Annotated in this window: 48 protein-coding genes, 2 tRNA genes and 4 pseudogenes; 34 read left to right on the top strand and 20 right to left on the bottom strand. The window is 36.3% G+C overall.

The window, feature by feature from the left end; genetic code table 11:
- Positions 1 to 70 precede the first annotated feature (70 nt).
- From tsf to lpxB, 11 genes are all read left to right on the top strand, one after another.
- Positions 71 to 994, top strand: a complete 924-nt coding sequence (gene tsf / locus ACFINA_RS05720) for a translation elongation factor Ts (protein WP_375607216.1) — start codon at positions 71 to 73, stop codon at positions 992 to 994.
- A gap of 157 nt (positions 995 to 1,151) precedes the next feature.
- Entirely contained in the window at positions 1,152 to 1,871 is a 720-nt protein-coding gene (gene pyrH / locus ACFINA_RS05715) for a UMP kinase (protein ID WP_375607215.1), read from the top strand.
- Between the two features lie 37 nt (positions 1,872 to 1,908).
- Entirely contained in the window at positions 1,909 to 2,469 is a 561-nt protein-coding gene (gene frr / locus ACFINA_RS05710; protein WP_273790667.1) for a ribosome recycling factor, read from the top strand.
- A 732-nt stretch (positions 2,470 to 3,201) separates the two neighbouring features.
- On the top strand, positions 3,202 to 4,017 hold the full coding sequence (locus tag ACFINA_RS05705) for a phosphatidate cytidylyltransferase (protein WP_375607214.1): 816 nt from the start codon (positions 3,202 to 3,204) through the stop codon (positions 4,015 to 4,017).
- Positions 4,018 to 4,032: 15 nt separating this feature from the next.
- Positions 4,033 to 5,181: an RIP metalloprotease gene (locus ACFINA_RS05700; RefSeq protein WP_375607213.1), complete on the top strand. Its 1,149-nt coding sequence runs from the start codon at positions 4,033 to 4,035 to the stop codon at positions 5,179 to 5,181.
- Positions 5,182 to 5,384: 203 nt separating this feature from the next.
- Positions 5,385 to 7,781 carry an outer membrane protein assembly factor BamA gene (gene bamA / locus ACFINA_RS05695; RefSeq protein WP_375607212.1) on the top strand — a complete coding sequence of 799 codons (2,397 nt, stop codon included), beginning with the start codon at positions 5,385 to 5,387 and terminating at the stop codon, positions 7,779 to 7,781.
- Positions 7,782 to 7,846: 65 nt separating this feature from the next.
- Positions 7,847 to 8,893 carry a UDP-3-O-(3-hydroxymyristoyl)glucosamine N-acyltransferase gene (lpxD, locus tag ACFINA_RS05690; protein WP_375614674.1) on the top strand — a complete coding sequence of 349 codons (1,047 nt, stop codon included), beginning with the start codon at positions 7,847 to 7,849 and terminating at the stop codon, positions 8,891 to 8,893.
- A 1-nt stretch (position 8,894) separates the two neighbouring features.
- A complete protein-coding gene (fabZ, locus tag ACFINA_RS05685) occupies positions 8,895 to 9,362 on the top strand; it encodes a 3-hydroxyacyl-ACP dehydratase FabZ (protein ID WP_375607210.1) in 468 nt (155 codons plus the stop codon).
- 24 nt (positions 9,363 to 9,386) lie between these two features.
- Positions 9,387 to 10,211, top strand: a complete 825-nt coding sequence (gene lpxA / locus ACFINA_RS05680; RefSeq protein ID WP_375610638.1) for an acyl-ACP--UDP-N-acetylglucosamine O-acyltransferase — start codon at positions 9,387 to 9,389, stop codon at positions 10,209 to 10,211.
- Between the two features lie 2 nt (positions 10,212 to 10,213).
- A complete protein-coding gene (locus tag ACFINA_RS05675) occupies positions 10,214 to 11,086 on the top strand; it encodes an LpxI family protein (RefSeq protein WP_375615218.1) in 873 nt (290 codons plus the stop codon).
- Positions 11,079 to 12,275: a lipid-A-disaccharide synthase gene (gene lpxB / locus ACFINA_RS05670; RefSeq protein ID WP_375608541.1), complete on the top strand. Its 1,197-nt coding sequence runs from the start codon at positions 11,079 to 11,081 to the stop codon at positions 12,273 to 12,275. Before ACFINA_RS05675 ends, lpxB begins: the two co-directional genes overlap by 8 nt.
- Positions 12,276 to 12,295: 20 nt before the next feature.
- Here the strand turns inward: lpxB and ACFINA_RS05665 are convergent, their stop codons facing one another.
- The 7 genes from ACFINA_RS05665 to gltX (ACFINA_RS05635) form a co-directional block, all read right to left on the bottom strand.
- A complete protein-coding gene (locus ACFINA_RS05665; RefSeq protein ID WP_375608542.1) occupies positions 12,296 to 13,069 on the bottom strand; it encodes an amino acid ABC transporter ATP-binding protein in 774 nt (257 codons plus the stop codon).
- A gap of 79 nt (positions 13,070 to 13,148) precedes the next feature.
- The gene (locus ACFINA_RS05660; protein WP_375607205.1) at positions 13,149 to 13,856 is read right to left on the bottom strand and encodes an ABC transporter permease; all 708 of its coding nucleotides are present in this window, start codon (positions 13,854 to 13,856) and stop codon (positions 13,149 to 13,151) included.
- Entirely contained in the window at positions 13,856 to 14,575 is a 720-nt protein-coding gene (locus ACFINA_RS05655) for an ABC transporter permease (protein ID WP_375607204.1), read from the bottom strand. Before ACFINA_RS05655 ends, ACFINA_RS05660 begins: the two co-directional genes overlap by 1 nt.
- Positions 14,576 to 14,654: 79 nt before the next feature.
- Complete coding sequence (locus ACFINA_RS05650; RefSeq protein ID WP_375608543.1) at positions 14,655 to 15,407, bottom strand: transporter substrate-binding domain-containing protein; 753 nt, start codon at positions 15,405 to 15,407, stop codon at positions 14,655 to 14,657.
- A gap of 494 nt (positions 15,408 to 15,901) precedes the next feature.
- A complete protein-coding gene (locus tag ACFINA_RS05645) occupies positions 15,902 to 16,654 on the bottom strand; it encodes a transporter substrate-binding domain-containing protein (RefSeq protein ID WP_375615217.1) in 753 nt (250 codons plus the stop codon).
- 874 nt (positions 16,655 to 17,528) lie between these two features.
- Positions 17,529 to 18,824 carry a citrate synthase gene (gene gltA, locus ACFINA_RS05640; protein WP_375609502.1) on the bottom strand — a complete coding sequence of 432 codons (1,296 nt, stop codon included), beginning with the start codon at positions 18,822 to 18,824 and terminating at the stop codon, positions 17,529 to 17,531.
- A 264-nt stretch (positions 18,825 to 19,088) separates the two neighbouring features.
- On the bottom strand, positions 19,089 to 20,519 hold the full coding sequence (gltX, locus tag ACFINA_RS05635) for a glutamate--tRNA ligase (RefSeq protein WP_375608546.1): 1,431 nt from the start codon (positions 20,517 to 20,519) through the stop codon (positions 19,089 to 19,091).
- Between the two features lie 111 nt (positions 20,520 to 20,630).
- Here gltX (ACFINA_RS05635) and ACFINA_RS05630 point away from each other — a divergent pair, with 111 nt between their 5' ends.
- The 7 genes from ACFINA_RS05630 (at position 20,631) to gltX (ACFINA_RS05600) (ending at position 30,970) form a co-directional block, all read left to right on the top strand.
- Positions 20,631 to 22,907: a ComEC/Rec2 family competence protein gene (locus tag ACFINA_RS05630; protein ID WP_375607199.1), complete on the top strand. Its 2,277-nt coding sequence runs from the start codon at positions 20,631 to 20,633 to the stop codon at positions 22,905 to 22,907.
- A 471-nt stretch (positions 22,908 to 23,378) separates the two neighbouring features.
- Positions 23,379 to 24,083 (top strand): ribose-5-phosphate isomerase RpiA, encoded by a 705-nt coding sequence (rpiA, locus tag ACFINA_RS05625; RefSeq protein WP_375607198.1) that lies wholly within the window; start codon positions 23,379 to 23,381, stop codon positions 24,081 to 24,083.
- Between the two features lie 106 nt (positions 24,084 to 24,189).
- Positions 24,190 to 24,759: a DUF2059 domain-containing protein gene (locus ACFINA_RS05620; protein ID WP_375614678.1), complete on the top strand. Its 570-nt coding sequence runs from the start codon at positions 24,190 to 24,192 to the stop codon at positions 24,757 to 24,759.
- A gap of 198 nt (positions 24,760 to 24,957) precedes the next feature.
- Positions 24,958 to 26,349, top strand: coding sequence for a glutathione-disulfide reductase (gor, locus tag ACFINA_RS05615; protein ID WP_375607196.1), 1,392 nt, complete (start codon positions 24,958 to 24,960; stop codon positions 26,347 to 26,349).
- A gap of 77 nt (positions 26,350 to 26,426) precedes the next feature.
- Positions 26,427 to 27,806, top strand: a complete 1,380-nt coding sequence (locus ACFINA_RS05610; RefSeq protein WP_375607195.1) for a class II 3-deoxy-7-phosphoheptulonate synthase — start codon at positions 26,427 to 26,429, stop codon at positions 27,804 to 27,806.
- Positions 27,807 to 27,924: 118 nt separating this feature from the next.
- A complete protein-coding gene (locus ACFINA_RS05605; RefSeq protein WP_375615216.1) occupies positions 27,925 to 29,586 on the top strand; it encodes an NAD+ synthase in 1,662 nt (553 codons plus the stop codon).
- Positions 29,587 to 29,596: 10 nt separating this feature from the next.
- Positions 29,597 to 30,970: a glutamate--tRNA ligase gene (gene gltX, locus ACFINA_RS05600; RefSeq protein ID WP_375615215.1), complete on the top strand. Its 1,374-nt coding sequence runs from the start codon at positions 29,597 to 29,599 to the stop codon at positions 30,968 to 30,970.
- Positions 30,971 to 31,030: 60 nt separating this feature from the next.
- On the opposite strand, the gene ACFINA_RS05595 is transcribed toward gltX (ACFINA_RS05600), so the two are convergent.
- Together ACFINA_RS05595 and ACFINA_RS05590 are read right to left on the bottom strand one after the other, a co-directional pair.
- The gene (locus ACFINA_RS05595) at positions 31,031 to 32,434 is read right to left on the bottom strand and encodes a DEAD/DEAH box helicase (RefSeq protein ID WP_375607192.1); all 1,404 of its coding nucleotides are present in this window, start codon (positions 32,432 to 32,434) and stop codon (positions 31,031 to 31,033) included.
- Between the two features lie 146 nt (positions 32,435 to 32,580).
- Positions 32,581 to 33,354, bottom strand: a complete 774-nt coding sequence (locus ACFINA_RS05590; RefSeq protein ID WP_375608554.1) for an NAD kinase — start codon at positions 33,352 to 33,354, stop codon at positions 32,581 to 32,583.
- 271 nt (positions 33,355 to 33,625) lie between these two features.
- Here ACFINA_RS05590 and ACFINA_RS05585 point away from each other — a divergent pair.
- The 6 genes from ACFINA_RS05585 (at position 33,626) to ACFINA_RS05560 (ending at position 37,529) form a co-directional block, all read left to right on the top strand.
- Positions 33,626 to 33,702, top strand: a tRNA-Arg gene (locus ACFINA_RS05585).
- Positions 33,703 to 34,237: 535 nt separating this feature from the next.
- The gene (locus ACFINA_RS05580; RefSeq protein WP_375607190.1) at positions 34,238 to 34,405 is read left to right on the top strand and encodes a YbfB/YjiJ family MFS transporter; all 168 of its coding nucleotides are present in this window, start codon (positions 34,238 to 34,240) and stop codon (positions 34,403 to 34,405) included.
- Between the two features lie 53 nt (positions 34,406 to 34,458).
- On the top strand, positions 34,459 to 34,635 hold the full coding sequence (locus ACFINA_RS05575) for a YbfB/YjiJ family MFS transporter (protein WP_375615214.1): 177 nt from the start codon (positions 34,459 to 34,461) through the stop codon (positions 34,633 to 34,635).
- Positions 34,636 to 34,962: 327 nt separating this feature from the next.
- The gene (locus tag ACFINA_RS05570) at positions 34,963 to 35,169 is read left to right on the top strand and encodes a hypothetical protein (RefSeq protein ID WP_375615213.1); all 207 of its coding nucleotides are present in this window, start codon (positions 34,963 to 34,965) and stop codon (positions 35,167 to 35,169) included.
- A gap of 1,747 nt (positions 35,170 to 36,916) precedes the next feature.
- A complete protein-coding gene (locus tag ACFINA_RS05565) occupies positions 36,917 to 37,162 on the top strand; it encodes a hypothetical protein (RefSeq protein WP_375615212.1) in 246 nt (81 codons plus the stop codon).
- Between the two features lie 151 nt (positions 37,163 to 37,313).
- Positions 37,314 to 37,529, top strand: coding sequence for a DUF6990 domain-containing protein (locus ACFINA_RS05560; RefSeq protein ID WP_375615211.1), 216 nt, complete (start codon positions 37,314 to 37,316; stop codon positions 37,527 to 37,529).
- Between the two features lie 598 nt (positions 37,530 to 38,127).
- On the opposite strand, the gene ACFINA_RS05555 is transcribed toward ACFINA_RS05560, so the two are convergent.
- Positions 38,128 to 39,696 carry a TerC family protein gene (locus tag ACFINA_RS05555; RefSeq protein WP_375607186.1) on the bottom strand — a complete coding sequence of 523 codons (1,569 nt, stop codon included), beginning with the start codon at positions 39,694 to 39,696 and terminating at the stop codon, positions 38,128 to 38,130.
- Positions 39,697 to 40,132: 436 nt separating this feature from the next.
- On the opposite strand from ACFINA_RS05555, the gene ACFINA_RS05550 reads away from it, so the two are divergent.
- Positions 40,133 to 40,208 (top strand) — tRNA-Lys (locus ACFINA_RS05550).
- Between the two features lie 1,066 nt (positions 40,209 to 41,274).
- Here ACFINA_RS05550 and ACFINA_RS05545 read toward each other — a convergent pair.
- The 4 genes from ACFINA_RS05545 to ACFINA_RS05530 all read right to left on the bottom strand — a co-directional run bounded on the left by ACFINA_RS05545 (position 41,275) and on the right by ACFINA_RS05530 (position 47,077).
- Positions 41,275 to 42,228, bottom strand: a complete 954-nt coding sequence (locus tag ACFINA_RS05545) for a YbhN family protein (protein WP_375607185.1) — start codon at positions 42,226 to 42,228, stop codon at positions 41,275 to 41,277.
- Positions 42,229 to 42,243: 15 nt separating this feature from the next.
- Positions 42,244 to 43,995 (bottom strand): YbaL family putative K(+) efflux transporter, encoded by a 1,752-nt coding sequence (ybaL, locus tag ACFINA_RS05540; RefSeq protein WP_375607184.1) that lies wholly within the window; start codon positions 43,993 to 43,995, stop codon positions 42,244 to 42,246.
- Positions 43,996 to 44,094: 99 nt separating this feature from the next.
- Positions 44,095 to 46,608 carry a protein translocase subunit SecD gene (gene secD, locus ACFINA_RS05535; RefSeq protein ID WP_375607183.1) on the bottom strand — a complete coding sequence of 838 codons (2,514 nt, stop codon included), beginning with the start codon at positions 46,606 to 46,608 and terminating at the stop codon, positions 44,095 to 44,097.
- Positions 46,609 to 46,699: 91 nt separating this feature from the next.
- Entirely contained in the window at positions 46,700 to 47,077 is a 378-nt protein-coding gene (locus tag ACFINA_RS05530; protein WP_375615210.1) for a hypothetical protein, read from the bottom strand.
- A gap of 180 nt (positions 47,078 to 47,257) precedes the next feature.
- On the opposite strand from ACFINA_RS05530, the gene ACFINA_RS05525 reads away from it, so the two are divergent.
- The 6 genes from ACFINA_RS05525 to ACFINA_RS05500 all read left to right on the top strand — a co-directional run bounded on the left by ACFINA_RS05525 (position 47,258) and on the right by ACFINA_RS05500 (position 53,046).
- Positions 47,258 to 49,633, top strand: a complete 2,376-nt coding sequence (locus ACFINA_RS05525; protein WP_375607181.1) for a mechanosensitive ion channel domain-containing protein — start codon at positions 47,258 to 47,260, stop codon at positions 49,631 to 49,633.
- A complete protein-coding gene (locus ACFINA_RS05520) occupies positions 49,627 to 49,899 on the top strand; it encodes a hypothetical protein (RefSeq protein ID WP_375607180.1) in 273 nt (90 codons plus the stop codon). The genes ACFINA_RS05525 and ACFINA_RS05520 overlap by 7 nt, the downstream gene beginning before the upstream one ends.
- Before the next feature lie 569 nt (positions 49,900 to 50,468).
- A complete protein-coding gene (locus tag ACFINA_RS05515) occupies positions 50,469 to 51,404 on the top strand; it encodes an outer membrane protein (RefSeq protein ID WP_375615209.1) in 936 nt (311 codons plus the stop codon).
- Positions 51,405 to 52,099: 695 nt separating this feature from the next.
- A complete protein-coding gene (locus tag ACFINA_RS05510; protein ID WP_375615208.1) occupies positions 52,100 to 52,288 on the top strand; it encodes a hypothetical protein in 189 nt (62 codons plus the stop codon).
- Positions 52,285 to 52,506: a phage integrase central domain-containing protein gene (locus ACFINA_RS05505; RefSeq protein WP_375615207.1), complete on the top strand. Its 222-nt coding sequence runs from the start codon at positions 52,285 to 52,287 to the stop codon at positions 52,504 to 52,506. Before ACFINA_RS05510 ends, ACFINA_RS05505 begins: the two co-directional genes overlap by 4 nt.
- Before the next feature lie 261 nt (positions 52,507 to 52,767).
- Positions 52,768 to 53,046, top strand: a complete 279-nt coding sequence (locus tag ACFINA_RS05500) for a hypothetical protein (protein ID WP_375615206.1) — start codon at positions 52,768 to 52,770, stop codon at positions 53,044 to 53,046.
- 166 nt (positions 53,047 to 53,212) lie between these two features.
- Here ACFINA_RS05500 and ACFINA_RS05495 read toward each other — a convergent pair.
- The 3 pseudogenes from ACFINA_RS05495 to ACFINA_RS05485 all read right to left on the bottom strand — a co-directional run.
- Positions 53,213 to 53,431 (bottom strand): annotated as a pseudogene (locus tag ACFINA_RS05495) (hypothetical protein).
- Between the two features lie 131 nt (positions 53,432 to 53,562).
- A pseudogene (locus ACFINA_RS05490) lies at positions 53,563 to 53,789 on the bottom strand (hypothetical protein).
- Positions 53,786 to 54,154: pseudogene (locus ACFINA_RS05485) on the bottom strand (lysozyme); the annotation flags it as partial. The pseudogenes ACFINA_RS05485 and ACFINA_RS05490, both read right to left, overlap by 4 nt.
- Positions 54,155 to 54,466: 312 nt before the next feature.
- Between ACFINA_RS05485 and ACFINA_RS05480 the strand changes: the two are divergent.
- A complete protein-coding gene (locus tag ACFINA_RS05480; protein WP_004856761.1) occupies positions 54,467 to 54,784 on the top strand; it encodes a type II toxin-antitoxin system HicB family antitoxin in 318 nt (105 codons plus the stop codon).
- Between the two features lie 42 nt (positions 54,785 to 54,826).
- Positions 54,827 to 54,973, top strand: a complete 147-nt coding sequence (locus tag ACFINA_RS05475) for a CopG family antitoxin (protein ID WP_375615205.1) — start codon at positions 54,827 to 54,829, stop codon at positions 54,971 to 54,973.
- Positions 54,974 to 55,010: 37 nt separating this feature from the next.
- Here the strand turns inward: ACFINA_RS05475 and ACFINA_RS05470 are convergent, their stop codons facing one another.
- Positions 55,011 to 55,289 (bottom strand): hypothetical protein, encoded by a 279-nt coding sequence (locus tag ACFINA_RS05470; protein WP_375615204.1) that lies wholly within the window; start codon positions 55,287 to 55,289, stop codon positions 55,011 to 55,013.
- Positions 55,286 to 55,840 (bottom strand): annotated as a pseudogene (locus ACFINA_RS05465) (phage antirepressor KilAC domain-containing protein); the annotation flags it as partial. The gene ACFINA_RS05470 and the pseudogene ACFINA_RS05465, both read right to left, overlap by 4 nt.
- Positions 55,841 to 56,310: 470 nt before the next feature.
- Here ACFINA_RS05465 and ACFINA_RS05460 point away from each other — a divergent pair.
- The gene (locus ACFINA_RS05460; protein WP_375615203.1) at positions 56,311 to 57,396 is read left to right on the top strand and encodes a hypothetical protein; all 1,086 of its coding nucleotides are present in this window, start codon (positions 56,311 to 56,313) and stop codon (positions 57,394 to 57,396) included.
- 27 nt (positions 57,397 to 57,423) lie between these two features.
- Here the strand turns inward: ACFINA_RS05460 and ACFINA_RS05455 are convergent.
- Positions 57,424 to 57,671, bottom strand: a 248-nt coding sequence (locus ACFINA_RS05455; RefSeq protein WP_375615202.1) for a hypothetical protein, incomplete at its 5' end; no start/stop codon positions are given.

Below are 57,671 nucleotides of genomic sequence, written 5' to 3'. Positions count from 1 at the left end.
CTAAAGAAGAAGTTATAGGCGTGCAGAGGGATTTTGCACGCTTTCACTGTTACAAAATAAAGAGGCAAATATGAGCATTACTGCTGCACAAGTAAAAGAACTTCGAGAACTATCTGGCGCTGGTATGATGGACTGTAAAGCCGCCCTAGCAGAGACCAATGGTGATATGGAAGCTGCTGTTGATTGGCTTCGTAAAAAAGGAATAGCTAAAGCAGATAAAAAGGCTGGTCGTACAGCAGCTGAGGGATTAATCGGAGTCGTATCAAAAGATTCACATGCAGTTTTGGTTGAGATTAATTCTGAAACAGATTTTGTTGCACGCAATGATGGATTCCAAGACATCGTGCGTAAAGTAGCAACTGCTGCCTTAGATACGTCAGGGGATGTTGAATCTGTTTCTGTTTCTCTTTATCCAGGTTCTGAGAAGACTGTAGAGCTTACAATTAAAGATGCAATTGGCACAATTGGCGAAAATATGACATTTCGTCGTTCCGCTAAATTGTCTGTTGAGAATGGTGTTGTTGCGACTTATATACACAATAGTGTGGCTGATGGGCTTGGAAAACTTGGTGTTTTGGTTGCGATTGAGACAACAGGAAATAAAGAGGCTGCTCTTGCTTTTGGTCGGCAGGTCGCAATGCATATTGCGGCAACCAATCCATTAGCACTTACAGCACAAGGTGTTGATGCTTCTGCTGTTGAACGTGAAAAAGCAATTTTTTCAGATCAAGCACGTCAGTCTGGAAAGCCTGAAAATATCATTGAAAAAATGGTAGAAGGGCGTATGCGTAAATTTTTTGAAGAGGTTGTTTTGCTTTCACAGGCTTTTGTTATGAATCCTGATATGACTGTTGAGGCAGCTTTAAAGGACGCTGAGAAATCAATTGGTGCACCAGCAAAAATCACAGGCTTTATTCGTTTTGCACTAGGTGAAGGTGTAGAAAAAGAGGAGTCTGATTTTGCTGCAGAGGTTGCTGCTGCTGTAAAAGGCTAGTTATTGCAAACTCTTGACCAGAGATTTAAAGTCATATCATTGGTTGTAGAATCTCTGAGGGGAACAGTGTAATTGTTGAGAGGGCGTCACGTGAAAAAAGTGGTGCCCTTCGTGATGTCAAAAGCAAAAAGTAAATGGGCTTTTGGGGAGATTATTAATGGCATTAGCACTTCCGTATAAACGTATTCTTTTAAAGGCTTCTGGTGAAGCTCTTATGGGAGGGCAGAATTTTGGCATTGATGTTTCTGTTGTAGACCGTATTGCCGCTGATATTGCAGAAGTGCGCGCAATGGGGATAGAGGTTGCGGTTGTAATAGGTGGGGGAAATATTTTTCGTGGCGTTGCTGTTGCTTCGCATGGTGGAGATCGAGTGACAGGTGATCATATGGGAATGCTTGCAACGGCTATTAACTCTTTAGCATTGCGAACATCATTGACAAAATTAGGCGTTGAAACGGTTGTACTCTCTGCGATTGCTATGCCACAAATTTGTGAAAGTTTCTCGCAACGTAAAGCAATAGCTTATATGAATCAGGGAAAAGTTGTTATTTTTGCAGGGGGTACAGGAAATCCATTTTTTACCACTGATTCTGCTGCCACTTTACGTGCAGCAGAAATTGGTGCGGATGTCCTTCTTAAAGGAACACAAGTTGATGGTATTTATTCAGCAGATCCAAAAATAGACCCTACGGCTAAGCGTTTTGACCAATTAACACATGTTGAAGTTTTGCAATGGGGATTATCTGTTATGGATTCAACGGCGGTCACTTTAGCACGTGAGAACAATGTACCGATTATTGTGTACTCCATTCATGAAAAAGGCGGTTTGGCTAAGGTTTTGAATGGAACAGGACGCTTTACAATAGTATCGGAATAAGGGTAAGCTTCAAAGAACAATTGAAGGAGACAGAAATATGAATGTTACATCAATTATGGATGATCTGAAACGTCGCATGGATGGTGCTATTACGGCTTTTAAACATGAATTAGGTGGTTTGCGGACTGGACGTGCATCGGCCAGTTTATTAGAACCGTTGACCGTTGAATCTTATGGTTCTGTTGTGCATATAAATCAAGTTGCTAATATTTCTGTTCCTGAACCTCGGATGCTTTCTGTTTCTGTATGGGATAAAACGATGGTCGGAGCTGTAGAGCGCGCTATTCGCGATTCTGGTCTTGGTTTAAATCCCATAACTGATGGTACGAATTTACGTATTCCTTTGCCTGAGTTGAATGAAGAGCGCCGTAAAGAACTTGTAAAAATTGCGCATCACTATGCAGAGCAAGCGCGTGTTGCTACACGTCATGTTCGTCGGGATGGTCTGGACAATTTGAAAAAGTTAGAAAAAGATGGTGAAATTGGACAAGATGAAGCCCATAGTTTGTCTGAGAAAGTTCAAAAACTCACAGATGAAACTATTGCTGATATTGATAAAATTTTAGCCGTAAAAGAATCTGAAATTATGCACGTTTAAGACGATTTTGTCGCTAGAAAAAGGATGTTATATTCCCAGCCTGTAAATTGTTTCTAGGGATAATTGTAGGGCGTGGTGTGCTCTGTGGTAGCAAGGTGTTATGCAGGAAGGTATTCTATCATTTTGATATGGGAGAGACTGATTTGAAAGGGCAGATGTTTTAATTTTTTAGTCTGCGTGGTAAATCATGCCCTTTGGTGGGAGACACTATTTAACAGCATGGTGCGGTTTTTTAGTTGAACACGTCTTTGTTAAAATGCATAATGAAAGCATTATTAGAAATTATTCAAATATTCTAAGATGAAGGTTGGGGAAAGAATATAATGAAAAAAACAAGCCTAACCTTTCTCTTATTTCTCATTATAAAACATGTGAGTATAATTGATCAAGCAGATGTTATGTGGCGTAATTCGTTTTTTAATGACGAATAGTTGATAGAAAAGTGTTTTTATACGAAACCTATATTAGTTAATTTGTATGGGGCAGAGGTAACTGCTTTTTTATTTTATATTTGAGAAAATATTAAAAAAATATTTTATAATTTTGACGGAGATTTTTGAAGCTGTTTTCATTGATTATTAGTTTCATAAGCGCTATCTTAGTAGACTGAATTATTTATGATAAATTATAAGAGAAATTATACAAGTATGAGATAAAAATACTGCGTAGGGGAGTTTTTCTTGCGTTAATTTTAGAGCTTGTATTTTCTATTTTTATTGTTTGGATGTTGTTTTGTCTAATTTGGTTTATCGTATTCTGACAGCTTTTGTTTTTGGCATTATTGCGTTGTATCTAACATGGTTGGGAGGAAATTTCTTTTTTTTATTTGTATGGTGTATTGGCGGTTTTGTTCTTTATGAGTGGATGAGTATTACTAAAGAGAAATGGTGTATTTTACAAAAAATATTAGCAAGTATCTTTTATTTAATCTTTGGCTTTTTTTTAGTGTTGAGTGTATCTGCTTCATTGATTTTTTGTGTTTTAATCGTTTTAGCTACAGTGTTAGCTATTATATCTATAAAAAAGAGTGGTTGGGTTTTTTGTGGTTTTTTATATGCCTCTTTTCCTGTTGTTGCTTTATGCTTTCTACGGGATCATGAACTGTTGGGGTTCCAAGTTGTTATTTTCTTATTTACGATAGTGTGGGGAACAGATATTGGTGGTTATTTTATCGGACGTGCATTAGGGGGCCCTAAATTAGCACCACAATTTTCTCCTAATAAAACATGGTCAGGAGCACTTGGTGGTACATTTGTCGGAGTTTTCGGTGGTATATGGGTTGCTTTTGGATTTTTTGATATAAATTTAGCCAGTTTTTTTGTGCCACTCCTTACACTTGTTTTGTCAATTGTTTCACAATTGAGTGATTTAGGGCAATCATGGCTCAAAAGACGGTTTTCTGTTAAAGATTCTAGTTCTTTATTGCCTGGACATGGTGGTTTTATGGATCGTATAGATGGATTGGTAGGGGCAGCTTTTCTTCTTTATTTAATTGGTTCATTTATGTCTGATATGGATGCGCCTTTTAATCTTTTTAGTATGATCTAATTGGGAGAAGATAGTTTGGAGCTTTTAAATCATATCGTCACTATGGGTGATTTTCTTTTAAGAAGTTTGAGTATTCTTTTCATCATTATGATTATCATTTTTGTGCACGAATTTGGGCACTATCTCATTGGTCGGTTGTGTGGTATTAAGGCGTTAATTTTTTCGCTTGGATTTGGACCAGAAATAGCGAGTTATACAGATAAGCATGGCACGAAGTGGCGTTTAGCACTTATCCCCTTAGGAGGTTATGTAAAATTTGTTGGGGATGAGGAAAAAATCGATACGGAATCATCCCAATCATCTCTGATTGTTGATGGTTCATTTGCTAGTGCGCATGCTTGGAAAAAAGCAGCAACTGTTTTTGCCGGTCCTTTCTTCAATGCTCTTTTTACTGTTGTTATTCTAACATTTTTTTTCTTTATCTATGGTCGTGTAGCCATTGAGCCCGTTGTTGGTTCTTTGGTAAAAGATAGCCCTGCTCTTCAATCCGGTTTGGAATTAGGTGATCGTTTTGTTGAAATGGATGGACGACGGGTTGAAAGCTTTGAAGATTTGATGAATTATGTAGCTTTTCACGGAAGAGAACCCATAGAGTTTAAAATAGAACGCATGGGGCGAGTCTTTACAACGATGATTACCCCAAAAGTCGTTGAGCGAGATGATGGATTTGGTAATCGAACACGAAGTGCTATGATAGGTGTAGGTGTTCCTGTTGATTTAAATAATCCTGCACATTTAGATCCAACTTATATAAAACATATTCGCTATGGTTTTGTAACAGCTGTAAGAAAAGCGTCAGACCGTACTGTGTTTATCGCCACTCAAACTGTTCTTTTTATGAGTCGTTTAATAGGAGGCAAAGAGGATCATTGTCGGCTAAGTGGACCTTCTAAAACCGTTAAAATTGCTTGGAAAGTGAGCGAGACAGGTTTTATCTCTTTGTTGAATTTGGCAGCTTTTCTTTCAATAAGTGTTGGGCTTATTAACCTTTTTCCGATTCTACCGCTTGACGGTGGGCATCTTTTATTGCATGTCATTGAGGTCATTACTGGGAGGAAAATATCTGCTAAAATTCAGGGAATCTTTTTTCGTTTAGGTTTTTCCATTCTTCTCCTTTTTATGATCTTTGTCTTTTTTAATGATTATTTTTGTTGGTTTAGCTAATTAAATTATGGAAAATGCTTTATAAATTAAGTAATAATAGCAAAAACAAATTGAAGGTTGTTTACCATGTCTACAAAATGTTGTGGCGTTGTACATTATAATGAGTAATTAAGGAATGAAAAGTCTCGCTGTAAAAAGGTTGTTATGGCAGTTAGCTTTTTAAGGCATCATGTCCAAAGAACGAGAGTAAGGTAAAAAAGCCAATGACTACGAATTCAAAGTTTTTAAATGCAGCATCTGTATTGGTGTTAAAGATGGGGATGATTGCCCCTGCAACGGTTTTTATGTCAATTGCTGCGGTCGGAGAAATACAAGCGTCTGTAGTCCGCTCTATTGAGGTTCGTGGGAATAAGTTTGTAAGTTCTCAGGCGATTCGAGACAATATGGGGATTAAGGTTGGGCAAGGTGTTTCCAGTGGTGATGTTGATAGTGCTGTGAAGAACCTTTTCGAATTGGGTTTATTTTATGATGTTAAAATAAATCCGGTGGGTGATAAATTGGTTGTATTCGTAAAAGAATATGAGGTTGTCAATCAAATATTGTTTCAAGGAAATAAATCTTTTAAAGACCCAGATCTTAAGCGGTTTATTTCTTTAAAACCAAATGAGCCTTTTAATTCTGCTAAGCTTTCTGCTGATATAAATACAATTCGTGAGGCTTATAAAACTCTTGGTCGTAATAATATCACTGTTAACGTTCAAACGATTAACCTTGGAAAAGGGCGGGTTAATGTGGTATTTAATGTCGTTGAAGGGAAAAAAACAAAGATTGGTGATATCACTTTTAAGGGCAATAATGTCTTTGGAAGTCGCCGTTTGCGTGATGTGATTTCAACAAAAACTTCAGGAATTTTTTCGAAGTTGTTGGGAGGTGATGTTTATAGTGAAGAGCGCCTCGCTGTTGATGAAGAAGCTTTACGTCGCTTTTATTATAACCGTGGTTATGCAGATTTTCGTGTAGTCTCTTCTAAAGCAACTTTTGATGCAGCAAGCAATACGTATAAAATTTCTTTTGTTCTTGATGAAGGGGCGCGTTATAAAATTAGTGATATTCAAGTTGAAAGTGATGTTGATGGAATTGACGTTCAATCTGTAAAAAGGATGCTTAAAACCCAGCCAGGTAATGTTTATAGTGCAGAAGATATTGAACAGTCTGTTGCAACTATTAATAACAAAGTTGCTGATTCGGGATATGCTTTTGCTAAAGTTGAACCGCGGGGAAATCGTAATTTAGCAAATCATACAATTTCAATTTTATATAATATTGAACAGGGTACACGTGCTTATATTCAGCGTATTGATATACGTGGTAATGAGAAAACGCGTGATTATGTCATTCGTCGTGAGATTGATTTGAATGAAGGAGATGCCTACAATCAAACTTTATTACAGCGGGCAAAACGTCGTCTAGAAAGTTTAGGTTTTTTCAAAGCCGTTAATATTTCAATGGTTCCTACCGAGCAATCTGACCAAGTTGTTTTGGTGATAGATGTCGTTGAAGCTTCAACAGGAGATCTCTCTCTTTCAGGGGGGTATACAACGGGGGGAACAAGTCCTGGTATGTCACTTGAAGTTTCTGTTACTGAACGTAATCTTGGGGGACGTGGTCAATATGTTCGTTTAGGATTAGGTGCGGGGCAAGAAAAATCTCGTAATTATAATTTATCATTTGTTGATCCTTATTTCTTAGGGTATCGTTTATCTGCTGGCGTTGATGTTTTTCGTAGTACTTATCGTGCTGATAAAGCCTATGATGTACGGCAAACAGGTGGATCACTGCGGTTTTCGTTACCTATTAATAATCAATTATCTGCTAATGTAGCTTATTCTTATGTGCAGGAAGAATATGATTTTGGCGGAGAGTATGATTTTGACAAAGAGAGTGACATAATAGAATTATATGGGAAATATTCTGGTGCGATTGTTCAAGCTGCAAAACACAGCCCTTGGAAACGTTCATCAATTAGTTATGGTTTCACCTATAATACGATTGATGATATGAGATCCCCCCATGATGGGTGGTATGTGCATCTGCTTCAGGAATATGCAGGGCTTGGTGGGAGTGCAAAGTTCTTGAAGACCACGGGTAAGGCGATGATGTACAAGACTCTTTCTGACCAGAAGGATATTGTTGGTTTGCTTTCCTTTGGGGGTGGTTATATCCACGGAATGGGCCGAGATGGTGTTCGTATTTTCGATATGTTTAAGGCGAATACTGATATAATCAGAGGGTTCAAATATAATGGGATAGGCCCACGTCAGGTTTCCAATAAGGGTGAAGTTTATTTCTTAGGGGGAACAACATATATGAATGCGACTGCTGAAGTACAGTTTCCTATTCCTGTTGTGCCTGAAGGATTTGGGTTGCGCGGTGCTTTATTTGCGGATATTGCCACGCTTTATGGTAATAATTATAAGGCAGTTTTTAAAGGTGAGCCGCCTGTTACCAATACCAAAAGTGCTTGGCGCTCATCTGCAGGTGTGAGTTTGATGTGGGATTCTCCGTTTGGTCCTTTGCGTTTTGATTATGCTTGGCCAATAATGAAGCAGGAGGGGGATCGTGTGCAGCAATTAAACTTTGGTATTTCTACAAAGTTCTGATTTGAGCGATTTTAAGAAGGAAAAACTTGAAGAGAATAGCTTAAGCTGGGAGAGAAAGTGTTTTGATGGCGGATACATTTTTTTTTACGCCGTCCCGACGATTGACAGTTGCAAATGCTGCTGAGTTGACGGGTGCAAAGCTTCTTAATCCAGAGTTTTCTCATAAAGTTATCAATACTCTTTCTTCACTTGAGAGTGCTGTGGAGGGTTCGCTTGTTTTTGTAGAGCATCGGAAGTTTTCTGATGCTTTGCTGGATAGTTCTGCTGTTGCTGTTTTGTGTACGAATGAGATTGTTTTTAAAGTTCCCGAAACTATGGCAATTTTGGTGACATCCACACCACAGCGTGACTTTGCTCAGATTGGTCGTATTTTGTTTCCAGATTCTGTTAAGCCAATACCTTGGTTGGGGAAGAAGGGGATTTCATCGCATGCGCATATTCATCCAACGGCTAAGTTGGCGCATGATGTGTGTATTGAAGCGGGAGCTGTTATTGGTAAAAATGTTGAGATTGGTGCAGGAACTCTTATCTCATCCACAGCTGTTATCGGTGAAAATTGCCGTATTGGATGTGACTGCTATATTGCTCCTAAGGTAACAGTTCAGTGTTCTATAATAGGTGATAAGGTTCAGCTTTATCCTGGTGTTTGCATTGGGCAAGATGGTTTTGGTTATGTTGGGGGCGTTTCTGGAATCGAGAAAATTCCACAGCTTGGTCGCGTTATTATTGAGGATGGTGTAGAAGTTGGTGCGAACACGACAATTGATCGTGGAACATTTCAAGATACTGTTATTGGTGAAGGAAGCAAGATTGATAATCTTGTACAAATTGCCCACAATGTAAAAATTGGTCGCTATTGTCTTATTGCCGCTCAATGTGGCATTGCGGGAAGTACATCTATAGGGGATATGTCTCAGCTTGGTGGAAGTGTGGGAGTAGCTGATCACATCATAATAGGTAAATCTGTTCAGATTGCTGCTCGTAGTGGTGTTATGAATGACATTCCGGATGGCGAAAAATGGGGAGGTAGTCCAGCGCGACCATTTAAACAATGGTTTCGTGAAGTAGCGGCGTTGCGCAGTATGGGAAAAGTTAAAAAGGAGAAACGCTGATATGATCAGCAGTGAAAAAACTAAAAACTTAGAGGCTGTCGATATTGAAAAACTATTATCAATATTACCGCACCGTTATCCATTTTTATTAATTGATCGTATCGTTGATATTGATGGTGAACAAGAAGCGATTGGTATTAAAAATATAACGATTAACGAGCCACATTTTACAGGACATTTTCCCTCAAAGCCTGTTATGCCTGGAGTTTTGATTTTAGAAGCTATGGCACAAACGGCAGGAGCAATAGCACTTTTAAATTTAGGCAATAAGCAAACAAATTTAGTTTACCTTATGACGGTTGATAATGCGAAATTTCGTAAGCCGGTTATGCCTGGTGATCAGCTCAAGATTCATGTTCAGCTTTTGAAAAAAAGATCTGGTATGAGACGTTTTTCATGTGTTGCAAAAGTAGAAGATGTCCGCGTCGCTGAAGCAGAAATTGCTGCGATGATTGTTGAAAAAGAATAAACGATATTTGATAGGAATTTAAAAATGTCCGGTACGAAAATCCATCCAACTGCTCTTGTGGAGAAGGGAGCGCAGCTTGGTGAGAATGTATGCGTTGGGCCGTTTTGCCATATTAGTTCAGAGGCTGTTATTGGTGATGAATGTAGTTTGACAAGTCATGTTGTAATAATGGGAAAGACGACTTTAGGAGCTAAGAGTAAAGTATTTTCTCATGCAGTTTTGGGAGCTGAACCGCAAAATAATAAACATAAAGGAGGGGCTACGACTCTTTTTATTGGTAAGAATTGTACGATTCGTGAAGGTGTAACAATGCATAGGGGTTCCGATTCGAGTGTAGGAATGACAGTTGTTGGTGATAATTGCCAATTTTTTTGTTATGCGCATATCGCTCACGATTGTCATGTAGGCAATCATGTAACATTTGCCAATAACGTAATGATTGCTGGTCATGTTACTGTTGGTGATTATGTGATTATCGGGGGTGGAGCTGCTGTTCATCAATTTGTTCGTGTTGGACATCATGCATTTATTGGCGGTGTATCTGCACTAGTTGGTGATCTGATTCCTTATGGAACAGCTGTTGGTGTGCAGGCAAAACTTGCCGGACTTAATATTATTGGCATGAAGCGTGCAGGCCTTGGGCGTCAGGATATTCACGCACTACGTCATGCGGTTGCGATGCTTTTTGATCATAGCAAACCATTTAAAGAGCGTGTTAGTGATGTTGCTTCTTTTTATTCTTCTTCTCAGTCTGTTTCTGAAGTTGTTAATTTTATTAAAGAAGAAGGAAAGCGTTTTTATTGTACACCAAAATTTGAAGATAATAGAATAAAAGAACATAAGGATTAAAAATGCCTATTTACGGTGCCAGAAATTTTCTTTCCGGCCGTACTGCCGTTATAGCAGGAAATGGTGTTCTACCGATTACTGTTGCGCAGGTTCTTGAGAAGAATGGGCAAAATCCTTTTCTTGTACTTTTGCGTGGTGAAGCAGATTCTATTCTTTATCGTTATGAGCATTGCGAGCTATCAATTGTAGAGTTAGCACAACTCGTTAAAATCTTAAAAGAGGTTGGAGTTTATAATGTTGTTTTGGCAGGTGGTGTGAAAAAGCGACCACTTCTTAAACAATTGCGACTGGACTGGACAACATTTTTAGCTCTGCCTAAGTTAATCGGAGCTTTGAGGAAGGGAGATGATGCGTTATTAAAAGCTTTTATACGGATTATTGAAGCGTATGGTTTTTGTGTTATCGGTGCCCATGAAATAGTACCAGATCTTTTAGCTCCCATAGCATTTAATTTAACAATACGGCGTGCTACGCCAAAAGAGAAAAAAGATATTTTTTTAGCAGCAGAAGCAGCAAAACTTTTAGGTCAATTGGATATTGGACAAGCCGTTGTTGTTGTTCAGGGAAGGGTGGTTGCTTTGGAGGGCGCTGAGGGAACTGATAATATGTTGTGGCGTGTTTGTGAAATGCGAGAAAGAGGGCAAATTCCCTCTAAGGGTGGTGTTCTTGTAAAATGTGCAAAACCACAACAGGATAATCGCGTTGATTTGCCATCAATTGGTCCCGCGACAATAATGAATATTGCAAAGAGTGGTTTATATGGTGTTGCGGTGGAGGCAAATAGAAGTCTAATATTATCAGTGAAAACAACAATAGAAAAAGCCAACAAATATTCTCTATTTATAGAGACATTTGAGAAGTTTGGTCATGAATAATTGTTTCTTAAAGATTGCAGTGGTTTCAGGTGAGGAATCTGGTGATTTACTTGGGGCCGATCTAATTTCTTGTTTATCACAACAGATAGGATGCAATATTCATTTGATTGGTGTTGGGGGGAGCCATTTAAAGGCATTAGGCTTAAAAAGCTTTTTTGATTCCCATGATATTGCTTTAATAGGTTTAAAGGAGGTGTTGAAAAAACTACCGTTGTTGTTGCTACACATTCGCAATTTATCCAAATTTATTGCACAAGAACAACCTGATTGTTTAATTATTATTGATAGTCCTGATTTCACGCATCGTATTGCAAAAAAGGTACGTGCTTTAGCGCCTTCTATTCCTATCATTAAATATATTGCACCAACCGTTTGGGCATGGAGGCCAGAGCGTGCAAAAGCTATGTGTGGATTTGTTGATCATGTTTTAGCGGTTTTTCCTTTTGAAGAAAAGATTATGCAAGATTTGGGAGGCCCTGCCACGACTTATGTTGGACATCGTCTTTTGACATATCCTCCCCTTTTGAGAATTCAGTCAGAAAAAAAAAGCCAATTAGAACAAAGAAATTTGATCGATACACAAGCATTATCGCCTACATTAGTTATTTTGCCAGGATCGCGCAATTCAGAAATTCGTTCTTTAATGCCTATTTTTCGAGAAACAGTAGAGATTCTTGTACAACGTATTCCTCATTTACGTATTATTTTACCAACCTTACCTCATTTGGTAGATAGAATCCGGGACTTTGTGCAGGGCTGGAAAAGCAAGATAGAAATTGTAGTTGGTGAAGATGAAAAATGGCGTGCTTTTGCACAAGCAGATGTTGCTCTTGCTGCACATGGAACTGTTTCACTTGAATTAGCCTTAGCAAAAGTTCCTATGGTTCTTTGCTATAAACTTGATTTCTTTTCTAAATTATTTATTTTTCCTAAAATGATGTTATGGAGTGCTGCTCTTCCAAATATTATTGCTGATAAGCCTATTGTTTCGGAATATTTGAATGAATTAATCCGTCCTGGCATGTTAGCAAGACAGGTAGAACAACTTTTGGCTAATCCTTTATTGCGACAGGCACAACTTGATTCCTTTGAGATGGTAGAACAGAAAATGAAAACTGAAGTACCATCGGGGGTTGTTGGCGCACAAACAATTATCACTCTTTTTAAAAGTAGGAATAAAATTGTATAAATAAAGCAATATTTTAATGATTAATATTTAATTTTAGCAAGAAATTCACAAGCACGTTGGCTTTTAGGATTGGTAAAAAATTTTTCAGATGCTGTATCTTCAACAATTTTTCCGTTTTCTAGAAAGAGTATTCTTTCTGAGACTTTCCGTGCGAAGTCCATTTCATGAGTAACACAAAGCATTGTGATTCCTGTATCTGCTAATTGAGCCATTACTTGCAAAACTTCTCCTACACTTTCTGGATCAAGAGCAGAGGTTGGTTCGTCAAAAAGCATTACTTCAGGTTCCATACAAAGTGCACGGGCAATCGCAACACGCTGTTGTTGCCCACCAGAGAGTTGGAAAGGATATTTTTCACAGTGTTTTTCAATACCGACATGCGTTAAGTAATGAATTGCTCGTTCTTTTGCTTGTTGTTTGGAAAGACCTTGAACTGTCATAGGGGCTAAAATACAATTTTGTATAACGCTCATGTGGGGGAATAAATTAAAGTTCTGAAAGACCATTCCTATCTTACGGAGAACATTTTTTTGCTGTTGTACAGGGGCGGTATGGATATCAACGTTATGGATACGGATCGAACCTTTTTGTGCTTGTTCTAATTGATTAATACAACGAATTAACGTTGATTTTCCAGATCCGGATGGGCCACAAATAACGATATGTTCACCAGTTTGAACATCAAAGTTGATATCATGTAGAACCTGAAAGTTTCCGTACCATTTATTGAGGTTTCGAATGGAGATCACAGGGTTTTTATTGGGAGAGATCGATTGATTATTTTTCAAATTCATCTTGTTTTATTCTTTCATTGATGAATGAATTTATTAATTCAACATTTTGATTTGGTAAAGTTCTTTTATGATCATTTATTTATCGTAAATATCGAGTGAGGCGATGTTCGATAAAAACAATAAAACGATGAATGAGTTCAACAATAAAAAGATAGATAAGGGCTGCCCAAACGTAAACTTGAAAATCGAATGTACGTGAATAAGTGAGTTTAGCAATCCCCATTAAATCATAAACAGTAATAAGTGAGGCAATGGCACTGGATTTAATCATTAAAATCAACTCATTGCCTAGAGGGCGTAATGCTATAATCATTGCTTGTGGAAGAATAACTTTAAAAAATGTGACAGAGTTGCTTAAACCTAAAGCTTTTGATGCTTCACGTTGCCCAGTTGTTACGGATAAAAAACTTCCTTTAAAGATCTCAGATTGATAGGCAGCAGAATTGAGTGTAAAAATAAAAAGACAACAATACCACGCGTTTTGAAAAAACCACCATAGACCAACCTGTTGCCAAAAATTGTTCATTGAACCAAGCCCATAATAAAAAAGGAAGAGTTGGGCTAACAAAGGAGAGCCGCGAAAAAAATAGACATAAGCATTTGCGAAATATTGTAAAAACGTATTCTTTGATAAACGCGCAAAAGCGATAAGCATACCAAGGAAAAAACCAAGAGAACAAGAAATAGAAACAAGCTCAACAGTAACAATAAAGCCATCAACAAATTTGGGGCCATAACGGCTTAAAAGATCAGGATTAAAAAGGAAATAAAGCCACTCCGGAATCATTAACCTAGCACCTTTTTATAGCCTATTTGAGTGTATGTTTCCACATAGCGTAATATTGTAGAAAAAAACGCTGAAAATAATAAATAGAGTAAGCATGCTACAAGATAAAATAGCATGGGTTTATTGGTTGCCGCGACAGCTAAATTCGTTTGTCGCATGAGGTCAACAAGCGCGATAGTTGAAACGAGGGATGTATCTTTCAGTAAAGTAAGCCAATTATTAGAAAGTCCTGGTAAGGCATTTCGGATGAGCTGAGGGAAGACAATACGAAAAAATGTGGTTGATCGTGAAAGGCCTAAAGCTTTGGCAGCTTCATATTGACCTTTATCAAAAATATTAAATGCTCCAAGCCAAACTTCACAAGAGAAAGCTGCAAAAACCAGACTGAGTGCAAGGACACCAGCAACAAAAGCATTGATGCTGAACATGATTTCAAGATTAAAATAGTCAAAGGCATTTTGAATAAGATTTTGTAATCCATAGTAAACTAAAAACAGAGTTAAAAGCTCTGGTAATCCACGAAATACCGTTGAAAAGAGACGTGCTAGAGCTTTAGCTATCTTAATATTGGATCGAATCATTACTGCATTGAGAAGACCTAAGGGAAGCCCTAGAAGGCCACAACACAACGCCAATGACAATGTCATTCCTGCACTGGAAAGTATAACCGCTCCCCATCCACCATTGCTAAATGATAGCAATGCTAAATTTTCAATCATTCTTGTGTTCCTCATGAAAGAGTTAGATAATGTTTTTTAGAAATAGACAGTAGGTTGCATTTAAATATCACATTGATATTTAATAAACATCATTTGTAAAATATTTTCTCATAATTTTCTCATAAGTTCCATCCAAACGGATTTCTTTTATTGCTTCATTGAACTTATTTTTAAGATCATTATTATTTTGACGGATTGCAATTGCAACAGGAAACTTTGTTTCTTCCAGAGTTCCTAGGAGGAAACAGCAATCTTTTCCTTCATTTTTAAGCCAATTTAACGCTTCTAATTTATCAACAATAATCATATCAAGTCGATGATTTAAGAGGTCACGATTCATTTCTATTGTGGAAGGATAGAGTTTGATTTTTACCTCTTTAGAGGCATAATGATCTTCCGCATACAAAGCTTGTGTTGTATTGGATTGCACACCAAGATTTTTACCTCTAAAGCTTTGTGTTGAGAGTTCCTTAATTCCTGAATCTTTAGTAACAATGACAGCCAGTGCTGTGTCATAGTAAGGATCTGTAAAGTCAATTTTTTGTAAACGCTCTTGCGTATGAGAGAGAGAAGCAACAATAGCGTCATATTTTTTTGCAATAAGTCCGGGGATCATTCCCTCGAAATCTTGCGTGACAATAGTACACTCAACATTCATTTTTTTACAAAGTGCATAAGATATATCAATATCAAATCCCTGCAGTTTGTTATTTGAATCAATATAACTAAAAGGAGGATAGGTGCCTTCACTCGCAATTTTTAATGTTTTCGCATCAGCCAATTGGGCGAATAGCGCGGCGCTTATTATAAGAGCTCCAGCTAATAGTTTCATGATATTCTCCTATTGGATAAGCGGGCAAATATGAAATCGTCACGTTTTATAATCTGTAAGCTTTTTGGGAGCAATGCAAAAATTTATCGGCGTTTATTTTAGATCATTATGTTGCAGATTATTATCAAAAAATTATCTTTTTTATTGATTTAAAGAAAATGAATATCTTATTGCTTTTATGATGGCTTAATTTTCATAAAATGAGTGCTTTGCATTATCTCATAAATAAAAATCGAGAAATTTTCTTGCAAAATAAGGCTATTCAATTTGAACATGAAGAAAAAATTAGATTTTTATAAAATAAAAATACAATCTCAATTATTATTAGATTCCATGAAAGGTTTAAATATCGAGAAACAATTAAAAATTAACTTTTTATAAATATAAATTTTTCTTATAAAAATACTGGGTTTTCAATCATACTTGCATGTTCAACAAAGAGTTTGAAAATATTCCTTAAAATATAAAGCTTCAAGTTTAATTCATAGTGATATTTAATCGATATCGAATGCAAAATACTTTCTCATAATTTCATCATAGGTTCCATCGGCGCGGATTTCTTCTATTGCTTTATTGAACTTATTTTTAAGATCAGTATTATTTTGACGGAGTGCAATTGCAATAGGAAATTTTGTTTCTTCTAAAGTTCCTAGAAGCTCGCAGCAATCCTTTCCTTCATTTTCAAGCCAATTTAATGCTTTTAATTTATCAAAGATGATTATATCAAGCCGATGGCTTAAAAGGTCACGAGTAACTTCTATTGCTGTAGGATAAAGTTTGATATTCACTTCTCCAGAGGCATAATGGTCTTCTGAATATGAAGCCTGTGTTGTATTTGATTGTACACCAAGATTTTTACCTTTAAAGCTTTGTGTTGAGATCTCTTTAATTCCCGAATTTTTGCTAACAATAACAGCGAGTACTGTATTGTAGTAAGGATCTGTAAAATCAATTTTTTGTAAGCGCTCTTTTGTAGGAGAAAGGGAAGAAACGATAGCATCGTATTTTTTGGCAATAAGTCCGGGAATCATTCCCTCGAAGTCTTGCATGACGATAGTGCATTCAATATTCATTTTTTTACAAAGTGCATAAGCTATATCAATATCAAACCCTTGAAGTTCGTTATTTGAGTCAATATAACTAAATGGCGGATAAGAAGCATCACTTGCAATTTTCAGCGTTTGAGAATTGGCCGTTAGAGTAAACAGTGTTGCGCTTATTATAAGAGCTCCTACTAATAATTTCATTATGTTCTCCTATTAGATAAGCTGGCAAATATGAAACCATTATGCATTTTTATAATCTTTAAGCTCTTTGGGAGCAATGTAAAAAATTGAGTTGTTTTCATTATGCTGGATATTATTATCAAAAAAATAATTTATTTTTATCAAGCATGGGAATAGAAAATACAGGAAAGAAGTAAACCTCTTATCGCTTATATAATGAATTTTAATAATTTTATTTAAAAATCAGTAAATTATCTTTAAAAGAAAAACTATTAATTTAAATACAAAGAAAATTTTAGTCCTTAACAGGATAAAATATTATTATTTCCACTTTTTATATGAAATGCAGAATGTCAAAATAAATTTATTTTCTAACAATTGTGAAGATTTTCTTCTAAGAAGTTTGATTTTAGCCGATGATGTTTAAGATGAATGCCTGTATAGGATATAATCATTATAATAAGTTGATCTTTATAGCTATTCTTATAGAAAGAGTCATTTTGCATAGCAAATTTTAAGAGTGCATTTCATTTTCATTCTAATCTACTGTATTTGAAGAAGATAGAAAGAAAAATTCTGACATTGCTAAGTTTTAATATGTAATAAAGGTTTTAAATATGAGGGAATCATAGAAAATACGCTTCATTGAAAATAATGAGAATTATAGGGTAAAATTTTCAATTTTTTTTACTAAATGTGTAGCTAATTTTCAAAAGAGTATTATCAATTTATTGACAGAGCCAAAATTTAGAATTTTTTCGTAAATTTTTATAATGATGTTCTCTGGCGAGAAAGAGCTTTAAAATGAGGTTTTATAAAAATCCTTAAAGGATGCTTTTTGATCACTTTCAATAAAGCCTCAGTAAACTGAAGCTTTATTGATTGATTTATCTCTTTAATTTACACGTTCATCTATAGGAACATAGTCACGCATAGCATAACCTGTGTAAAGTTGTCGAGGACGACCAATTTTTTGGGCAGGGTCTTCAATCATTTCTTTCCATTGTGCCACCCACCCAACACTGCGTGCTAATGCAAAAAGAACAGTAAACATTTCGGTTGGAAAACCTAAAGCTTTTAATGTAATGCCGGAATAAAAATCAACATTGGGATAAAGCTTTTTCTCAATAAAATATTCATCACTTAAAGCAATTTTTTCAAGCTCTATTGCAATATCAAGAAGCGGGTCATCTTGAATGTTGAGTTCTTTTAAAACTTCATGACAAGTTTTTTGCATGATTTTTGCACGTGGATCATAATTTTTATAGACACGATGCCCAAAGCCCATAAGGCGGAAAGGATCATTTTTATCTTTTGCACGTGCAATAAATTCAGGAATTCTTTTAATAGAACCTATTTCTTGTAGCATTTTTAGACATGCTTCATTGGCACCACCATGTGCTGGTCCCCAAAGGCATGCAACACCTGCTGCAATACAGGCAAACGGATTAGCACCTGAGGATCCAGCAAGACGCACTGTAGATGTAGAAGCATTTTGTTCATGATCTGCATGAAGGATAAAGATTTGATCCATCGCTCGGGCAAGCACTGGATTTATTTTATATTCTTCACAAGGAACAGCAAAACACATATGGAGGAAATTTGCAGCATAACTAAGATCATTGCGTGGATAAACAAAGGCTTGTCCGATACTGTATTTATAGGCCATAGCAGCAAGCGTTGGAACTTTTGAGATAAGACGTACAGAAGCAATCATTCTCTGGTGAGGATCTGTAATATCAATAGAGTCGTGATAGAACGCAGACATAGCGCCAAGGCAGGCAACCATGACGGCCATGGGATGAGAGTCACGACGGAAGCCGTGGAAGAAACGTGAAAACTGCTCGTGGACCATGGTATGTTGCATAATACATCGATCAAAGTCGTTTTTTTCTTTCTGTGTTGGGAGTTCACCATAAAGGAGAAGATAACAACTTTCGAGAAAGTCTCCTTTTTCAGCCAATTGGTCGATAGGATAACCACGATAAAGCAATATGCCTTTATCACCATCAATATAAGTAATTTTTGATTCACAAGAAGCTGTTGAAGTAAAACCAGGATCATAAGTAAAAATATCGGTTTTTTTGTAGAGAGAAGCAATTTCGATGACTTCAGGTCCACTTGTGCCTTTACGCAGGGGAAGTTCTACTTTTTTATCATTCACAATAAGATGTGCGTTATTCTCAGACATTCGGTATTCCTTTCAGATCCTTCGCTTCTAAAAATTAAGACTCTGCTTCATCAGAGTAGGAGATATACAATAACTGAAGCTTTTCTTACTTATACTAAGGGCAGATTGCCTCTAAAAGTGAGTACATGCAATCTAAAATATTTCCTTAGCGATCATTATTACTCAATACAAATTGTATTTCAATGATATAACATAAAAAACTCTTTTAGATTGCGTTGAAATATTTGTATAGAGATCTATTTGAGGAGATCTATTCAGTACATATCATGAGTATATTTTTTTGATAAGTTGGTCTTTGATACGATGAAGGCATTCATCGCGTCCTAATAAAATAAGAATATCTAAAACTCCTGGCGATGTTGCGCGTCCTGTAAGAGCTGCGCGAAGTGGTTGGGCGATAGATCCAAATTTAAGATTTTCTGTTTGGGCATAAGAGCGAAGAGTTTCATCTAAAGCTTTTGTATCCCAAGAGGGGCAAGCTTTCAGGGCAAGATAAAGAGCGTTTAAAATGGTTCGTCCATTTTTATCTAAGAGCATTTGTGCTTTTTCATCAAGCTGTAATGGTCGTTGCGTAAAAATGAAGGCGGCATTATCAATCAGCTCGCACAGTGTTTTTGAACGTTCTTTCAAATGTGGGATTGCTTTTAAAAATTGAACACGGCGTTTTTCATCAAGTCTTTCAATGGTTTGTGCTCCCTTATCGGTTTCTGGTAGAATATCAAGAGCGGCATCAAAAAGTTCTTGATCATTGCTCATGCGCATATAGTGTCCGTTAATGGAATCGAGCTTTTTGAGATCAAAACGAGCAGCACCTTTGTTAATATCCTCAATATCAAACCAAGAAATCATATCTTCAAGTGATATAAGTTCGTCATCCCCGTGACTCCACCCTAAACGGACAAGGTAATTGCGCAAAGCAGCAGGAAGATATCCCATGGTTCGGTAAGCATCAACACCGAGCGCCCCATGCCGCTTTGATAATTTTGCGCCGTTTTCACCGTGGATAAGAGGAATATGTGCCATAACAGGAATATCCCATCCCATTGCTTTAAAGATGATTATTTGTCGGGCTGCATTGGTAAGATGATCGTCTCCACGTATGATATGTGTGATGCCCATATCATGATCATCAACGACAACAGCATGCATATAGGTAGGCGAACCATCAGAACGCAAAATAATAAAGTCATCAAGATCTTTATTAGGAAAACGAACATCACCTTGAACAAGATCATGTACTATGGTTTCTCCCTCTTGAGGGGCTTTGATGCGAATAACAGGTTTAACACCTTTAGGAGCTTCAGAACGATCACGGTCCCGCCAACGTCCATCATAACGGGGCGGGCGCCTTTCTGTACGGGCTTTTTCACGCATTTCAGCTAATTCTTCAGGTGAAGCATAACAATAATATGCTTTGCCATTCTTGACCAACTGCTCGGCGATTTGGCGGTGACGTTCTGCACGTTCAAATTGCGAAATAGGGGCGCCATCATAGTTAAGACCCATCCAATGCAAGCCATCTATTATGGCTTTTACAGCTGCTTCTGTTGAACGTTCCCGGTCTGTATCTTCAATTCGTAGAAGCATTTTTCCACCGGTATGTTTTGCATAAAGCCAATTAAAAAGAGCAGTACGAGCGCCACCAATATGAAGGAAACCTGTGGGTGAAGGGGCAAAACGGGTAATAACAGACACGAATATTTTCCTTTAAATTGAGATATTACTTATGGAACTTTATAGAAAGGTTATGTTAGCATAAGTGATGGGGCGTGCAATAGCCGTATTGCGAGTTAAAGTGGGGGACTGATGTTTTATAAAAGTAAAGAGGGTTTATCCGAAAAATCTGTTACAGAAAGAAAAAAGCCATGTCAGATAGGGCAGAGTGTTTTTTCTAGATATGATGATGCAAAGAACGGTAGCTATAACCAACAAAAACTTTTTTTATTGACACTCTTAAAAGAAGTAATCATTTTTTTTCGCAAATGGTTAGAAGATTGTATTAATAAAGAGGTTGCTTTTGGTATCCTTTTTTCGCTGATTTTAGTCTTTTTTGCCCTAGGAATCATTTTCTATTTTCATTTAGAGTGGGAACCAAGTTGGGGACAATTGGGGGCATTGGTCAGTATTTTTCTGGGAATATTCTATGGTGCACGTTTTTATCCAAAAATATGGATTCCCGTGGGATTTCTGTTTTGTATTATATTGGGTACTTTAGCGGCAAAAATAGAAACGTGGCGTATTGCAACACCCATGTTAGGCAGTGACATTGTCACTACATTGACGGGAAGAATTGTTTCTATTGAGTCAGGTGCCAAAGGAGGGTTTCGTTTAGTTTTGGATATTTTGAGTACAGAAAAGCCCATATTACGCCATAGTCTTCATCGTGTTCGTTTATCGGCAAAATATTTGCCATCTGGCTTAGCGATTGGTGATGGACTGCATGGAAAAGTGAAGATGCGTGCATTCTCTGGGCCGGTGCGTCCAGGAGGCTACGATTTTAGTTTTCATAATTACTTTAAAAGAATTGGGGCACAAGGCGTTTATTTAGGAAAACCAAGAAAAATATCCGTTTCTCAGCCTGATGGGATATTCGCTATCATTCTACAGAAAATTGAAAATTTACGCACGAAGATGACACAAAGAATCCGTATAGCCCTTGAAGGAGAAAAGGGGAGTGTTGCAGCTGCCCTCATAACAGGGCAGCGTGCTGGTATTTCAAATGAGACAAATGAAGCATTACGTACAGCTGGATTAGCCCATATTTTATCAATATCAGGTTTACATATGGCGTTGTTAAGCGGCATAGTTCTTTTGAGTATCCGTAGTTTTTTAGCATTTTTTCCAGTTTTTTCTTCCTATTATTCCAGTAAAAAGTTTGCTGCTATCGTTGCGTTTATGATAACAGCTTTTTATTTGTTATTGTCGGGCTTAGCAATATCAGCGCAAAGAAGTTTTGTGATGATTGCTGTTATGTTGGTTGCTATATTGTGTAATCGCTCTGCTATAACAATGCGTAATTTTTCCATTGCAGGGTTGATAACTCTGGCGATGACACCCCATGAAATATTAGGTCCTAGCTTTCAAATGTCCTTTTCTGCGACTGCTGCTTTGATCGCTTTTTTTGATTGGTGGAGTGGAAGATCATTTTTTCGTAAAAGAAAAACAACTCCCTCTTATGTTGGAGGAGGAGTGATGAATTTTGTTTTCTTATCGATTCTTTCAACGTGTGCTTCTTCCTTTGTTGCAGGGAGTGCAAGTGGAATTTATGCTGCTTATCATTTTTCTAATATGGCATCTTTGAGCATTATCAGTAATGCTTTTGCTTTGCCTGTTATCTCAATTTTTGTCATTCCCTTTGGATTAATCGCAGTTCTTGCAATGTTAGGAGGATTCGAATGGCTTCCCCTTCAAATTATGGGCTTTGGAGTTGATCTTGTAATAAAGATTGCACATGCTATCAAGGCTATTTCTCCTGATTTAAATCCTGGTTTTATGCCGTTATCTGCGTTGATCTTACTGAGTATAGGCTTGGTTGGATTGACTTTTTGCAAAACACCTATCAGGCTCTTTTTTAGTTTTTTTATTTTGGTTGGTATTTGTATTTGTGTGATGCATTCACCTATACAGCTGATGATTGCAGATAATATGCGTCTGGTGGGTGTTATCCATGATAAAAAATTATATATTGATCGTTACCATATTTCTAAGTTAACGTCATCCATATGGAAAAAGTCATTCCGTGTGAATGAAATGATTAAACCAACAAAGTATGGGCCTTCATTGCACGGACAATTTATTTGTGATCGTCATGTCTGTTCATCCTTATTGGATAATGGATTAAAAGTGATCGTTTTACACAGAGAAACAGATCAATGTGTAGAGGCAGATATTCTCATTCAGACATTTACAATTGCGATGCATAATCCAGTATGTCACAAGAAGGCAAAAATAATATTTACCCCTCAACAATTGTTATCACGAGGAAGCGTGATGATGACCAAAAGTGGGGATATTATTTGGTCTTCTCTAGGGTTTCATAGACCATGGAATATGCATAGACGGTATGCACAAAAAAATATATAATTAAATCGCATTTTTCTTCATATCTGGACGATGACAAAACAGAAAAGAATAGAAGACTTTTCTGATAATATTTTGCGGTATTTAGATTGGTAAATTTATCAATGTCATTGAAACGAAATAATAATCTACAGTTTTCTAGAAATAGATGATTTTTATATCTGATCATTTTAATTTTTTCAAAAAAGTTGCTATGTGCGTCTTTGTGCATCCTATTGATAGCACAAGATAAATCAAAAATTCTTATTGAATGAGAAAAATGCTAACAAATCTTCTCAAAGAAATAAAAAAGATAATTGTTGATTATTCTATTTTATTCTTATCATATATTTCTATAACGAGTAACATCTTTTCAAGCAAAAGCGATGGTCAATTTAAATAGATTGCGTCAAGAGGTTATCTTTTATTATCATTATTATCGGTGGGAATAGGGGTGATAAGTGTTGCTTATACGGATAGAAGGCAAAGTCATTCATGAATGTTCAGCAGTTAAAAAAAATGGCAGCTGTTAGAGCGCTTGAATTTATTGAAGATGGTATGCGGCTTGGTATCGGATCTGGTTCGACAGTCAATGAGTTTATTCGTCTTCTTGGTGAGCGTGTTGCTGATGGTCTACGTGTGACTGGTGTTGCTACCTCACGACATTCTGAACAGCTCTGTCGTAAGTTTGGAGTTCCTGTTAGCACTTTAGAAGAAATACCTGAATTGGATCTTGATATTGATGGAGCAGATGAAATTGGTCCTCAGATGATGCTCATTAAAGGGGGAGGGGGAGCATTGTTGTATGAAAAAATTGTGGCATCGGCATCCCGTGAAATGCTTGTCATTGCTGATGAAACAAAGATAGTAAAAAGACTTGGTGCTTTTGCACTACCGATTGAAGTTAATTCATTTGGTATCCATACAACACGCAAAGCCATCGAAAAAGTTGCTGATGATTTAGGGCTTTCTGGAAAAATTGCATTGCGAATGAATGGAAAAAATCCTTTTGAAACAGATGGTGGCCATTTTATTCTTGATGCATTTTGGGGCTGCATTTTGCAACCAAAACCATTATCGGATGCACTTCTTGCTATTCCTGGTGTTGTTGAGCATGGCCTTTTTTTGGGGTTGGCTTCACGTGCAATTGTCGCTATGGCTGATGGGCAAATAAAAGTTTTAGAACCGTTTGATTTTTAGAAAAGGCATTTACATGATGATATGTTAGCACAGTAAAAAAGGGTCTTAAAGATTTTAGGTAGAATAACGAATTAAAATTATAATTAGCGATCGGGGTAATCATTAAATGAAAGTAATATTTTCTTTTCAGCGTTTTGTCGTATATTTTAGTGCAATTGCTATTTTTGTTGTGAATGTTGGAATGGTTTATGCACAAGGTGTGAGTGATCAACATTTAGATTCAGCGCGAAAGGCGATCAGATCCATTCATGCAACGGATCAATTTGATAGCTTTTTACCAAATGCAGTCCATGATTTCAAAAATGAACTAATCAGTGATGATCCGAATTTGGCAACAGCTATTTCTGATATTGTTGATAAACAAGCGCTTGCTTTAGTTAAAAGGCGCTCTGATCTAGAAAAAGAGATTGCTCATGTGTATGCAAAATATTTTACTCAAAAAGAGCTTGATGCCATTACAGCATTTTATAATTCTGACACCGGTAAAAAGTTTTTGACAGAAGTCCCCAATATTGCACGTGATTCTTATTCAGCATTTGATATATGGCGTACTGCTCTTATGCGGGATCTTGTAGAAAATGTGAAAAAAGAGATGTCTGAAACACTTAATTTGAATAATTCTACTATGCCTACAAATATGCCTATAAAATCAGAATCTTCAGAAAATAAAAAATAGCTTGATTGATATTATGACAACAATGGGCAATTTCTGATTTTTTTAATAGCGGCGGTTTTCCCGCCGTTTTAAATATTTTAATAAGAATAAACCCTTTAAGAATATTGCTTAAAATGCTTCTTCAAAAGAAAAAAGACTTTTATTTGATAATAAATGATCTTAGCCTATTGTTTGTAGATATATGAGAAGGATTAGTTCGTGGGTTCTTTTGATTTTGATTTATTTGTTATTGGAAGTGGTTCTGGTGGAGTGCGTGCAGCACGGCTTGCTGGAGGTCTTGGTAAGCGGGTAGCTATAGCAGAGGAATATCGTATAGGGGGCACTTGTGTTATTCGTGGTTGCGTTCCCAAAAAACTTTATGTTTATGCATCACAATATGTAAGAGAATTTAAGAAAAGTGTTGGTTTTGGGTGGGAATATGCGGATCCAATTTTTAGCTGGGAAAAGTTGGTTGCAGCTAAAAATAAAGAAATATCAAGGTTAGAAGGCCTGTATCGTAAGGGATTAGAAAATAACAATGTGCATATTTATGAAAGTCGTGCTACTTTTATAGATGATCACACATTAGAGCTTTCTGCCACGGGTGAGCGGGTAAGTGCAGAAAAAATTTTGATTGCAACAGGGGCAAAACTTGCACCAAATACGTCCATAGAAGGCGGTGAATTTTGCCTTACTTCTAATGAGATTTTTGACCTTAATCAACTCCCAAAATCAATAGTGATTGTTGGTGGAGGGTATATTGGTGTTGAATTTGCTAATATTTTTCATGAATTAGGTGTAAAAACAATACTCCTTCATCGCGGTGATTTAATCCTTCGTAATTTTGATCATGATTTGCGGCAATTGCTCAGCGATGCAATGATTGAAAAAGGGATTTCTATTCTCTATGGCATAACAATTTCTAAAGTACAGGCTGCCGAAAACTGTTATGATATTGTTTTATCAAATGGGCAAACGATCAGCACTGACCAAGTTCTGTTAGCTACGGGACGGATGCCCAATACTGCTGGTTTAGGACTTGAGAGAGTAGGTATAGAAGTTAATGAATTTGGTGCAGTTGTTGTTGATGAGAAAATGACAACAAATATCCCCCATATTTGGGCTGTTGGTGATGTAACAGGTCATATTCAATTAACACCCGTTGCGATTCATGATGCAATGTGTTTTGTTAAGACAGCATTTGAGAATATTCCCACAACACCTGATTATGATTTAATTACAACGGCAGTTTTTTCTCAACCAGAGATTGGAACGGTTGGTCTTTCAGAAGAGGAGGCGGTAAAGCGTTATAAGCGTCTTGAAATTTATCGTACAGTTTTTCGTCCTATGCGTAATATTCTTTCTGGTATTTCAGAGAAAATGCTTATGAAACTCATTGTTGATGGTGAAAGCCGTATTGTTGTGGGCGCTCATATTTTAGGGGAAAATGCTGGTGAAATGGCACAGCTTATAGGGATATCTCTCAAGGGTAAGCTAACGAAGGATATCTTTGATGAAACGATGGCAGTGCATCCAACGATGGCAGAAGAATTGGTAACGATGTATAAACCAAGTTATATATATGAAAATGGGAAGAAAATAGAAAGTTAAACAGCATATATTTTGGTGAAAAGTTTTTGATATGCCAAGCTGTAAGTTTTGTAAGTTTAGTCTTTAGAGAGAGTATAATGATAAAAGAATGGGTGCCTGACTCTTGGAGAGAAAGGCCAATTAAACAAGTTCCGACTTATCCGGATAAGTCTATGTTAGAAAATGTTGAACGAAAACTGAGAAGCTATCCTCCTTTAGTTTTTGCCGGTGAAGCACGTGATTTAAAAAATGAATTAGCAGCCGTTGCGAAAGGCCAAGCTTTTTTATTGCAAGGTGGTGATTGTGCCGAAAGCTTTGCAGAACATGAAGCTGATAATATTCGTGATTTTTTTCGTGTATTTTTGCAAATGGCGATTGTTTTAACCTTTGGTAGTTTTAAGCCTGTTGTTAAAATTGGTCGTATTGCTGGTCAATTTGCAAAGCCACGCTCTTCTGATATCGAAAGTAAAGAAGGGATTGATCTTCCTGCTTATCGGGGGGATATTATTAATGGCATTGAATTTAGAGCCGATTCTCGTATTCCGGATCCGCAACGGATGTCCATGGCTTATCGCCAATCTGCGGCAACACTTAATCTCTTGCGTGCTTTTTCACAAGGTGGCTATGCTGATTTAGAAAATGTTCACACATGGATGTTGAGTTTTGTTTCTAACAGTCCGCAGGGGGAACGTTATGAATTATTGGCAGAGCGTATTTCTGAAGCAATTGATTTTATGCGTTCTATAGGGATTACATCCAAAACGCATTCTTCATTGCGTGAAACATCTTTTTATACCAGTCATGAAGCACTTTTACTTGGTTATGAAGAGGCTTTGACGCGAATTGATTCAACTTCAGGAAATTGGTATGCAACATCTGGCCATATGTTATGGATTGGAGACCGTACACGTCAGATTGACCATGCTCACGTTGAATATTGTCGTGGTATCAAAAATCCTATAGGATTAAAGTGTGGCCCTTCCATTGAGCCTGATGAGCTTTTAAGATTAATTGATATTCTAAATCCTGAAAACGAGCCAGGTCGGCTTACCCTTATTACGCGCTTTGGTTATGATAAGGTTGAAAGTTATCTACCTAAACTCATCCGCGCCGTTGAACGCGAGAAGCGTGCGGTTATATGGTCATGTGATCCAATGCATGGCAATACAATTACTGTTAGTGGTTATAAAACGCGTCCCTTTGATTATGTTTTAAAAGAAGTCGAGAATTTTTTTGCTGTGCATCATGGAGAGGGAACTTATCCAGGAGGCATTCATATTGAGATGACAGGTCGTGATGTCACTGAATGCACCGGTGGGGCACATGCTATTTCTGTGGACGATTTGTCTGATCGTTATCATACGCAATGTGATCCACGATTAAATGCAGATCAATCGTTAGAATTGGCGTTTCTTGTTGCGGAACTCCTTAAAAAAAATCGTGCCACTGACCCGTTAGCAATTGCCACTGGTGGATAGCAAAAGTTTACCTAATATTTTAGATCATATGACAGAAGAGAATTTAAAAAAAAGCGATGTTTCTGATGATTAAAAATAAAGTTGTGGTTGCCAAACTGATGAAGTGATAAAAAGACTTATGAAAAATGATTTTCGGGTAGCAATTGCCCAATTAAATCCTATTGTCGGTGATATTGAGGGGAATTTTTCTCTAGCTGTTATGGCACATCAAAAGGCTAAAGAAGAGGGAGCTGACCTTGTTTTATTATCGGAGCTTTTTATAAGCGCTTATCCACCAGAAGATCTTGTTCTAAAATCTGCTTTTACAAAAACATGTGAAGAGGCTGTTGGAAATTTAGCAAAAATAACCGTAGGCGGACCAGGAATTGTCATTGGTCTTCCATTAAGGCGTAATGGCAATGTTTATAACGGTCTCATGCTTCTTGATGAAGGGCGAGTTATTGCTGAAAGCTTAAAGTTTGATTTACCTAATTATGCCGAATTTGATGAAAAGCGTTTGTTTTCTTCAGGTCCACGTCCTGAGCCTATTGTTTATCATGGAATCAAATTAGGAATAGTCATTTGTGAGGATCTATGGAATGATTTCTCTCTGAGTACAGAGCTTAAAGATAAAGGAGCGGAAATTATTCTCGTCCTTAACGGATCTCCCTACTATCGTAATAAAACTTTAAAACGTATAGATGTTGTTCATACGCAAGCTCTACGATCTGGGGTACCAATTATTTATGCTAATCAAGTTGGTGGTCAAGATGAGCTCGTTTTTGATGGCGGGTCTTTTGCCTTGAATGGGCAAGGCAAAAAAGTGTTTCAAATGAAACACTTTGAAAGGCAGATTGCTTTGAGCCATTGGCAACGAACAACGACGGGATGGAACTGTGTTTCAGGTCCTAATGAAAATCTTCTCAATGGATTAGCAGCCGATTATCAAGCTTGTGTTTTAGGCTTGAAAGATTACGTTAATAAAAACGGCTTTAAGGATGTTATTCTTGGTCTTTCAGGAGGAATTGATTCAGCCCTGTGTGCGGCAATGGCGGTGGATGCTCTTGGTGCTGAGAGGGTTCGCACCATTATGATGCCCTATCATTTCACTTCGCAAGAATCATTGAAAGATGCCAAAAAATGTACTGATCTTTTAGGATGTCATTATGAAATCATACCGATTGCACAACCTGTTGAGGCTTTTTTAAAGACAATGGCACCTGTTTTTTTTGGCTTACCCTCTGATGTAACAGAAGAAAATCTTCAAAGTCGCATACGCGGTACACTTTTGATGGCTCTTTCGAATAAATTCGGATCAATGGTGGTAACGACAGGCAATAAGTCAGAAATGGCTGTAGGATATGCAACACTATATGGGGATATGAATGGCGGATTTAATCCTCTTAAAGATATTTATAAAATGCAGGTTTACGCATTAGCTGAATGGCGCAATAAAAATTACTTGCACAATTTGAGAGGACCAGAAGGAATTGTTATTTCATCCAATATTATAGAAAAAGCGCCTTCTGCAGAGCTGCGAGAAAATCAAAAAGATGAAGATTCCCTTCCCCCTTATCCTATTTTAGATGATATATTACAGTCTCTTGTAGAAAATGACATGAGTATTTGTGATATTATTAAACGTGGGCATTCACGGGAAACTGTTGAGAAAGTTGAACAGCTTCTTTATGGTGCCGAATATAAAAGACGACAATCTGCACCCGGTGTAAAAATCAGTTACAAGAGTTTTGGACGCGATCGTCGCTATCCCATAGTCAATCATTTTCGCGATAAAAATTGAGTATTATTTTATGGTTAAAGTTCGTTTTGCTCCCTCTCCAACAGGTTATATTCATATTGGCAATATCCGTATTGCACTTTTCAATTGGCTTTATGCGCAAGCGCATAAAGGAGAATTTATTTTGCGCTATGATGATACAGATGTTGAACGTTCTAAACAAGAATATATTGATGCTATTGCTGTTGACCTTGAATGGCTTGGTATTCAACCAGATTCAATTTATTACCAATCTAAGCGATTTAATCGATATGATGAAGTTGCGGAAATTCTCAAACAACGCGGGCTTCTTTATCCCTGTTATGAGACTGCAGAAGAATTAGAGCGGCGTCGTAAAATTCAGCTTTCACGCAAATTGCCTCCTATTTATAACCGTGCAGCATTAAAATTGACGGCAGAAGAGAAAAAAAGCTTTGAATCTCAAGGTCGTAAACCCCATTGGCGTTTTCTTCTTCCTAATTTTGAAAGTGATCCTTTGCAAACAAAGCGAACAGAAGTTTGCTGGAATGATGCGATAAAGGGGAAGCAGACGATTGATTTGGCTTCTCTTTCAGATCCTGTTCTTATTCGTAAAGATGGAAGCTATCTTTATACATTGCCGTCTATTGTTGATGATGTAGATATGGCTATTACGCATATTATTCGCGGGGATGATCATATTACAAATACAGGCGCTCAAATTGCTCTTTTTAAAGCTCTTAATGCAGAATTACCGGTTTTTGCTCATACCAATTTATTGGCGACAGTTTTAGGAAAAGGATTTTCAAAACGTAATAATGATCTTTCTATTCGTTCTCTACGGGAAGAAGGATTTGAATCTATAGCTGTTCAATGCCTTGCCGTTTTGATTGGGACATCGCAAAATGTGCATCCCTATCCCAATCAAGCTACGCTTTTAGAACATTTTAATTTACAAGATACGTCAAGATCCGTTGCAAAATTTGATATTGCTGATCTTCTTTCTTTGAATAGTCATCTTGTCCATGAACTAACCTATGAAGAAGTTCAAATACGACTTAAAAAACTTTCTATTGAGGGAGATAAGGCGGAATATTTCTGGAACGCGATAAGACGCAATATTGATAAAGTCAAAGATGCTGTTTTGTGGTGGAAAATCATTCATGATGAACAAAATTTTGATACAGTAGCACTAGAGGATCGTGCATTTGTGCGTCAATCACTCGATTTCTTACCTGAAGGTGCTTTGAATGAGGAAAGTTGGAAAATTTGGACAACAGCATTAAAAGAAAAAACAGGTCGGAAAGGAAAGTCTTTATTTATGCCATTACGTCAAGCACTTACGGGCATGGATCATGGACCTGAAATGGGAAAGCTTTTGCAGCTTTTAGGGCGTGAAAAGGTAATAGAAAGGCTCTCTAAGAAATAAGAAAAACTTTTAAAAGGCATCTTTTATTTACTTTATGCTTACAGAGAGTAAAGGGCGAGTCTATCTACGCGTTTTTATGAGCATGAATGCAGGAATATCATCACCAAATCCAAGGGGCGTGTAATTCTTATTTTTTCGTGAGCGTTGTTGCTCAGATGGCTTCTCCTTATTATTTGCATTTTTGATATATTCTGTTTTATTCTCTTCTACAGATTTTTTAGTGTGAGCAACAGGCTCTTTTGGAGCAGTTTTCTTTGATGATTTTGATGATTTTTTCTTTACAACAATATCTTCTGTTTGATCATCGGCTATTAAAGTTGAGAGATCTCCATTGAGCCATTCAATTTTTTCATTACTCATTTCCTCAATGGCATTGATATATTTTTGATCAGCTTTTGTGACAATTGTAAAAGCTTTTCCGCTACGATTTGCACGCCCTGTACGACCAATTCGATGGATATAGTCTTCAGCATGTGTAGGAACATCATAGTTAAATACGTGGCTTACGGCTGGAATATCGAGACCACGGGCTGCAACATCAGAAGCAACCAGAAGTGTAAGTTTATTATTTTTAAAATCGGCTAGGGTGTTCATACGTGAATATTGGTCCATATCCCCATGCAATGCACCTACATTAAAGTTATGTTTAATGAGTGATCTAAGAAGTTCAGAGATATCCCTCTTGCGATTACAGAAAATAATAGCATTTTGAAGCTCGGCACCTTCATTTTGGATAAGTTCTCGTAAAACTGCTCTTTTGTCCCATGATTTATTTCCAGATTTAACAAGCCGTTGTGTAATTGTGGTTGCTGTTGAGGAAGCTTTTGTAACTTCAACAGATACTGGAGAATGTAAAAATTGTTTCGTTAGTTTTGTAATTTCTGGTGCCATTGTTGCAGAAAAGAACAAAGTTTGACGTGTAAAAGGTGTTAGTTTACAGATGCGTTCGATATCAGGAATAAAGCCCATGTCCAACATGCGATCAGCTTCATCAATAACAAGGATTTCAACGCCCATCAGGAGCAATTTACCGCGCTCGAAATGATCAAGAAGGCGCCCTGGTGTTGCTATAAGAACATCAGCTCCTCGTTCAAGTTTGCGATCTTGGAGTTCAAAAGATACCCCACCAATCAAAAGAGCAACATTTAAACGATGATTTATTCCGTATTTATCGAAATTTTCTTCAACTTGAGCTGCAATTTCTCTTGTTGGTTCTAAGATGAGCGTACGGGGCATTCGTGCTCTTGCACGACCTTTTTCAAGGAGAGTGAGCATAGGCAATACGAAAGAGGCGGTTTTACCCGTTCCCGTTTGAGCGATTCCTAGAACGTCTTTTCTTTGAAGGACGTGAGGAATTGTTTCACTTTGAATAGGTGTTGGAGTTGTATATCCCGCTGATTTTACAGCGTTAACAACCTTTGCGGAAAGACCTAAATCATCAAAACTGTTTAAAGATGGTATCATTTTTTTATCAATTGCTCTGTGATTTTAATTTTGCTATCTAAATGATGAGTATAACCAATATCCCCCACTCTTAAAGAGTTTTAAGATGCTTTCACAAAAAAACTAACTATAACAACCATATACACATAAAACGCACAATACAATCATTAATAGCGAAATTGTTCTGATAAAATGCGTTCATCCCATGAATGATTTGAGTCAAAAAGGATTGAAGCTGTTACTTCTGTTGCCATTGAAATAGTAACTGAATGGACAGATTTAACTTCAACATTATCAGCAGCAGCGTTAACAGGGCGTTTGTCAGGTTCAAGCATATCAAAGCGCACTGTTACTGTATTAGGAAGCAATGCTCCATGCCAACGTCGAGGACGAAAAGGACTAACGGGAGTAAGAGCCATAAGGGGGGCCATAAGGGGTAAAATAGGTCCTTGTGCTGATAAATTATAAGCGGTTGATCCTGCTGGTGTAGCGACGAGGACACCATCACAATTTAATTGTTCCATGCGCACGTTGTTATCAATGGTGATACGAATTTTTGCTGCTTGATAAGATTGTCGAAAGAGAGATACTTCATTAATTGCAAGAGCTTCAATAGATTCTTGACATTCAGCTTTTGCAATCATGCGCAGGGGATGGATTTCTTTTCTGTGAGCGACAGCAATACGATTAGGTAATTTTTTTTCATGAAATTCATTCATAAGAAATCCTACAGAACCTTGATTCATACCATAAATGGGTTTGCCTGTATTCATGACGTCCCGTACGGTTTGTAACATTGTCCCATCACCACCGATTGCAACAACAATATCAGTTTCTTCCAGAGAAGAATGACCATAAACGGAAATTAATTTATGGGTAGCTTTGAGAGCTTCCTCAGTTTCTGCGGAAACAAAATGAAAGCGACTTGGTAATGTAATCATTTAGAAATTATCCTGATACTTACAGTTTATATTGTAACTTATTTTTTGAAAGTTTTGAAGTTGTAATAAAAGCTCTTTTAATAATAAAACGAGTGTTGAAGACAAAAAGAGAAACTCTTTCGAGATGAAGTATCATTGTAGGAAAATAAAAGAGGTGCGTAGTTAGATAATTTACAAATAAGTAATTTTTTTATTAGAATGGTAATTTAGCATTGAAGCTAAAAGGATGATTAGTTAAAAGATCACAACTGGTTTTAATAATCGGTTTTAAGCACCCGTAGCTCAGCTGGATAGAGCGCTGCCCTCCGAAGGCAGAGGTCACAGATTCGAATTCTGTCGGGTGCACCAAATTTTTCAATTTCATATCATCCTAAATAACAACATTCTCCAAAAAGAAGCAGATTTCCTCTTTATGAAAATGGTTATTTGAGTTGTTCATTAAGTTTTTAGCGAATAAGTGAATGATTTTAAGAGAAGTAAAATTTTACAGTTGCGTATATAATTTTTCGCTTAGTCATTTTGAACATCGAGATAAAAAAGCAAGATTATCTAAATGTGCTTTCAATTTAACTATAAATATTTATAATATAAAAATACATATTAATTCAATATGTTATTGTACAACTGATCTGGCGATGTTGATAGTAGATCGCTAAATATATTGTTTTGAGCATTAAAATAAATAGCTAAATTTGCTTTTTTTCTATTTTGGGAGTTAAAGGCTGTTATGGTGATATGGAACGCAGATGAGGAATATCACCAGTTAAAGGAGTAATAAGGGGGAAAGACAACCGTCAAGGTTTGAATTGTTTCAAAATACTGTATTCGATATGGTTTTGATATGGGTATCTGGTAATTTCTCTATACACCAATATTGCCAGTTATGTTGGATGAGGGATTGTTTAGCTTTAATCAACTTTCTTATATCCCGAACGCTAATTATGGTGGTTATTTAGTTGGGAGTATATTCTTTACGTTTGGCAGTAATTGGGATTATATCTTTTGCTCCTCGCATACTATCTTGTGCAGCTATAGTAATGAGTGCACTTAATTATTTCCATGGCGTTAACACTTAGTCCTTTTGATCCGTTTTGCTGTTGGTGAATGATGGTTTTAGGTTCTATTATGGTCATGCAGCATAGCCATAATGGGCGGATTATTTCTTCGCTTTATGCAGGTGTAGGAGTTGGTATTCTCCTAGGTAATGAATATGTTATTATTAGCTTGAATATGACAACTATATCACAAAAACACCTCCGTTATTTTTTCCATTGCAAATGAAACCGCTCCTGTTAATAAGAAAAAATCATCCCAAAATATGAATTGACCAATCAAATAGATTTCGTGACTGGTCATATATCTTATATCGCATTCGTACTTTAAACGATTTTGGTGATGTAAAAAAGGCGATCTAGATGCTTTTATTGAAAATGAAAGCAATCTCTCTCATGATGGTAATTGCTGGGTTGCTGATAATGTCTGTGTTGTAAAATCTGGTTGTGTTTATAAAAATATAAGGGGCTATGGCAATGCTGCCATTGGTGGCTATGTGTAATGGCAATACCCTTATATGTGATAAAACCCATGTGTATTTTGGTGTTCATGTTTATGACAATGCTCATCTTTCTTATAACGTATGAGTTTATCATTATGCGCGGGTTTATGGGAATGAAAAATTATCCGGTAGAGCACGTATTCATAACACTGCCGCGGTTTATGATCATGCGGTTGTTAGGCAAGGTTTACGGCAATGCTAGCGTGGGGTGTCATACTAAGGTCTACGGTTCTGTTTATGGCAATGCCAAGATCTCCTGATTATATCGTGATTAGAGGTAATGTATATGGCAATGCAAGAATAAAAAGACATAGCGATTTATATTCGGTTCCCATAAATTGTGAGGTTTATGAAAGTGATGATGTTATCAAGATTGATAAACAGAATAAATGACAGACGTGGAGGGTGCTTCTTTGATGGTTAAAACGCATCATAAAAGAAAGCTGTGCCAATTGATATGACGCTGCTTTTAAATAGAGGTACTACAGATCATACAAAAGAAATCAATAATGAATGCATATATACAAAACGTATCATATTGCAAACGCTCTATTCTATTGATTAAAACTGATCAATGGGAACGTAAATGATAGGTATAATATTTAATCACTCATTTGAATTACAGAACCTATAAACACTTTTGTATGGCTATAAAACTTATTAAGAATAACGCTCTCATTTTTGAAGTTGTCATTTGACACAAAGTACATTATCAAAATGTCTCTTTTAAAACGTTTGGTAGGTTCATATTAAGACAATCAAGAGAAAGTGCGTATTAAGTGAATATTTGTAACAAAATCCGTTGTTTACATTTACGAACATTGGTTTTTAAAAGCAGCTTTTCAGAAGACAATAAACAACCACTTTTTATAAAATCTAAGGCTTTTAAACTGTTATAAAACCTAGGTTTCAAAGGTTTTTATAGAGATATCATTTTATGTCTCTAAACGTTTAAACTTTCATTTAGTGAGGTTCTCATAAGCGTATTTTCACTTTGCATTTAAACGTAACTTCTCTGCAAATAAGCCGGTCCATATTTGGGCTGGCAAAATTAATCAGTTCAAATTCGAGCTCGTTAACTTTAGAATAGAGCAGTCTTTAATATTGTCGCTTTTGACTCAAAATTGAGTAAAACCCCATGCCTTTGTAATATGATTGCAATCCTTTTGAAATTTATCTACTTATCTTTGTCTTAATAAGTATCCTCAAATTTGAGGGGACTTCATTTGGTTTCGTATTTTTAAACTGTAACTTTTAAAACGTTTTTTGCTTGTTTGCCTGCGTTATATCATTAAAAATCTTTTGACTTCTAAGACATAACATTATTAATTTCATTACCTGCTGTGATGATAGTATCTATATAATGTCTGCTTATTATTGACTAACTTTTTAGTAAGCAGCGCTTTAAAATCGACTTGTATTTAAATCCTTTTATGTGTCCTTAATGAATTAAAACCTATTCTATGATAGTTTCAAATGACTGTTTCTTTTAAGGTTTAGCTCAAAAAAAGAGTAAACCCCATACCATTTTTTAAACGCATGCAATTTATATTATCGATTATTTCAAACAATTACGTTTTTAATAATGCGATTTGTGTGTGATAAAAACGTATCATAAAATTTATGAACTGTTATAAATGATAGCTGCGTTTCACTTCATTTGAATGTTTACATGCGTTATAACATTTGCATCATGATTTGCTTTTTATGGTCTATCCATACATGGTAATTGTTTATGAAAAATGGTTAATTAAATCACGTATAAAAGTGTAGATTTTAAATGGGATTTATATAAAATAATTGCACACAATCTATTGACTTTATTATATTTTTTTATGAATTAAGATTCCATCTCGTTTAGACGTTGCAAAAGAAATCACCAAAGACCTTATTGATAAGATTCTTCTCGTACACGGCGTTATCACTTTTGTTTGCAAAAATCTGCTTCGCTTTTGACTTTGATATGGATACAACCTCTTTTGAGGTAGAGCAAAGAACTTTTTAATCATGGAGAGTGCAACAGTGTTCTTCAAAAATCTTGATTGGTCTGTTGAAAAAATTAAAGAGGTAGATAATTATTCCGCACGTTATCAACTACCAGATTGTGAAGTACAAATTCTTTATAATGACGCAATTATCAAAGATTATTCGCAATTTGATGTTGGAGTTTCGATTAGTACTGGTATTTTAGCTGCTGCCTGCATGGTAATTGATCCCTATCAATTACCAGCACTTACAAGATCTACAACTTGATTTTGATAAAAAGGGATTGAGAGTTTGTGAAGAAGAAATATATGCAGATTAGTTGGAATTAAGCTTGATTATATCTTGAAATGGGCGATGGAAAAAATAGATCTTCATAAATGCTTTTATTCCAGATATGGAGTACCACTTTGGCGAAAGAGTGAAGTTGGAGGCACATAAGGTTATCAAGGTAGATGATGCAGATTATAGCTTACTTCATATTGGTGCAGTGGCTTTATTGGGTGATGTTGCACCCTTACAATCTTATTATCAAAGTTTCAGTGCAGAGGATCATTTAGGCTTTGATGAAAACACCCAACAGATTCATCTGGAACGTGCATTGGCTTTAGCCAAAGAAGTAGTGAAATCTAAGTAGCTCAGCTACGCTTTAATTAAAAAAGTAGCAAAAAATATGAGTCATCTAGAAGAAAAACAAAGTTCTTAATAAGGGTTTTCCAGAGAGGTGGAGTTTCATTCTTGGAAGGAAAAAAAATAGCTACATTTATCGAAACAAAAGATAAGGAATAGCTCCTTAAGAAATATCAAGAAGATCTAAAAAGATTATAGGAGCCAGAGTCTGTTTTAAAGCTGCCATCATCAGTTGAGTGAATTCAACAATGGTTGAGTTTTATCCATTGGCGGAAATCTGATGTTTGAAAGAGGCTTTCTTGATGTGAAGGTAATATCATAATAAAAAATTATTATAAATCAATATGTTGTATATATTCATTGTTTTGAGATTAATGACCATTGACAAATAATTTTGCACCATTTTCTCTCTTCCAGCTTTTCGTCAATCATCAATGAAAATTTTTTATAATGGAAAGTTCATTGATAATATAACTTTTGTATGTCATTATTTTACGCTTTAAAAAATATAAAAATAATGAAATGCAATTGAGTTATCAACTGCTTATTCTTTTCAATTTTTAATCATAAAAAAATCTTTTTATTCATTTTTCTTATAAAAAGAATTAGCTTTTTTCTGGTGATACAAGCGGAGAAATAAGGATTTTAGATATGTTTCTGCGTTCCATTTCAATCACTTTAAAGTGTAAACCGTCAGTTTCAAAACTTTCTCCCTCATTTGGTAAATGACCAAACTGCCAAAGCATAAAGCCTGCCAGAGTCGTATAACGATCTGCTTCATCCACAAGGTTACGCCCAAGATAACCACTTAAACGGCGGATATCAGCGTATCCCTCAACAAGAAGACTGCCATTTTCAAGTTGTTCTGCGATCATGAGTTCTTCATCGTCATCAGGAAAGTCTCCTGCAATAGCTTCAAGAATATCGGTTGGTGTTGCAATTCCTTCAAAAGATCCATGCTCATCAACAATAATTGCAAGCTGAATCGAAGAATGACGTAATTGCTCCATCAATCGTAAAACACTTGTGTTTTCATGAACAACGAGGGGTTCTCGCATAGCTTTTTTCCAATTAATCTTTTTTCCCTCAGCCAAATTCAAAAGAAGATCTTTTGTCAATGCAACGCCAACAAATTCATCCACTTTTTCACGCGCAAGAATTAAGCGGCTATGTTTAAACTTTTGTAATTCTTCACGCATTTCATTTTCATCAGCATTTAAATCTAACCACTCAATCTCATTACGCGGCGACATGATAGAGCGAACAGGGCGATCAGCTAAATCGAGAACACCACGAATCATTTCCTTTTCTTCTGGTCTAAACAACTCAGAAGCTGCGGCCTGTTCAGCAATAACATCTACAGTCTCAGCAAGGTGATTATCTTTGCTTCCTCCTCCTAAGAGCCTCAAAACAGCATCAGCTGTTCTACTGCGTAGATCATTCGTTTTAATCATTTTTTCACGGTTACGACGTCCAATTTGATTAAAAGCTTCGATGAGAACAGAAAAACCAATAGCAGCATACAAATACCCTTTTGGAATATGAAAACCAAATCCTTCAACAATGAGAGTAAAACCAATCATCATCAAAAAACCAAGACAAAGGATTACAATAGTGGGATGACGATTAATAAAACGCATAAGAGCACCAGATCCGCACATCATTACTCCCATAGCAGCTATGACTGCGATATACATAACTGCTGCCTGCTCTTTTGCAATCATACCTGTTGCGGTAATAATACTGTCTAGTGAAAAAACGGCATCCAGCACCACGACTTGGACGATTACTTGCCAAAAAACAGCATAACCAACACCTGTTTTTCTTTCATGTGATACTCCTTCTAACCTTTCATGTAATTCTAGCGTTCCCTTTGCGAGCAAAAAGGCTCCACCACCGATTAAAATAAAGCTATGCCAACTAAATACAAAAGATGAAAGTGAAAGAATTACCCTATCGAGTCTCATAACCCATCCAATAACGGTAAGAAGGAAAAGCCGCATAATTAATGCTAAAGTAAGACCTATAAAGCGTGCGCGGTCACGCAAATGCAGTGGCAATTTTTCAGCTAAAATTGCAATAAAGATAAGGTTATCTATTCCTAAAACAATTTCGAGAAAAACCAGCGTGATCAAACCAAACCACGCATGGGGATCAGTGATCCATTCCATCATTCCTTACCTTTTAGAAGCTTAAAAGCGCGCGATTGACAAAAAAAATTCATAGGCTTTTATTCGTATATTGGATCATGAACATTGAATGTAAAAAACTTATATTCAAAGAAAAAAACAGCACAATATTGCTTGAATGCATGTGATTGTTGATAAAACAAAACGATGCCCCATCCCGCTTACAACCACAAGAAGGTTCCTCTAATTTTCGCTCGGGCATTATGCTCGATAATCCTCTAACTATAGGTTCTGTATAACAATCAGAACATTTATTTATAAAGCTTCTTATAATGGGTTTATTTTTATATAAGATCAAGTGGTGAATATCATATTTTTAACCTTACAGACAATGAGTTTATATAACAAACAACAAAACATCTGGACATCTATCCTTAGGAGCGTTATAGAAACGCTCATTCTCGTCTTTTGAGAAGCTTATGGGTGATTAGCTCAGTCGGTAGAGCAGCTGACTCTTAATCAGCGGGTCGTGGGTTCGATCCCCTCATCACCCACCATTTTATTTTATACCGTAAATAACTTATTGATTGGGTAATTTTTTTAAGGTACGAGTTGCTAAATAAAATTGGGCAGTAGGATTTCCCCATATCTGTTTGTTTAAAAAAAGATTGTTGATATAGCTTAGTCATCGGTTTTTGTACTTTTTAGGGGTCTCAAAGAACTTTCAAAGGACATTTAAAGATTTTTTAATGCGTATTGTTTCTTTTTTTTAAGTTGCAATTGGTAAGGAGAAGCTTCTTACCGACAATTGTTTTATTTAAAGGAGTATAGAAATCAACAGTTTTCACTTCTTTTAATATAAATTGATTAAAATTTTTTTGGATTTTTAGCATATTGTTTAAAGAAAGAAGCAACTTTACACTTTAGTTGTGTCAGCAGCGTGGATATTTTTTGATAACTCTCCCGCTTAAACAAAAAACTTCTGTAATAATCATCAGTATTCCAAGAGGGTAAATAAAGATAAAATGAAGTATTTAGCTGGACATACAAGGAATAAAATTATATCAGTTTAATTGTTTAAAGCTAATACCTGTTAAACGAAAGACAATAAACTTTAATGAGGCTTAAAGTTTTAAAATATTAAGCTGTGTGGTTACGCTATGCTGCCTTTCCGTTAGCTAAACCTCTAAAAATATAAATATTAAGAAAGCTACTTAGATTCATTATAATATATTGATTTATAAAGAATTGATTATTCTTTGTTTGAAAAAACTTTACTATCATAAACTTCATTTGTACATCATAAATGGGATTATAAATGGGATTAACGTGTGGATAAAGACTATTGAAGAAAAGCATAAAAATAATTCTTATTAATGTTCTTAAGTGCTAAAAGTTATCATAACATTGGAAAAATAGTATAATGGTGCAGGCTTGATCTTTTATTAAGTATAAAGTTGATGGTGCAACAATAGCTTTACTATTATACCATTTACGGGTATTGTTGTGTAATGGAGAAGAGCGTTGAGAGAGGTTTCTTAAAAAAGATATGTAAACTGGCAACACGGTGGTGTTTTGTTCTTTTATAGGTACACAAAAAAGAAGTCATTGATAGCCTTTTATTTATTCCGGTGGTGTTTTGGGGGCTCTTTTCCAATATTGTCGCGCCTCAAAAATGACGACCACAAATAATGAAAGGATGAGCGGTATAATCAAATAAAACATTCTAAAGACAATAAGCGCTGCAATAACATCAGTTGGATTTATATTGGGCATGCCTGTTATGAAGAGAGCTTCAAGAACTCCTACTCCTCCTGCTGGAGCATTAGAGAGAAGAGTTATCGTAAAAGATGCTAGAAAAACACCAAGAACAGAGATAAAATGAATATCTGCGTTATGTGGGAGAACAGCATATATAATTCCTGCTGCTCCTAAAAGCTCTAGAGGGCTAATGAGAAGCTGTTGAATAACAATTTTCAGCCGTGGATAGGAAAGTTGAATTTTCTTACCTAAGCGTAAGGGTTTTAACTGAAGCCAGCTGCCAAACGTATAAAGTGCTATACAGCTGAGTAAAATTGCTCCAGCCGTTGTTCCGAGCCATTCAGGAAGTTCTTTATGAATGAGGGTGATAATTTCGGGTTGCAGCACCAAAACGATTCCCAAAAGCAAGATTGTGCCGATTACAAAAGTAAAAGAGCAAAAACCTACTAATATTGCGATTTCTGTTCCGTTTAATCCTTTCATTTTATAGGCGCGATAGCGTACAACGGCACCAGAAAAAACTGAAGCACCGATATTGTGTGAAAGAGCGTAGGTTGTAAATGAACATATAGCGATAAAAATCCAAGAAATTTTATGGCCTAGATGTTGCAAGGCAATTCGATCATATCCAGCAAGAGCAGCATAAGCTAGGAGAGAACATAAACAGGCTAATAACCAGTGCTGTGCATTTAAATTGTTCAAACGCTCCAATACATCTCCAAATGAAATGGCAGAGAGCTTCATGTAAAGAATTCGAATAGATACCAGCATTGCTAAGATACCAATCAATGGCCATATAAATTGCTTTATTTTCACGATTCTGTATCCATTTTATGTTTTCTGTAAATTTTCATGATTGAGCATATTCCTTACAGATCTTCGTTCTGTTATATACTCTATAATGCCATTGGCAATTTCTTCATCATCTGTTACTACAACATCAGCACCTAAATCAATGAGATATGTTGTTTCTGTATCGGATAATGCATGTGTGATTATCTGGATATCTTTCTTCATATCACGGATATTCACGATACATTCTCCTACTTCAATGGTACTTCGCATTGTAATAACAACTTTATGTGCATTATTTATATTTGCTGCGTTTATTATTTCTTGTTGAATGATATTGCCACAAATAGCCTCAAAGCCATCTGCAATCGCTTTATCAGAGAGGCGTTTTGATTCTTCTACGATCACTATAGGTTCACCTCTATTCATTAAAGATAATGCAACATACTTACCGATACGACCATAGCCAATAATTACGATATGGTTATTTTTTAAGGTCATCGGTAAAAAATCTTGGTCAGGATCTTGTGGATCAATATCAATAATTGTTTGGGTATTTTGTGAGGATACAGAATTTTTTTCTAGACGTTTTTTAATTTTATTACAGGCAATGAAAACAAGAGGGTTGAGCAAAATAGAAAAAATTGCTCCTCCAAGAATTAAATCATGAGCGTCATTGTTTAAAAGTCCTAAGCTTAAACTTAAACCAGCAAGGATAAAGGAAAATTCTCCGATTTGGGCAAGGCTTGCAGAAATAGTCAAAGCTGTTGCATTAGAATAGCGAAAAGCCTTAACGATGAAAAAGGTAACAGCAGATTTTCCGATTACGATAATGAATAAGGTTGCTAAGAGTGGGAAAAAATGAGTCAAGAGTTTCTCTGGGTCAAATAACATACCTACAGAAACAAAAAAGAGAACAGAAAAAGCATCGCGCAGTGGTAAAGATTCTTCCGCAGCACGGTGGCTTAATTCTGATTCGCTCATGACCATACCAGCAAAAAAAGCACCAAGAGAAAGAGAAACTCCAAATAAATGAGCGGCTCCGAAAGCTACTCCTAATGCAATAGCAAAGACGCTAAGACGAAATAATTCACGTGATCCCGATTGTGCGCTCATTTTTAAAAGCCATGGGATAACGCGTCGCCCAATGACAAGCATAAGTGCGATAAATACAATCACTTTCAGGATGGTGAGACCAAAAATACCCCAAATACTTAAATCTAACCATTGAACAAGAGGATCCAACGCTTCTTTTTTTGTATTGCTGAGGGCACTTGCCAAGGAAGGGATGAGGACAAGTATAAGGACCATTGCTAAATCCTCAATAATCAACCATCCAACGGCAATGCGTCCTTTTTCTGTTTCAATAAGATGACGCTCTTGCAAAGCACGTAGCAGGATAACGGTACTTGCTATGGATAAAGCAAGACCGAAGATCAAACTACCACTAAAGCCCCATCCCATAATCAGACCAAGGCACAAACCTAGAAAAGTAGAAAATGCCATTTGTGCAATAGCAGCGGGGACAGCAATAGCTTTGACAGATAAAAGGTCTTTTAATGAAAAGTGGAGCCCAACACCAAACATCAACAAAATAATACCAATTTCAGCAAGTTGATTAATGATGACGGAATCTATTTTAAATCCGCCTGTATTGGGTCCCACAATAACACCAGCTAACAAATAGCCTACAAGGGGTGAAATACGTAAACGGCTAGCAATCATTCCCAAGAGAAATGCTAAACATAAGCCTGCAACAATAGTTGTGATAAGTGGTGTGTCGTGGAGCATGGATTATTTACTACTCTTGATCAAAAAGCGAATGAATGAAAACGACTATATTTCTATGAGAAGAGAGGCGAGATGTACCATACGCATTAAAGGGCATTTTTATTTCACTTTGATATTTGCACGATTATTTCGCTCACGCCACCAATTTCCTAGCAGGAGCAAAATAGGAGCAGCAATAAAGATAGAGGATGATGTTGCAATAATAATCCCAAAGACCATGGGTAATGCAAAATTATGAACAGCACTTCCACCCCATATCGCCATGGGGAGCATCGCAAGAATTGTTGTGGCTGATGTAAAAAAACAACGTACAAGAACCTGATTAATTGACAGATCAATCAGCTCACGCAACGGCATTTTTTTAAAAAGACGCATATTTTCGCGCATCCTATCATAGACGACAACTTTATCATTTATAGAATATCCAACAATTGTTAAGAGCGCAGCAATGGCTGTTAAATTAAAATCAAATTGAAATAAAGCAAAAAAGCCAATCATTTTTGTGGTGTCTAGAATGAGTGTGACAATGGCTCCAATGGCAAAGAACCACTCAAAGCGTAACCATATATAGAGAGACATGGCAATAGCCGCAAGAATAACAGCAGTAAAAGCAGCTGTGGCAAGCTCGCCTGAAATTTTTGGACCAACAACTTCTATTTGATCGAATGTGGTATCGGGATAGATATTTTGTACAGCTGTTTTGACCTTATCAATGGCGGTGGTTTGTTGTGCTTCGCCACCGCTTTGTTTCTGCATGCGAATTAATACGGTATTTTCGTTATCAATATTTTGCAAGGTAACTTCACCAATATTAAGAGTAGAAAGCTTGGAACGCAGGGTTGCTAGATCTGCTGGTCCTTTCGTGGTAATACTCATTTGGCTGCCGCCAATGAAATCAATTCCGAAATTTAAGCCAGGCTTAAAAAAGAGAAAAACTGAAGCTATTGATAAAACAATTGAGACGCCAATACCAATGAAACGTGCTTTCATAAAGTGGAAAGTTGTGTTTTGTGGCATGATGTTGAAAGCAGAATGAATATGCAGTTTTTTAATTTTCCATTTACGAACGATCCAAATCATGATGATGCGCACAATGGTGATATTTGTAAACATGGAGATGATAATACCAAGCAACATTGTTACAGCAAAACCACGAACTGGGCCTGTGCCAAACCAAAATAGTAAAACAGTGGCTATAATGGCTGTAACATTTGCATCAACAATGGTTGCAAAAGCTTGTTTAAATCCACGATCTAGAGCTGCAAAAGCACTCACGCCTTTTCGACTTTCTTCGCGAATACGTTCATTGATGAGAATATTGGCATCAACGGCTATACCGATGCCTAAGATAATACCAGCAATACCGGGCAGCGTAAGCGTAGCTCCAAGGAGACTTAGTGCAGCAAATGTTAAAATCGTATGGAGGGCTAGTGCTATATTCGCAATGAGTCCCCAAATGCGGTAGAGAAGAAAAATAAAAATTGCAACGAGAATAAAGCCAATTATGCCGGTATAAAGCCCCATTTGGATGGCATCAGCACCAAGATTTGGACCTACGGTTCTTTCTTCAATGACGGTGAGTGGTGCGGGGAGGGAACCAGCGCGGAGCAGAGCAGCCAGAGTTGAGGCTTCTTTGGGGTCAAAGTTTCCTGTAATTTGACCTTGTCCATTGGGAATAACACTATTGATGGTAGGAGCGGTTAAAACCTTATTATCAAGAACAATGGCAAAAGGACGGTTAATATTTTGTCGTGTTATATCGGCAAATATTTTTGCACCAGCCGAATCTAGAGTAAATGAAATCATAGAACGTCCTGGCAATTGTGGATCAAAACCAGCACGGGCATCTTTCAGGACATTTCCATCTAAAGCAATTTGATCATAAATTGCATAGCGTTGCGTTTCATCAGTATATCCAGGAAGAATTGAAACACCTATCGGTGGATTATTGGGATCCACGTTAGAAGGAACAAGATGAAAACTCATTTTGGCAGTTGTTCCTAAAAGATCACGTAATTGTTTTGGATCTTGTAGTCCAGGCAATTGGACCATAATACGGTCATTTCCGACCTTTTGGATGGCTGGTTCTGAAACACCAACTTGATCTATACGGCGCCGGATGATTTCTAAGCTTTGTTCAATAGCATTGCTTATACGGTCTTTTATACCAGCTTCTGTTAATGTGACGCGGAGAGTTTCATTTTGAGTACTGATCGTGATGTTATGTTCTGTTGTGCCAAAGCTACTGTGTATGGGGGTTATTAATGTTTTCAAAGCAGAGAGTGCTTTTTCAGTTTGCGATGGGTCAGAAATAAGGGCAATAACGCTATCTTCAACGATACGCACACTTGAGGTGCGGATTTGTTTTTCACGCAATACATTGCGCACATTGCTTAAAACGATGTGTAATTGATCGCGTTTTAACGTTTTGCTATCAACCTCGAGCAGAAGAGAAGAGCCTCCTTGAAGATCAAGACCAAGTGCCACACGGGTATTGGGTAAAAATTTCGAGTTGTTAACTTGTTCGTGTGAAAATAAATTGGGTAAGGCAACATAAATGCTGCTTAAAAGAATAAAACAATAAAGGGTAGTTAACCAACCAGGTGTACGCATGATATATTCCGTAAATAGGCAATCTAACAGTTATTCAAAGTTAAAAGCACAATTAAAATAAGATGATCGTTTTTATATTCAAGGAAGAGAATTAAGTGTGTTCATTGGGAGGAGCGCGTTTATTTGAGAAATATTGTGTTTTAACGTTACGAAATCGTGTGTCAACAGCCGGAATCTTTATTAAAAAGAAATCCAATGTTAGGATTTTTTGAAAGGTCCTGATAAAAATAGATTCTGTATGGAGTATTACAAGTTTTTTGTTTTCAGTTGTGGTAACATTCACCTGATCACACTTATGATGTAAATCAAATCTATTCGTTTTAATGACATTATTGGTGTGCGATTGTTTGATTAAATAAGCACGCGTTTCTAGGTTGTTCGTCAAGAATACACCTAAACTGGATAGAAAAATCCAGGTTGTCAAAGGAAGAAAATCTTCTTTTTTGCAATAAAGGTGCAAAAAAAACATGCTAGAGTGCCTTCTTTAATCTTATTGAGTTCAGCTTATTTATCATTCTTTTATCTTATTATCAGTATTATAGGATAAGGGAAAGCTTTTATAAGATTATTCTATAAAAGTTGAAAATATCTACTTTATACCATATTTAAAAAAGAAAAATAAAATCCCTTTTGTATTAATAAGGTAGATATGTATTCATTTTGTAGAAAAAGCATCCTCATACTTTTCCTTCTTTTGGGGATTATCTTTGTATTTAATTCTGGTGCATGGGGGAATAGGGGGGCACAAAATACAATTGTCGAACAAACGATAGCTTCTTATTCAGTTGATGAAATTATTAAACAACAACAGTTGATTATTGAGACTCTTGAAGAAAATACTGAAACTTTAAAAAGAGATTTTGACAGAAAGCCAGAAGATGAGCGTGCTTTAGAAGAATTACGGTTACGTGCACAAGATATCAGTGAACGTGCTATTGAGGCAGCATTTGTTTTGCGTCCTCCTCTTAATGAGATTAATACACTTCTTGATCAATTAATGGAGCTCCATCGTGACATAAAAAAACTGAAAAGCTCAGTGAAGGAATATTCCTATTTGATAGAGCAAAAAGCTAAAATTAACAGTATCATGCTTCGTTTTGAAGCAATTTTCTTAGCGGCAAATAGAATAGCGGAACTTTCTATTTCTCAATCTCGGGAGCTTTTTAAACGCACGCTTACGTATAGGCTTGAGTTTTCGATTCCGATGGTTAAACATCTCGCCCAAAAAACAAAAGAGGCTTCATCAGATTTTCTTGTTTTGTTAAATTCTTGGTGGAATTTTATATTTTACTTCAAGTTTTTACAACTAGTTCTTTGCTTTTTAATTCCACTTTTTATTACTTTAGGACTTTCGTATTTTTCTCAAAAAGTTCTTGTTCATGTGTATTGCCACTTTACGAAGTCTAATGAGGAAATATCTTATTTACAACGCTTATTGATCGCCTTTATTTCAGTTCTTTTACCTTCACTTATCTGTATTCTTTGCGTTTACCTTGTGTTGTTTTTGTTTCGTAGTTTTAACTTAGATCCAGGTAAGCTTACAACAGTTTTTGATATGATAGGTTGTCAAATTATTTTATTATTTTTAATCAATCGATTAGCTGTTGTTCTTCTATCATCGAATCGGCCCCATGTGCGTCTTCTCAGTATTGCACCATCGTCTGCTTATCAATTAGTGATTTTACTCACTTCTTTAGGGGGTATTTTGGCATTTGACGCTGTTCTTGATAGTATTTATCAAATCATTTCAGCGCCTCTATCTTTGACAATTGCTAAAAGTTTTATTGCTGTTTTTCTTGTAGCGATTTTGCTATTTATAATATCATTTGTACCTTTGCGGTTTAGACCTAGGCGTGTTCAAGAAGAAAAAAAAGAGCCATACTTTTGGCCATTTTATATACGCATTCCTCTTATTGGCTTGGGGTTACTGCTCTTTGTATTGAATTTTTTAGGTTATGTTGGACTTGCGCGTTTTATTACGCAGCAAATTATGATTGATGGAGCATTTTTAGTTCTCATGTATTTAGGAATACAAAGTGCTCAAGCACTTGGAACTAAAGACCAATTTATGAAAACAACGGTTGGTCATCTTTTGATGCAGAGGTTTCATTTAGAAGAAAAAACAATGAATCAATTGGGAATTTTTGTGGGCGTTTTTCTCAATTTATTTGTTGTTATATTTTGTGCAATGCCCATTGCTGTACAGTTTGGATTTTCCTATTCTGATTTAAAAGCAGTTTTGTGGCAATCGGTGACCGGTTTTCAGATTGGAAATATTAGTCTTTCTTTGATTTCTCTTGTAACAGGAATTATTTCTTTTTGTGTTTGCTGGTTTCTTATTCGAAGATTTATTGGTTGGTTAGATAATGTGGTGTTGGTTCATGGAGAGTTCGATTCTGGTATACGTAATTCTATCAAAACAGTGATAAGTTATGGAGGCGTTGTTGTATCTGCTTTGACCGGATTATCAATGGCAGGTTTGGATCTTAGAAATTTCGCTCTTATTGCTGGAGGACTTTCACTTGGTATAGGTTTTGGTTTACAGAATATTGTCCAAAACTTTGTCTCTGGACTTATTATTTTAGTTGGAAGACCATTTAAAATAGGAGACTATATAGAATCTGGATCAGTAGGGGGCGTTGTTAAGCGTATTAGTGTGCGTGCAACGGAACTTGAGACCATTCAGCGTAAGACGATTATTATTCCCAATTCAAGCCTTATTAATAACAACGTTAGTAATTGGACACGACGTAATAAAGTAGGACGAATTGATGTACCAGTTACTGTATCATCTAAGGTTGCTCCAGAGCATGTTGCTGAAATTTTATTAGAGATTGCTTCTACGACAGAAGGCGTTTTAAAAAATCCTATCCCACAGGTGAGTTTTACAGCATTTGATCGTAAGAGTTTTTCCTTTAATTTGGCTATTTATGTGCCTAATATTACCTCATCTTCTCATGTAACCAATGCTCTTCGATTTAGCCTATATAAGCGTTTTGCTGAGGAAGGAATCTTAGAATGCTGAAATATACTTATATTTTTACTACAGTTATTCTATTAAGTATTTTTACCATAACAGCTTTTGCTGCAACAGTGAAAAATACTGATTTAAAGATACACTCTCTCATTATTGTTGAAGGAAGTGTACCTTTAAAAATTTCTTTAAATACGCATCAAACAATTACAATTTGTATGAAAGGATGTTTTATAACTTTTCCTAATAAAGACCGTTTTGCAATAAAAGCAGATGATAATATAGAAATCAGTAGGGGAAGAGCAATTTTTAAATAAAGTGATTGAGGACTTTTTTGAGATAATCTCTAGAAAGATAAAGATATTGCGCCTGTTAATAATCTCATACTTTAAAAGTAGTAGTATGATTTCAGTGTAAGATAGATGTAGTTTTTTATATACATAGAATCTACTTATATGTAAGCATATAGAGGTATTTTTATACTATTTTATATTTATAATATTTTTAATTAAATATCAATGTGCTAACAATAATTACATCATTTCAGAATTTTTTCATGAAAAAATGCTTTGAAATATTCTATTTTATGATTTTTTATGCGGTAATTTGGATAAAAAATGTGTTATATTTTCTCATTTTTAAAAATATAATAGACATTTTTATTAAAGATTTGTCATTTAAAGTATTCATTATTATAATATTTTAATAGTTATTAAAATTTATTTGATAAAATTCAATTTTGATGTAATGATGTATTTAGCAGTGGTATATTTAAATGTAAATGTAAAGGAGTGCATGCGGTTTTTTGGTATAAAATTTTATAAAACTTTGTTTTTCTAAATGTGATTTTTAATTATATTTAAATTTAGCAATGGGGTATAATTTTATGAATACAAAATTTATAACAGCATCTGTTTTTTCTTTGGTTTCATCTTCTATAGTACAGGCTGCAGATGTCGTAGTTCCTGAAGAGTCTGTACATGTTGCTTCAGAAGTTTCTTCTTCTTCACTTTTTTCTTGGTCAGGTTTTTATTTTGGGGGGCAAGTTGGAGGCTTTTCAAGTAAAATTTCTGCAAAAACGCCTTATGTTGATATTCCTCTCTATCCTGATGAGGAGAGTAAAAGTAAATCATGGATACCCATCGAGAAACAGCATATGCCAGATCTTTCTGGGTTTATAGGTGGTTTTTATGCGGGTGTTAATTTTGATCTCGGTAATAATTTTATTATGGGGATTGATACGGATATCATTTTAACGGAAAAAAAAGACACAAAAACAAGATTTCATGCAGATGAATCGAGTGCTGGTGGTTCGAGTCCTGAAGGAACTCATACTGGTACTGGAACTGATGCTGGTACTGAAGAAAATGGTAAAAAGAAAGAAAGTTATAAAAGGGCACAGTTTGACAAAGGGCGGGGGCCTAGCTTTTCTCGCTCTGGTACAGAGACTACAGAAGAAAAGAATAGCTTAACTTTTAATCATACTTTTAAACAAAAATGGACTGGAGCCACAAGGGTGCGTGTTGGGTTTTCTGCTCATCGTGTGATGCCTTATATTGCTGGTGGTGTCGCTTATGGACAATTTCAAGATGTTTTGTCGACAGTCATTACGGGATCTGAGCTTTTTAACAGGACATCGGATGCTACAAAAATGATGATTGGTTACACTCTGGGTGGTGGTGTTGATTTTGCAATGACAGATAATCTTGTTTTACGTGCGGAATATCGTTACTCAGATTTTGGTAAAAAGAAATTTAAAGACGAGATTGAAGTTAAGTATAAGACGAATGATTTTCGCGCAGGAATAGCTTACAAATTCTAGTTTTATAGGATAAAGGAGCTTAAATTTAAAAGGTCCTATCTCTTTGATAGGGTCTTTATTTTTTTAAATTGTATGCATTGTAAACACTATTTTATGGTGAAAAAAGGGAGCATTGACTTTAAGTGAGGATGAGGAGGTAAGGAAGAGTTACTCAGATTCTTAACTGTTAAGAATAAAAAATTTTTAGTTTACGAGGTGTGGTTGAAACATTTGTTAGCCAAGAAGGATTGCTTCGTCTTTCATATTATTACAGTTATCATATTCATAGTATCGTTATAGAATTGCAAACAGTAAACTTAAAGAGAGTTTTTACTATCTAAGTAATGAGAAAATAAAGAAAATTCATATAGAGTGATGTGGACGGCGTGCACGTTTGTGCACCAATTTTTTTCCTTAGAATTCTCTATAATATCACCTGATAGCGCAGTTTATCTTTTTTCTATTTAATAATTAATTGTTTTTATTTTTTTATTAAATTGCTTTTTATATATAATCTTGGCACCAGATGAAAGTGCTTCAAGCGCAATTCAAAAGGTGGTTTGCAGAATAAAAACACGTGATAGACTGTCTGTCTTATCTGTAAAAATCTATCTAAAGGCAAATATGCTGACAGAGCTGGTTTATGGCTTATCAAAACTACACCAGATCAAGGATGATGGGTTTTTAGGTTTGACCTCAATAAAAGACGATGAGAAATGGGATTAGGCTCTTGTCGCAATGTATCTTTAAAAGAAGCACTGTTCAAAGCTTTAGCCTGTCGTGATCTTTTAGATCAAAGAATTGATCCAATTCGGCGAAAAAAAAAGAAAATTTGCGTCGGGCAGGTGGGTATTTCTTTACGAAAAAATGCCTCTAGTACTTTTGAAGCGAAAAAAACGAATTGAAAAATGAAGTAAAAGCAGCAAGCTGGTTAACACCTCTTGAGTTACATGTTTTTCTTAAACTTGGTGATACGCTAATCATTGAACTGACGCAAATTGATATAAAAGGATGCATTTCTCCCATTTGGAAGACAAAAAACGAAACAGCAAGTAAAGCTCTATCCCGCTTGAATATAGCTATAAAACATGCGGCGGCACTTGGTATAGATGTGGATATGTAATTGATACCAAAAGCAAAAGCTTTATTAGGAAAGTTATTCAAAATACCCAAAATATTCCAGCAATGCTATGGAAAGAAATGTCTAAGTTTTTTCAATCTTAAAATGATGAGCTTGTATCACATCTAGCCTTAAAAATTCTTATTTTGACGGTTTTTTGTTTTATGCCAATCAGGCATATTTGATCAGAAGAGATTTATGGACCAATATGGATTATCCTAAAAGAAAATATGAAGAGAATTGTTGGAAAGGTTTCTGATTTTCATGTCCCGCTTACAGCTGAAGCGCTTGTTATTATTGAAAAAGCAAAAAAATGGTTTTTTATTTGTTGAGAGTTTTGGAAAGCCTATATCTGATGTAGCACTTTCTAAATTTATGAAAGACAAAGGTTTTAATTATAGACTTCATGGTTTCAGATCGATTCTGCGGGACTGTATAGCAGAGACAACGTCAACACCATTTGAAGTTGCAGAATCTGTTCTTGCGTATTCAGTTGGGAATTCTGTGACAAAGGCTTACATGCGGACGGATTTTTTAGAATAGCGCCGTGTCCTCTTAGAACAATGGGCGTCTTTTATATCTGGAGGGGCTTGATAATTGTTATGTCTATTGTCGCGTCAGATGTCTAAGAAACACTTAAGCGATTAGCGGATAGATTACGATATAATCTCTCTTTCCTTGCTTTAAAAGCGGGGAGGGGGTAAAGCTTTCAGTTTTTGGTTAGCCACTGTTTTATAATGTGCAAAGATATTGTCTATCGCATCCATAATAAGTGAAAAATCAAGGATAAGCAAAAAGAGGATGAATGCTATCCACTTCATCAAACGAGCATCATTTTCACACTTTGATAGGTGATGATGATTTATTGAAGCATTTCTTTTTCTGCTTCTGTAAGCTCTGTGTGTTTTTTGGATTTTTTTCTAATCATGTTTCCATCCACACAAGCGTTCACCTAGATTATTGTGCTTTAAGATCTCTCTTACTAAGTTTGAGCTAATGGTGTTCAGATCTTGCCGGCTTAAATAAATAGGTAACCAACCAACACAAGAAGAAGCATATTTATTTGTTGCGCAACCAGTCAGAGAGAGCAGCACGCACATCAGCTTCACTTTTTTGTTAACTTCACTTTCCACCTCAAGACGGGTTGTGGCTGCTTTTAAAGCTTTTTCTGTTTGCTTTTGTTGTTCTGTTTTTTTCCCAAGAGTAAAGGCTCTTGCTAAGGCAATAAAAAAAGCGGCTAAAGCCGCGCCTGTTAGCATCAGATTTCTTTTCATCCATAAGATCATAGACGATGCTCCTGAAAGCGTTTATCAACAAAGAAAATACCAGCACCTGCGGCTAAGACCATGATAGTGGCGAGCGCCCATTGCACTGGACCATTGCCTGCTAATAAGCCTCCAAGCCCAGAAAAAGAACCAACGACTGGTGCAAGGGCTTCTGCTTTGAAAACACCCGTTGGTGCTTGCGTTTCTACTGTTTGATAATTGGAGGAAACATAAGCCCCTTTTGCCCATAAGCTTGTTTCTGCCGCGGCGCCGGTGTGCGAGACCTTCAAAACGCTTACCGCCTGCTTTGGTCCATTTCTGTAATTCGGTTGGGATTGCTTCATAATCGCCATTATTGAGTTTTTTAACAGTGTCGAGTTACAAAAAGGCTCTTGGTAGTTGACGCTATTTCTAAAAATGATTAACTAGGATTAATAATGATACTATTATTGGTTATGAACAATAAAGTTGAAAAAATAATCAGCTTGATGAAAGCATCACCAAAGAACATCAAGTTTTCAGATTTGTTGGCTGTATGTGTCTATTTCTTTGGAGAACTACGGAACAATGGTACAAGCCACTTTGTTTTAAAACACCGTGGCTTTGTGATCCTCGTGTGAATATTCAAAAAGATTCTGGCAATAAAGCAAAAGCTTATCAGGTTAAACAAGTCTTACAAGCGATAGAAAGGATAAAACATGAATAATAATCATTATACATATCGTGTTTTGTGGTCGCAAGAAGATGAGGAATATGTTGGATTGTGTGCAGAATTCCCATCCCTTTCATGGTTAGATGCTCAAGCAGAGAAAGCTTTAAAAGGTATTATGGACCTTGTTTCAGAAGTTGTTGAGGACATGCAACATAATGGAGAAGAAGTTCCTGTGCCTTTGTCACATGGTAAATATAGTGGTAAGTTTCAATTAAGAATACCACCAGAACTCCATAGAAAACTTGCAATACAAGCCGCTGAAAATGGTGTGAGCTTAAATAGATATATTTCTTCTAAACTTTGAATCTTTTAAAAGTCTATATGTACTAAAAGAAAACTAATTCTTATGAAAACCTCTAAATTAAAACAAATACCCGTTTTCAAGACGGATGAAGAAGCAGAAAACTTTGTTGATACTGCCGATCTTACAGATTATGACTTAACTGGTTTTAAATCCGTTCATTTTGAGTTCTTACCTAAAGAAGTATCTTGACTACCTCCCCACCTTTAAAGATGGGGAAGGGAGGTACTTAAGCAACCTTTTTAATGGGGTTTTCTAGATCTGGTTCGTAACCTCCCAATAAAGGCAACATAACTGTAGGAAACTCTGAATCGCCAAAATCTGTAAGAGCTGCCAAAATCTTTGTAATATTAGGCACTTCATCTTGAAGTTTTAAAATCAAAACCTTTTCTATTAATTCCATAACTTCAACTATGGCATTACAATTTTCATCTCCAATGCTGTGATGATTGGAAAACTGAAACAATGCCATCCACAAATCGCATAAGAAGTCGACACTGCTATTCATTGCACACCTCCGTGAATTTGCTCTCTTAAACATGCTAATCCTCTGGATGTGATTTTCGTTGAAGGGAGCACCTTTTCTGTACCATCCGGTCTTTGAATGGTAATAGCAGAACAATCCATAAATCCTTTCTTGATCTTGTCCTGATAAGGTAACAAAGGAGCCCCTGGAGCCCGTCGATACACCCAATCATGTTTAAGCAAGTAATCAGTTAAGTCCTTAGGTCGTACCTCTAATATCTTTGCTGCTTCTATCAAACCAAACAAACCATCAGAGCGTTTTAAATCATCAAGTGTTTCTGCTTTTGGTGCTAATTCTGCAATAACATGGTCTTTCTATTCTATTTGATTTTGTAAGTGATTCAAGACACAAAGCAATGCTTCGGGTTTGGAGTAGTCAATTTGCGGTGTTGCTACTTGTTTCAAAAGCCGTTCACATTTGATAAAGTATTGACGTGCCTCATGCCCTTTGTCATTATGCTCTATCATCGAAAGACGTTTAGCCATGTCTAATGTAATGTGGTATTCTTTTATTTTTCCACCGTTTTCTAAATTCAGACTTTATTTCCAAAAACGCAATATAATTCACGTGCGTCAACAGTTTGAACTGTTTACTTGGCCAATAGTTTGTTCTTTAATTTCTATAGAGTATTCATGATGAACTCCTTACTACTTAGACGTTTTGCATTGACTCTTTAATTAGAAAGAGCCGAGCACTGAAAAACACGGTAGTAAGTCCGTTGCTATGTTTTTCTGTGAAGGTGTTTTATAGCATAACCAAACCCACAAGATCACTATATGCGAGTAACATACAATGGGTCAAAGCCTTTAATGTGCGAAAATAAACTATCTTGGTAGCTTGTCCGCTTAGTATTTAAAGTGTTCGTTAGGTTCCTGTTTCGATTATTCATACTCCTGTAATAATATCACTTTTTTCTAAAAATCATAAGCACATATTTACTTTATTTATCGACTCACTTTAGATTTTCCAGCTTAGTTTTTTATTTATAGTGGAGGGGAAAATAATGCTCGACATACTTGACACAATTGCGATGATCGTATGTTTGTTGTCGTTACCGGTGATGGTTGTCGGACTTGTTTTAGTGTGTATAAAAAAATGGCGTAAAAATGGATTGAAAACCCTTGGCATTGGAGTCTTATTATTTCTCGGCTCTGCAATATTAGGTGCGTTTTTTTTTCACAAAATCAAACCAGATCAAGTTGCATACAATAATGAAATTTTTTCCTCCTCCTCTACTTTATTAATAGATGTTGCTACTCAAAATGAAAGCGTGACACAGGCACTACCTGAGAATATTGATAGGCAAAGTATCCATGTTCAAGATAAAAAGTCAGACGAAAATGATGGTCTAGGTTTTTGGGGATGGTTCAGGTTAATTTTCTTTGCATTTATTGCATTGTCTATTTTTGTTCATTGGCAAGATAAACGTAACAAACGTTTTAAAGAAAAAGTTTCAGAGCAGGTTTTAATGCCTCCATCCCATATCCATCTTTCTTCTGATTTATCAGTTATTAATAAAATGTTGCCGGAACTTAAAAAAAAACGGTTAGAAAAGAGGGTACAGATCGTTCTCCTTTGTGCTCTACTGATTGGAGGCATTGTGGTAACAGTAACTATTACGCCATGGTTATTAGTACCCATTCTTATCGTTTTAATTTTTGTTATTATTGCTTATCGTGAGACAAAAAAGGAAAAAAGCTTTGAGCAAGAAGTTGCTCTGTGGCAATCAGATATTCCTCCCTCTAATTTTGAGGAAGCATGTGACATGTTTCAAGAACTTGACGCAAGTGAATATGATTATCGTTTAGTACAAAATGAAAAACTATTGGGAGTTCAAGAACGCGTTACCCTCGATATTGGCGAAAAGACTCCGATTTTAGGACGTCTTTTAGTAACAAATCAAGCTATTGTGTTTGAAAGCCCTGAAGATAATGAAAGGACTACTTGGGCAAGAATTGCATCAGTAACTATAACATACCAAGGATGTCACATCAGTCACCGTACCGGCGCACCATGGAATTACCGATTTAGTGCTATTCCAAATCCAAGGTTTGCAGCAGTAATCCGAGCTCTTGGGCAGCCTTATTGATTTTGAAACACATAAGACAAAGGTTCCTCATTGTTTTAGCTCTCGCAAGATAAGCTTATACATACCGGATTCAGAGGCTTGGACATCTGTGATCACGAATTGCTCTTGAGAAGAGGGGGCTTTGTTGTTTTCAGGAGAGATGATCACAATACTATCTTGAGGTTTTGGTGGGACTCCCCCGATATCATTAATACAAAGATCAAGTTCCTTTCTTGCAATTGTGGTAGAGATTCTGCCACCGGCGTCCGATTCCGAATGTTTAATGGTGTAAATCG

It is taken from the genome of Bartonella sp. AC10YNML (assembly GCF_042196825.1).
Taxonomy (GTDB): domain Bacteria; phylum Pseudomonadota; class Alphaproteobacteria; order Rhizobiales; family Rhizobiaceae; genus Bartonella.
Note: the sequence above shows the minus strand (reverse complement) of the source record. Positions and strands in the feature narration are given on the sequence as shown.

Coding starts and splice junctions, on each gene's coding strand:
- tsf (WP_375607216.1), top strand. CDS start 71: ATGAGCATTACTGCTGCACAAGTAAAAGAACTTCGAGAACTATCTGGC.
- pyrH (WP_375607215.1), top strand. CDS start 1,152: ATGGCATTAGCACTTCCGTATAAACGTATTCTTTTAAAGGCTTCTGGT.
- frr (WP_273790667.1), top strand. CDS start 1,909: ATGAATGTTACATCAATTATGGATGATCTGAAACGTCGCATGGATGGT.
- bamA (WP_375607212.1), top strand. CDS start 5,385: ATGACTACGAATTCAAAGTTTTTAAATGCAGCATCTGTATTGGTGTTA.
- lpxD (WP_375614674.1), top strand. CDS start 7,847: ATGGCGGATACATTTTTTTTTACGCCGTCCCGACGATTGACAGTTGCA.
- fabZ (WP_375607210.1), top strand. CDS start 8,895: ATGATCAGCAGTGAAAAAACTAAAAACTTAGAGGCTGTCGATATTGAA.
- lpxA (WP_375610638.1), top strand. CDS start 9,387: ATGTCCGGTACGAAAATCCATCCAACTGCTCTTGTGGAGAAGGGAGCG.
- ACFINA_RS05675 (WP_375615218.1), top strand. CDS start 10,214: ATGCCTATTTACGGTGCCAGAAATTTTCTTTCCGGCCGTACTGCCGTT.
- lpxB (WP_375608541.1), top strand. CDS start 11,079: ATGAATAATTGTTTCTTAAAGATTGCAGTGGTTTCAGGTGAGGAATCT.
- ACFINA_RS05665 (WP_375608542.1), bottom strand. CDS start 13,069: ATGAATTTGAAAAATAATCAATCGATCTCTCCCAATAAAAACCCTGTG.
- ACFINA_RS05660 (WP_375607205.1), bottom strand. CDS start 13,856: ATGATTCCGGAGTGGCTTTATTTCCTTTTTAATCCTGATCTTTTAAGC.
- ACFINA_RS05655 (WP_375607204.1), bottom strand. CDS start 14,575: ATGATTGAAAATTTAGCATTGCTATCATTTAGCAATGGTGGATGGGGA.
- ACFINA_RS05650 (WP_375608543.1), bottom strand. CDS start 15,407: ATGAAACTATTAGCTGGAGCTCTTATAATAAGCGCCGCGCTATTCGCC.
- ACFINA_RS05645 (WP_375615217.1), bottom strand. CDS start 16,654: ATGAAATTATTAGTAGGAGCTCTTATAATAAGCGCAACACTGTTTACT.
- gltA (WP_375609502.1), bottom strand. CDS start 18,824: ATGTCTGAGAATAACGCACATCTTATTGTGAATGATAAAAAAGTAGAA.
- ACFINA_RS05630 (WP_375607199.1), top strand. CDS start 20,631: ATGTTTTATAAAAGTAAAGAGGGTTTATCCGAAAAATCTGTTACAGAA.
- rpiA (WP_375607198.1), top strand. CDS start 23,379: ATGAATGTTCAGCAGTTAAAAAAAATGGCAGCTGTTAGAGCGCTTGAA.
- ACFINA_RS05620 (WP_375614678.1), top strand. CDS start 24,190: ATGAAAGTAATATTTTCTTTTCAGCGTTTTGTCGTATATTTTAGTGCA.
- ACFINA_RS05610 (WP_375607195.1), top strand. CDS start 26,427: ATGATAAAAGAATGGGTGCCTGACTCTTGGAGAGAAAGGCCAATTAAA.
- ACFINA_RS05605 (WP_375615216.1), top strand. CDS start 27,925: ATGAAAAATGATTTTCGGGTAGCAATTGCCCAATTAAATCCTATTGTC.
- gltX (WP_375615215.1), top strand. CDS start 29,597: ATGGTTAAAGTTCGTTTTGCTCCCTCTCCAACAGGTTATATTCATATT.
- ACFINA_RS05595 (WP_375607192.1), bottom strand. CDS start 32,434: ATGATACCATCTTTAAACAGTTTTGATGATTTAGGTCTTTCCGCAAAG.
- ACFINA_RS05590 (WP_375608554.1), bottom strand. CDS start 33,354: ATGATTACATTACCAAGTCGCTTTCATTTTGTTTCCGCAGAAACTGAG.
- ACFINA_RS05580 (WP_375607190.1), top strand. CDS start 34,238: ATGTTGGATGAGGGATTGTTTAGCTTTAATCAACTTTCTTATATCCCG.
- ACFINA_RS05575 (WP_375615214.1), top strand. CDS start 34,459: ATGATGGTTTTAGGTTCTATTATGGTCATGCAGCATAGCCATAATGGG.
- ACFINA_RS05570 (WP_375615213.1), top strand. CDS start 34,963: ATGACAATGCTCATCTTTCTTATAACGTATGAGTTTATCATTATGCGC.
- ACFINA_RS05565 (WP_375615212.1), top strand. CDS start 36,917: ATGGAGAGTGCAACAGTGTTCTTCAAAAATCTTGATTGGTCTGTTGAA.
- ACFINA_RS05555 (WP_375607186.1), bottom strand. CDS start 39,696: ATGATGGAATGGATCACTGATCCCCATGCGTGGTTTGGTTTGATCACG.
- ybaL (WP_375607184.1), bottom strand. CDS start 43,995: ATGCTCCACGACACACCACTTATCACAACTATTGTTGCAGGCTTATGT.
- secD (WP_375607183.1), bottom strand. CDS start 46,608: ATGCGTACACCTGGTTGGTTAACTACCCTTTATTGTTTTATTCTTTTA.
- ACFINA_RS05530 (WP_375615210.1), bottom strand. CDS start 47,077: ATGTTTTTTTTGCACCTTTATTGCAAAAAAGAAGATTTTCTTCCTTTG.
- ACFINA_RS05525 (WP_375607181.1), top strand. CDS start 47,258: ATGTATTCATTTTGTAGAAAAAGCATCCTCATACTTTTCCTTCTTTTG.
- ACFINA_RS05520 (WP_375607180.1), top strand. CDS start 49,627: ATGCTGAAATATACTTATATTTTTACTACAGTTATTCTATTAAGTATT.
- ACFINA_RS05515 (WP_375615209.1), top strand. CDS start 50,469: ATGAATACAAAATTTATAACAGCATCTGTTTTTTCTTTGGTTTCATCT.
- ACFINA_RS05510 (WP_375615208.1), top strand. CDS start 52,100: ATGGGATTAGGCTCTTGTCGCAATGTATCTTTAAAAGAAGCACTGTTC.
- ACFINA_RS05500 (WP_375615206.1), top strand. CDS start 52,768: ATGTCCCGCTTACAGCTGAAGCGCTTGTTATTATTGAAAAAGCAAAAA.
- ACFINA_RS05480 (WP_004856761.1), top strand. CDS start 54,467: ATGAATAATAATCATTATACATATCGTGTTTTGTGGTCGCAAGAAGAT.
- ACFINA_RS05475 (WP_375615205.1), top strand. CDS start 54,827: ATGAAAACCTCTAAATTAAAACAAATACCCGTTTTCAAGACGGATGAA.
- ACFINA_RS05470 (WP_375615204.1), bottom strand. CDS start 55,289: ATGAATAGCAGTGTCGACTTCTTATGCGATTTGTGGATGGCATTGTTT.
- ACFINA_RS05460 (WP_375615203.1), top strand. CDS start 56,311: ATGCTCGACATACTTGACACAATTGCGATGATCGTATGTTTGTTGTCG.